Origin of the sequence: Dactylosporangium darangshiense (assembly GCF_039537565.1) — a bacterium.
GTDB classification, from domain to species: Bacteria; Actinomycetota; Actinomycetes; order Mycobacteriales; family Micromonosporaceae; genus Dactylosporangium; species Dactylosporangium darangshiense.
The window spans coordinates 57,672-114,238 of sequence record NZ_BAABAT010000034.1; the positions used below are offsets into that span (position 1 = coordinate 57,672).

The following is a 56,567-nucleotide window of genomic DNA, read 5'->3' on the forward strand; positions in this document are numbered from 1 at the left end:
CGAGGGAGGCGCGGGCGTCGGACAGGAGGCGCTCGAAGCGCCAGGCGTCCACGGCGTCGGCCGGCAGGCGGATCGCGTAACCGGGCGGGGCGCTGACCAGCAGGCGCGCGGGGGCGCGGCGCTCGCGGTCGGGCTCCAGCAGGCGGCGCAGGTTCGACACGTACGCCTGCAGGGACGCGATCGCCCGCGGTGGGGCCTCGCCGCGCCAGAGGTCGTCGATCATGCGGTCGACCGACACCACGTCGCCGCGCGCGGAGAGCAGCAGTGCGAGCACGGCGCGTTGGCGGGGGCCGCCGATGTCGACCGGTCCGCCTCGTTCCGTTTCGACCTCGAAGGGGCCGAGCACCCGCATCAGCATGACGCGGGCCATCGTATCGAGCCGCAAGCGGGCTCCAAGACCACTACAAGACAGTCCGGCGACGGTAGAGCGATCAAACGGAAGCCGAGAACCACCGCAAATGAGGAGTCAAACGATATGACCGCCACCGTTGAGCGTCCCTGGGTGCAGGAGATGGTCGTCGTACACCGCGTGTTCCGGCGCGAGTCGCGCAACATGCCCGAGCTCGTCGCCGCGTGCCGGGACGGGGACGTCGCGCGGGCCCGGCTGTTGGCCGGGATGGCCCGCGGGTACGTCGAAGGGCTGCACGGCCACCACACCAGCGAGGACGAGCTGCTCTGGCCCAAGCTGCTGGCCCGGGTCGACCTCGACGCCGAGCTGGTGCTGCGCATGGAGCAACAACACCACGTCGTGGCCGAAGGGCTGGAGGACGTCGAGGCGCGGCTCGGCGCGTGGGAGCGCGCCGCCGGAGCGGCCGAGCGGGACGCGCTGGTCGTGGCGCTGCGCAGGCACCGCGAGGACCTGCTGGTGCACCTCGACGAGGAGGAGCGGCAGGTGCTGCCGCTCATCGCCGAGCACATCACGGTCGAGGAGTGGGCGGCGCTGGGCGAGCACGCCCGGGCCAAGACGCCGAAGGACAAGCTGCTGTTCATGCTCGGCGCGCTGCTGGAGGACGCCACGCCGCAGGAGACGGCCCGCTACCTCGCACTGCTGCCGCTGCCGGCCCGCCTGCTGTGGCACACGATCGGCAAGCGCTCCTACGCCAACCAGATGCGCAAAGTTCGCACGATCTAGTTGGAGGCGTACCCGGGCAGGTCGTCGGAGCCGTCGGCCGTCTCGACGCGGTCGACGTGGCCGTCGAAGTCGTCGTCGTGGTAGATCAGGTCGATCTTGCCGTCGTGGTCCTGGTCGTACGCGACCTGGTCGACGAGGCCGTCGTGGTTGGTGTCCCACATCGCCACGTCGGTCCGCCCGTCGTGGTCGGTGTCGGCCAGGAGCATGTCGACGCGCCCGTCCCCGTCGGAGTCGTAACCGACCGTCTCCGCATCCGCGCCCATGTCCCCCGCGGACAGGTCGGGATCGCCCCCGGCGGGCGCGAGGCCGGCGTGCCCGTACGACTCGGCGGTCAGCGGGCCGTGGCCGAACACCGCCTCCGGGTCGGCCACGTCGTCCGGGTTGAAGTCCAGGTGGTAGTCATCGGACTGCAGGCCCCAGTCGGTCATGCTGTCAGCTTTCCAGCAGTACCGGCGGATCCGCCACCCGGCGCCGGCGGGTGGTCCGACCGCTCGGCGGACAGGTTGGCCCGCCGCATCCCGTACGCGAAGTAGAGCACCAGCCCGATCACCATCCAGATCACGAACCGCACCCACGTGATCACGGGCAGGTTCAGCATCAGCCAGAGGCTCGCCAGCACGCTCACCACCGGCAGCCACGGCACCAGCGGGGCCCGGAACGCGCGGGGCAGGTCCGGGTGGGTGCGGCGGAGGATGACCACGCCGATCGAGACCACCATGAACGCGAACAGGGTGCCGATGCTGGTCAGCTCCGACAGCTCGGACAGCGGGATGAACGCGGCGAGGAACATGACCACGACGCCAGTGATCGTCGACATCACCCACGGGGTGCCGAACCGGGGGTGGACCTTCGCGAGCACCGGCGGCAGCAGGCCGTCGCGCGCCATCGCGAAGGAGACCCGCGCCTGGCCGAGCAGCAGTACCAGGATGACCGAGGTGATGCCGCAGACGGCGCCGAGGGAGATGAGGTTGGCCGCCCAGCCCTGCCCGACCAGGTCGAACGCCTTGGCCAGCGGCGCGGCGGTGTCCAGGTCGCCGTAGTGGGCCATGCCGGTCACCACGAAGGCCACGGCCATGTACAGCACGGCGCAGATCACCAGCGAGCCGATGATCCCGAGGGGCACGTCGCGGTGCGGGTGGTGGGTCTCCTCGGCGGTGGTCGCGACGACGTCGAAGCCGATGTACGCGAAGAACACGATCGAGGCGGCCGCGACGATGCCGAACCAGCCGAAGTGCTGCGGCGTGATCCCGGCGAGCACCTGCACCAGGGGCGCGGTGGCGCCGGACCCCTTCGCCGCGGGCTGGGCCGGCGGGATGAACGGGGTGTAGTTCGCCGCCTTGATGAAGAACACGCCTAGGCCGATGACGAACAGGACGACGGCCACCTTGATGATCACCAGCGCGCCGGTGACGCGGCCGGAGAGCTTGGCGCCGAGGATGGCCACGGTGGACAGGGCCACGACGATGAACGCCGCGCCGAAGTCGGGGCGGGCCTTGTCGCCGGCCAGCCACGACGGCAGGTCGAAGAGCTCCTGCAGGTACGCCGACCAGCCCCGCGACACCACGGCGGCGCCCAGCGCCAACTCCAGGCACAGGTCCCAGCCGATGATCCAGGCGACGAACTGGCCGAGGGTGGCGTAGGAGAAGGTGTACGCCGACCCGGCGACCGGCACGGTGGAGGCGAACTCCGCGTAGCACAGCGCGGCCAGGGCGCAGACGACGCCGGCCAGCGCGAACGACAGCACGATGGCGGGCCCGGCGTTGCGGGCGGCCTGCTGTCCGGTGAGCACGAAGATGCCCGTGCCGATGATCACCCCGACGCCGAAGACGGTCAGGTCGAAGGCGGAGAGGTTCTTGCGCAGCTTGTGGCCGGGCTCGTCGGTGTCGCGCATCGACTGTTCGACCGATTTGGTGCGAAAAAGCGTCGACATGGCAAGCACATGCCCGAACGAGCGCCCTGCTACACGTCCGACGCTTCCCGGAGTACCATTAAATCTATCTGTTAAATAGGAATTTGACGAAGGGGCGACGGCCGATGGAAAACTCGGGCACCACCGTCGTGGTGGGCGGCGGCTGTAGCGGGGCGCTGGCGGCGATCCACCTGGGCGCGGACCCCCGCGCACGGGTGGTGATCGTCGACCCGGCGCCGTTGCACGAGCTCGGGCGCGGCGCGGCGTACCGCACGGCTGACCCGGCGCACCTGCTCAACTCCCGCGCGGCGGCGATGAGCGCCCTGGCCGACGAGCCCGGCGACTTCGTCGACTGGTGCCGCGAGCAGGGACTTTCCCTCGGCCCGGCCGACTTCGCTCCCCGGAAGGTCTTCGGCGACTACTTGCACGACCGCCTCCGCCGGGTGAGCCTCACGCACGTGCGCGCCGGCGCCGCCCGCGTCCGGGCCGACGGCGCGGTGCTGCTGCGCGGCGGTGGCGACCTGCCGGCCGACCGGGTGGTGCTGGCCCTCGGCCACGGCGCGCCGAGCGGCCCGCTCGCGATCACCTCGGCGGTGCGGACCCATCCCTACTATGTGGGAAACCCGTGGAGCCCGGGCGCCCTGGAGCGGGTGCCGGTCGACCGGCCGGTGCTGCTGATCGGCACCGGGCTGACCGCTCTGGACGTCGCCATCACCCTCGCCGGGCGGGGCCGCCGGGCGCCCCTGGTCGCCGTCTCACGCCGCGGGCTGCTGCCCCAGCCGCACATCGAGGGGCCGCCGGCGAGCGCGGGCGGGTTCGCCTACCACGGCAGCGACGCGGCCGGGCTGCTGCGGGCCGTGCGCAGCTACGCCGCCGCGCAGCCCGACTGGCGGGCCGCCGTCGACGCGATCCGCCCGCAGCTGGACCAGCTGTGGTGGCAGCTGTCGGTGGACGCCCGGCTGCGACTGCTGCGCCACGCGCGGGCGCACTGGGAGGTGCACCGCCACCGCATGGCTCCGTCGATCGCGGCCACCGTCGCCGACCTGCGCCGCAGCGAGGTGCTGCGGGTGCGGTCGGGCAACATCCGCGCCATCCGCCGCGCCGAGCAGGGCTTCGCGGTCACCATCGACGACGCCACCGCGCCCTTCGGCGCGATCGTCAACTGCACCGGCCCGAGCGGCGCCGCCAGCAGCCCGCTGGGGCGGGCGCTGCTGGAGGACGGGCTGGCCCGCCGCGACGCCACCGGCATCGGCCTGGACGTGGACGGGCTGGGCCGGCTCATCGACCGCGACGGCGAGCCGGTCGAGCGGCTCTTCGCGGTCGGACCGGTCCGGCGCGGCGCCTGGTGGGAGACGACCGCGGTGCCGGAGATCCGGGCGCAGGCCAGCGCCCTAGGCCGCCACCTGCTTGAGGGTCATCACGTGCTCAACTAGCGCGATCAGCACGTCCTTGACCGAGCGGCGGTCGCGGGCGTCGCAGAGCACGACCGGCACCTCCGGGTCGAGGTCCAGCGCCCGGGAGATCTGCGTGGCGCTGTGCTTCTGCACGCCGTCGAAGCAGTTCACGGCGACGAGGAACGGGGTGTTGCGCCGCTCGAAGTAGTCCACCGACGGGAAGCAGTCGTTGAGGCGGCGGGTGTCGGCCAGCACCACGGCGCCGAGCGCCCCCAGGGCCAGCTCGTCCCACAGGAACCAGAAGCGGTCCTGGCCCGGGGTACCGAAGAGGTACAGGACGATGTCCTGGTTGATGCTGATCCGGCCGAAGTCCATCGCGACCGTGGTGGTCCGCTTGCCCTCGACACCGTTCACGTCGTCGATGCCGACCCCGGCGTTGGTGAGCACCTCCTCAGTCTGGAGGGGACGGATCTCGCTCACCGCGCTGACGAGCGTGGTCTTGCCGACGCCGAACCCGCCCGCGACGAGGATCTTCACCGCGAGAGGGACGTGACCGTCAGAGCGCTCGGAGGCCATTGACAACCGCCTTGAGGATGCGATCGTCGGGCCGCTGTGGCCCGACGGACTGGTCGTACTCTGGTTCATGCATCTCGATGAGCCCCTGCTGGAGCAGGTCGCCCAGTAGTACGCGCACAACGCCGAGCGCGAGATCGAGGTGGGATGCGAGCTCGGCGACCGACACCGGCTCGCTGGTGCGCGCCAGGATAGCGCGCTGCTCGGGCAGCAGGTTCTGCTCGCCCGACCCGTCGACGCGGCTCACCACGAAGGCGACCAGGTCGAAGGCGCCGGCGGCGGGCTTGGCACGGCCGCCCGTCACGGCGTACGGGCGCACCACCGGGCCGGCGTCCGAGTCCAGCCAGTCGTGTTCACCCTGTGGCATCGTGTGGCAGACCCGGTCGCGATGGCGCGGTGAGGTACTGCCCGACCCTGGTCACCAGCATCGCCATCTCGTAGGCGATGACGCCGATGTCGGAGTCGGCGGCGCTGAGCACCGCGAGACATGCGCCCTGTCCGGCGGCGGTGACGAACAGGAACGAGTTGTCCATCTCCACGATGGTCTGGCGGACCGAGCCGCCGTTGAACTGCCGCCCCGCGCTGCGCGCCAGGCTCTGGAAGCCGGAGGCGACCGCCGCGAGGTGCTCGGCGTCGTCGCGCTCCAACCCGCTGGACGCGCCCATGAGCAGCCCGTCGGCGGAGAGCACCACGGCGTGCTGCGCCGACTCGACCCGCTCGACGAGGTCGTCGAGGAGCCAGTCGAGCTTGCCGCCGGTGCGGCTCGTCGAGTGCGTCACCTATGCGTCCCTTTCCGACTTATATAGCTGTTCCGACGTGTATGGCTGTTCCGAGGTGTATGGCGGTTCCGACGTGTATGGCGGTTCCGATGGGTTCGGTTCGTCGTCGAGCTCGATCTGCCCGGCGTCGCGCCGGCCGCGGGTGAACCCGGCCTGCAGCGACGTCATCATGGCCCGGGTCTGCTCGGGCGAGCGCCCGCCGACGCCGGTGGCGGCGAACTGCGCGGCGGGGATGCCGTCCACCGTCATCTCCTCCTCGGGGCGCTCGCGCAGCTGCGGCGCGAGGCTGGCCTGGCGGCGGCGCCGCGGCAGCCCGTCGTCGGTGAGCTCCAGCTCCTCCGGCTCCCGGGGCGCCAGCAGCTCGACGGGCTCGCGCTGCGCCGGAATGAGGGGTGGCGGCGGGGCCGGCGCGAGCGGCTCGGGCTCGGGCACCGCGGTGATCTGCGGCGGCGGCCCGACGTCGGACAGGGTCGGGCGGACCACGTCGGCCGGCTCGAGCTCGAGGACCGTCCCCGCGGCGGCCAGGTGCTCCTCGGCCGGGGTCGATGCGGTCAGCTCGTGGGTGGCGCCGGTGATCAGATGCGGCGGGACGAGCACGACCGCGGTGACGCCGCCGTAGGCCGAGGCCCGCAGCGTCACCCGCACCCCGTGGCGGGCGGCGAGCAGCGCCACGACGAACAGGCCGAGCCGCGCACTGTTGGCCGGGTCGAAGTCCGGCGGCTGCAGCAGCCGCTGGTTGGCCTCGTCGATCGCCTCGGGGGCCATGCCCAGGCCGCGGTCCTCGATCTCGATCGCGTACCCGTTGGGGACCAGCTGCCCGCTGATCTGCACCCGGGTGTGCGGCGGCGAGTAGGCCGTGGCGTTCTCGATGACCTCGGCGAGCAGGTGGATCACGTCGGCGACGGCCCGGCCGACCAGCGACGCCTCCGGCAGGGCCAGGAACCCGACCCGCGCGTAGTCCTCGACCTCGGAGACCGCGCCGCGGATCACGTCGACCATCGGCACCGGGTTGCGCCAGCCGCGGCCGGGCGCGGCGCCGGCCAGGATGACCAGGTCCTCGGCGTGGCGGCGCATGCGGGTGGCGAGGTGGTCGACGCGGAAGAGGTCCTCGAGCTCGTCCGGGTCGGTGGTGCGCCGCTCCATGCGGTCCAGCAGGCCGAGCTGGCGGTGCAGCAGCGTCTGGCTGCGCCGCGCGATGTTGAGGAAGACCTCGTTGAGGCCCTGCCGCAGCTGGGCCTCGTGCGCGGCGGACTCGACGGCGGTGCGCTGCACGGCGCTGAAGGCGTTGCCCACCTTGCCGATCTCGTCCGTGCCGTAGTCCAGCGGCGGCGCCGCGGCCACCACGTCGATCTTCTCGCCCTGCCGCAGCCGGCCGACCATCTCGGGCAGGCGCACGTCGGCGAGGCTCTGCGCGTCCTGGCGCAGGCCGACGAGGCGCCGGATCAGCGAGCGGCCGATGCGGATCGACAGCAGGATCGACACGAGCACGGCGATGAGGCCGAGCACGCCGGCGGCGACCACGCGCAGCACGATCGAGGTGCCGACCGGGCCGGCGTCGGCCACGATGACCTCGCCGAAGCGCAGGTCGAAGTCGCGCAGCTGTTCGAAGAGCTTGTCGTAGGCCTCGCGCCAGGTGTTGACGTCGATCGGCAGGGCCACGCCGGCCCGCGCGTCCGACATGATCTTGTTCTCGAGCTCCTGGACCCGCCGGTAGGAGTCGCTGGCCGCGATCGGCTGCCACAGCGACATGCCGCCCTCAGGCAGCTCGACGACCGCCTCGGCGTAGATGTCGCGCTTGGCGCCGATGGTGGCGATCAGCTCGGCGCTCTCGGTCTTCTGGAACTTGCCGGCCGCGGCGACCCCGTTGACCATCGCGTCCTCGCGGGCGAACATCTCGCGGCCGCGGCTGGTGGCGATGACCGTGCGAGCGTTGCGGGTGAGGTCGGCGTCGCTGATGCCGGGCAGCGAGTTGTACCAGCGGTAGATCGCGTCGATCGGCCGGTTGTAGGCCTCCATCGCGCCGGCCCGGTCGATCTGCCCGAGGGAGATCGCCTGGCGCTCGGTGGCGAGCCGGTCGAACGAGGAGACCACCTCGTCGAGCCGGGCGCGGGCCACGGCGGGGATCGCGTCCTGCAGTGCGGAGTCGGCGGCGCGCTTGCGGAAGTCGGCGAGGACCCCGTCGACCTTGGCCCGCTGGTCGTTGAGCGCGGTGGTCTCCGGGCGGCCCTCCTGGCGGCCGGTGGCGAGGAAGACCTGCGTGAGCTTGCGCTCGCGCTGCAGCTCGACGATCACGTTCTCCGACGGCTTACCGCTCAGCGCGTAGTACGTCTGGCTGTTGAACAGCTCAGCGGCGGCCCCGGCGGTCAGCGTCGTGGCGAACACCCACATGACGACCAGCGACGCCAGGGGCGGCAGCAGCAGCGTGATGATCTTCGCGCGGATCGACCAGGTACGGATTCTCCACGAAGGGCTCTTCATGCGGTCGGTTCCTCGCTGGGGTCGCGGGGCAGAGGGGTGGCGCCTCGGGCATGATACGGACACCAAGGGCCTGAAGTCACCAGCACGGTCCTTCGAGGTCGAAAGCGGTCTCGTCCCGTTTTTAGCCCTTCGCCCGGAGTATGCGATCCGTCCCCGGGCATCGTGGCGCCATGCGGGTTGCGCGGTGGGTGCTGGCGATCGGGACGTGGGCCATCCTCGCGGCGGGACTGAGCGCCTTCAGCCTGGACGAGTCCAAGGCGGCGCGGGACGCCCTGATCAAGGCCACCCGGCCGGGGCCCGGCGCGAGCCCGGCGGCCTCGCCGTCGCCGTCCGCGGGCAGCCCGCACGTCCTTCGCACGCCCGGCGGCAACGTCGTGGCGGGGTGCGTGCAGGGGCAGGTGCGGGTGCAGTACCTCAGCCCCGCAACCGGCTACCGCATCGAGAACGCCGACCGCGCCCCGGGACCGCAGTCGCGGGTCACCTTCAAGACCGACGGTCGGGAGGTGCGGGTGATCGTGCGCTGCGAGGGCGGCGATCCACACGCCGACGTCACGCTGGGGTGACGAATCCAACGAATACATCGATTAGGGTTTATATCACAAATACATGCCGACTCCCGGCGGCTCGGGCGCGACCACGCCGATGGCCGGCCCGCCGTCGCGGCGCTCGTAGAGCTCGGCGAGCGTGGCGCCGTCGGGTCCGATCCCCTCCGGGCCGACGCCGTTCGCCTCCAGCCACGCGGCGGCCTCGTCGAAGGGCAGCGGGGCGATGTGCAGCTGCGCGAGGCAGCGGCCGGGGCGTACCACCGCCGGATGAAGCCGGGCGAGATCCTCGTTGGTGGTGATGGCCACGAGCACGTCACGACCCTGCCCGAGCAACCCGTCGGTGAGGTTGAGCAGGCGGGACAGCGCCTGGCCGGTGGCCTGCTTGGCCTCGCCGCGGATCAGCTCGTCGCAGTCCTCGAGCAGCAGCAGCCGCCAGCGGCGCCCGCCTTCTTCCTCGTCGCCCTCCACGCCGAGTGCGGTGTCCATGAGGTAGGCCGGCTCCGCGAACAGCCGCTCCGGGTCGAGGACGCAGTCGACCTGGCACCAGTCCTTCCACCGCCGCGCCAGCGAGCGCAGCAGCGTGGTCTTGCCGGTGCCGGGCGGCCCGTGCAGCAGCAGGAGCCGCCCGGCGACGTGCTCGGCGCTCAGCGCCATCAGCCGGTCGATGGCCTCGGCCGTCTTGGCCGCGTAGTTGGCGCGGATGTCCGGCCAGTCCGGCGCCTTGATGCGCCGCTCACGCCGCCGCGGGCCGTGCTGCGCGGCGTGCCAGAAGCCGATCGGCACGGTGTCGTCGGCCGGCGCCTCGGCCTCCTCGGCTCCCTCGACCGCACCGGCGAGGATGCGGTCGGCGAGCTCCGGGTCGACCGCGGTGACGGTGACCGTGCCGTTGCGGCTGTGGTGCCAGCGGGTCGCCCGCAGCGTCCAGCCCTCGCCGGCGGCCAGCGTCGAGCGGTCCTGGTCGTCGATCGCCTCGCGCAGCACCTCGGCGCCGTCGGGCACCAGGGTCGCGTCCTTGCGCAGGTTGGTGAGGCGACGGGTGCGCGCGTGCGGCTGCCGGCCGCTGACGAACGCCGACAGGGCCAGCACATCGAGCACGTCGATCACGCCGTCGCCGTCGTCGACCCAGCTGGTGACGGGCACCGCGGCGGTGGGCTCCACGAGGGACATCAGTCAAGGATCAGGCGGGCTCCCGCTGCAGTACACCCATTTTCTCCGGTACCACCGCAGTGCCCACTCCCCGTATCGCCATCGAGGCGCAGCGCTGCGCCACGTCCGCCGCCTCGGTCAGGCCCGCGCCGGCGAGGCGGGCCAGCACGAACCCGGCGAGATAGGCCCCGCCCGCGCCCGCGGCGTGCGCGACCGGCGCCGGCGGCGCGGCGGTGCCGAACGTCTCGGCGTCCAGGCTCAGCACCGCCGAGCCCTCGGCGTCCAGCGTGACGGCGACGACCGCCGCGCCGGTGTGGCGCAGTAGCTGGCCGCGGTCGCGCTCCCGGTCGAACGGCGCGGAGCCGCGGCCCGGCTCGCGCCCGAGCGCTCGCAGCGCCTCGTCCCGGTTCGGGGTCACGAGGTCGGGCCCGACCGGCGCCCACGGCATTAGGTCATGCGCGTCGACGGCCAGCAGCGGCAGGTCGAGTCGCCGGGCGGCCAGCAGGGCGCGCAGGTCGGGCCCGAGCGTGCCGTTGCCGTGGTCGCACACGACGACCGCGTCCGGGCGCGGCTCGGTGGCGAGCGCCTCCTCGAGGCGGCGGGTGAGCGTCTCGGCGGCGATGGGGCTGAGCGGGCCGGTGTCGCCGTCGTCGAAGCGGACCAGGACGTAGTCGTCGGCGACGACCCGGCGCTTGGTGACCGTGCGCCGGCCGATCGCGGTCACGAGTCGGTCGGCCACGCCGCTGTCCCACACGCAGGTGCGCAGCCGGGCGCCGGCGTCGTCGTCGCCGACCGCGCCGAGCAGCGTGGTCCGCGCGCCGAGTGCGGCGAAGTTGGCCGCGGTGTTCGCCGCGCCGCCGCACACCTCGCGGGTGGTGTCGAGCGCGATCACGGGCACCGGGGCCTCCCGGCTGAGCCGGGTCGGTTTGCCGCAGAGCCAGCCGTCGAGGAGCGCGTCCCCGACGACGAGCACCGAGGCGTCGCGCCAGCCCTCGGCCAGCGCGGCGAAGTTGCCAGAGGTTTGCACCGCGGGCCGTTACCCGTCTCGGCGCGCTTCATTCCCTGCGGCAGTCCCGGACGGACTGCCGCCCCGCTCCCGCGCCGATCAGGCGCTGGCCGACAGGCCCCGGCGGGCCGGACGGGCGGCGGGCACGGGCAGCCCGCCCTCGGTGCGCAGCAGCGCACGATCGGCGTCGTCGACGAAGGAGAGGTCGGCCTCCACGTGCCGGCTCGCCGCCGACAGCAGCAGGGCCACCACCGGGTCGGCGGCCTTGCGCCGCAGGCCGTCGAGGTTGCGCAGCTCGCGCATGAGATAGGTGCGCTGCTGGCTGAGCACGGTGCGGACGGTGTCCGCGTCGCCGGAGCGGGCCGCGGCGGTCACCTTGAGGAAGAAGTCGTCGCGGAAGCCGCCGCTGCGCGGCGACGCCTCGTCCAGCCAGCGGCGCAGCTCCGCGCGGCCGTCATCGGTGATCTCGTACATCACCCGGTCCGGCTTCACCGCCTGCGCGTGGCGCTGCGAGCTCACCATCCCGTCGCGGGACAGCCGGTCGAGAATCTGGTAGAGATGGCCGATGTTCAGCGGGCCCCATTGCGGGCCGACCGCCGCCTCGAAGGCACCCTTGAGCTCGTAGCCATAGCTGGGGCCGTGCGACAGCAGCGAGAGCACCGCGTGATGGATCGGCATGCGTAAGAGCGTACCCCTTGCATTGTCACAATGCATTGCGACAGAGTAGGGACGTGATCCCATTCATCTGGGCACATCTACGGGGGCGCGCGGCGAGGTCGGTGGCGCTCCTGCTGGGCGTGCTCACCGCGACCACCGGCTTCACCGTGCTCACCGGCGCGACCGACACGGCCCGGCTGGAGGTCACCGGCGAGGTCGACCGGACCGCCACCGCCGCCTACCAGGTGCTCGTGCGCCCCAAGGGGGTGCGCACCCAGCTGGAGAACGACCGGCAGAAGGTCCGGCCCAACTCGCTCAGCGGCATCTACGGCGGGATCAGCCCGGCGCAGGTCGCGACGATCGCCGGCCTGGACGGCGTGGACGTCGCCGCGCCGATCGCGATGGTCGGCTACGCCAACACCGAGGCCACCAAGATCCTCGACATCACCGACCTCGTCGACCGCTCGCTCGACCGGCAGGTCATCCGCATCGACCGGCGCTTCTTCGCCGACCGCGGGCTGAGCGCCGCCGACGGGCGGCCCTTCTACGTGTACGTCACCAAGCACCAGGTCTCGTTCCCGATCATCAACGGCTACGGCTCGAAGCGGGCGACGTTCACCGGCGGCGAGCAACGGCCCGGCGACGGCATGTGCGCGGGCGAGATCAGCGTGCTGGAGGAGGGCCGGCCGGTCTGCGAGTGGATCACCGGCGGCATCCTGTCCGACCTGCTGACCGACGACGACAACACCCACCTCGACATCGTCCAGCTGACCGCGGACGGCAAGTTCGCGCAGGGCGGGTTCCCGCCGGACGAGAAAGTGCTCAGCACCGACCGGCTCACGGTCGGGATGTACTGGGCCCGGCCCATGCTGCTGGCCGCCGTCGACCCCGTGGCCGAGGCGAAGCTGGTCGGGCTGGACCGCGCCGTCGTCGCCGGCCGCTACCTCACCGCGAACGAGAAGATCGGCGAGTCCGGCAACGAAAAGGTGCTGCCGGTGCTCGCCGTCGAGCAGCCATACCCCGACAACGGCCTGAACATCACCGTGAGCCGCATCGCGATGAGCGCACCGCCGCCGGGCAGCGCGCCCCGCGACGCGATCGACGCCCTGGAGGCGCTGCACGGGCCGGTGGTGTCCACCCAGACCGTGGTGCCCGAGACGTCGGCGCCGGGATACGGGGCGTACCTCAACCCGTTCATGCGCACCGGCGACGTCACCTACCAGGAGAACCCCGACGGCTCGCTGACCGCCGTCGCCGTGCCGGAGAACAGCGAGGCGTTCCGCACGCCCGAGATGCACGGCATCTTCCTGCCATGGCAGATCGACGACACCGCGTTCCGCACCGCCACGCAGGTGCAGAAGATGGGCAGCACGCAGATCGTCGGCGTCTACGACGCGAGCCGGATCGCCGAGTTCAACCCGCTGAGCAAGGTGCCGATGGAGACCTACCAGGCGCCCGAGGCGACCGGCGGCGACCAGCGCACCCGCGACCTGCTCGGCGGGCAGGCGCTGCGCCCGGACGGCAACCCGGCCGGGTACCTCTCCACCCCGCCGACGCTGCTGACCAGCCTCGACGCGCTCTACCAGGCGATGGACGCGCAGTACATCACGACTGGCCGGGACAAGCCGATCTCCGCGGTCCGGGTGCGGGTCGCCGGGGTCACCGGGTTCACCGCCGAGTCGCGCGAACGGGTGCGGGTCGTCGCCGAGCGCATCGCCGCCGAGACCGGGCTCGACGTGGACATCACCTACGGCTCGTCGCCGGCGCCGCAGCTGGTGGACGTCGCGGCGGGCGCGAAGGGCCGGCCCGCGCTGCGGCTGTCGGAGCTGTGGACGCGCAAGGGCGTCGCCGCGGCCATCGTCAGCGCCGTGGACCGCAAGAGCGTCGTGCTGTTCTTCCTGGTACTCGTGGTCTGCGCCCTGTTCCTCACCAACGCCGTCGCCGCCGGGGTCCGGGACCGGCGCACCGAGCTGGCGACGCTCACCGCGCTCGGCTGGCCGGCCCGCCGGGTGTTCGGCACCGTGCTCGGCGAGGTCGCCGCGATCGGGCTGGTCGCCGGTGCGGGGACGATGCTGATCGCGGGCCCGCTCGGGCTCCTGCTCGACGTGCGGGTGCCGTGGGGGCGGGCGCTGCTCGCGGTACCGATTGCGCTGGCTCTTTCGCTCCTGGCCGGTCTGCCGCCGGCGCTGGCCGCGTCCAGGGCCCGCCCGGCGAAGGGGCTGCGGCCCGCGGTGCTGCGACCGCGGCGGGCCGGCCGGCCGCGGGGACCGATCGGCATGGGCCTGCGCAACCTGCTGCGGGTGCCCGGCCGCACGCTGCTGGGCGCGGCGGCGCTGGCCATCGGCATCACCGCGGCCACGCTGCTCGGCGCGGTCACCTTCGCGTTCCACGGCGCGATCATCGGCACGCTGCTCGGCGACGCCGTGTCGGTGCAGGTCCGCTCCGTCGACACGATCGCCGTTGCCGCGACGGTACTGCTCGGCGCCCTCGCCGTCGCCGACGTGCTCTACGTCAACATCCGCGACCGCGCGGCCGAGCTCGCGACGCTGCGCGCCACCGGCTGGACCGCGGGCGCGCTGGGCCGCCTGGTCGCCGCCGAGGGCTTCGGCATCGGCCTGCTCGGCGGCCTGTTCGGCGGCGGCCTCGGCGTGGCCGGCACCGCCTGGCTGGTCGGCACGGTCACCGCGGGCCTGGTCTGGACCGCCGTCGCGACGCTCGCCGCCGGGGCGCTGGTGGCCACGGCCGCCGCGCTCGTACCCGCGCTGCTGCTGCAGCGCATGCCCACCGCTCAACTGCTCGCCGAGGAGTAAGCCATGTCAGGTGCTGCGCTGTCGGTCGACGGGCTGACGAAGCGTTTCCAGGACATCGTCGCCGCCGATGAGCTCTCGCTGGAGATCGCCGCGGGCAGCTTCACCGCCGTCACCGGCCCGAGCGGTTCGGGCAAGTCCACGCTGCTGCACCTCGTCGGCGCCATCGAGTCGGCCGACGGCGGCAAGATCACCGTGGACGGCGTCGAGGTGACGGCCCTGCGGCGGCGCCGGCTCAGCGAGTACCGGCGCACGGTCGGCTTCGTCTTCCAGCGCTACCACCTGCTGCCGGCGCTGACCGCTCTGGACAACGTCATCGCGCCGGTGCTGCCGTTCAAGGTCGGCTTCGACAAGCGAGAACGGGCCCGGGAACTGCTCGACGCCGTCGGGCTGGCCGGGCGGGAGCGGGCGCTGCCGTCCCAGCTCTCCGGCGGCCAGCAGCAGCGGATCGCGATCGCCCGGGCGCTCATCGGCGCGCCGCGGCTGCTGCTGGCCGACGAGCCGACCGGCAACCTCGACTCGGCCAACGGCGGGCAGATCCTCGACCTGCTGCTGGAGCTGCGCGAGCAGCGCGGCATGACGGTCCTGCTGGCCACGCACGAGCAGCACATCGCGGCCCGCTGCGACCGGCTCATCCGCCTCGCCGACGGCAAGCTCGTCGAGGACATCGACCTGACCGAGGGCGAATCGCCGGAGTCCACGCTCGCGCGCGCCACCCAGCTGCGCCTTTAGCCACTGTTTGCCCCCGCCGACGCGCCCGCGGCCTGGCGATCAGCCGCACGGTTGTGGAGCGCCACGGCGACAAGCCCGGCACGACGTTCGTGGTCAGCCTGCCCGCCTCCTGTTCGTAGCGCTTTGCGGCTTTCCCGCATGTCGTTGTGGTTGTCCCCGAGTTTCGCTCGGGTACGTCACGGGGCAAGCTTGGTGCCATGCGGGTTCGATGGTTGATACCGCTCGTGGTGACGGCGCTGGCACTCAGCGCATGCTCCGGCTCGGGCAGTTCCTGGAAAAGCCCCGGCAGTGATACCCCGAGTGCCTCCTCCATCCACATCGCGTCACCGGCCGACGGCGCGAAGGACGTGCCGACGGCGCTTGACCTCGTCTTCTCGGCCCCTTCCACGGCCACGGTGACCCTGAAGGACGCCTCCGGCACCGAGATCTCCGGCTCCCCCGCCACGGACACCGCCACCCAGTCGCCTTCCGGCGCTCCCACGGCCGACACTCGCTGGATTCCGGACAAACAGCTCAAGTGGGGCGCGGAGTACACGGCGACGGTCACCTCCGACGGCGCCACCGGCACCGTGAAGTTCACCACCATGGCCAAGCCGTCCAGCTTCGCCCGCGTGAGCAGCCAGGTCGGCGACAACCAGGTCGTCGGCGTGGGCATGCCCATGATCCTGTCGTTCGCGGTCGACATCCCGAAGGACAAGCGCGCCGAGGTACAACGGCGGCTCTTCATGTCCTCCGACCCACCGCAGGAGGGCGTCTGGAACTGGTTCAGCTCCAAGGAGATCCACTACCGCCCGAAGGAGTACTGGCAGGCCGGCACGAAGCTCAGCCTGCGCGCCGCGCTCGGCGGGGTGTCGTTCGGCGGCAAGTCGTACGGCGAGAAGGACCTCACCGTCGACGCCACGGTCGGCAAGCGCCTGATCATGGAGGTCGACAACGCCACCAAGAAGATGACCATCACCGAGGACGGCACCGTCATCAAGACCATGCCGGTCAGCCTGGGCAAGCCGAGCAACCCGTCCGACAGCGGCAACTTCATCGTGATGGTCAAGAACGAGTGGGAGTGGTTCGACTCCTCCACCTACGGCGTCCCGGTCGACTCCCCCGACGGCTACCGCACCAAGGTCCAGTTCCCGCAGCGCATCACCTGGAGCGGCCAGTACATCCACGCCGCCCCCTGGTCGGTGGCGGACCAGGGCAAACGCAACGTCTCGCACGGCTGCGTGAACATCTCTCTCGAGCTCGCCCAGTGGCTCTACGGCATCACCCACATCGGCGACCCGGTGATCGTGAAGGGAACGGAGGAGCACGTGAAGTACGGCGACGGCTGGACCGACTGGGATCTCCCCTGGGACCAGTACGTGAAGGGCAGCGCCCTCTAGCCCCGTTTTGGCTGGCCGCAGGGGCGTCTGGTAGTCTGATACATCGCGCACGGTGACGCGTCGTTGTTCCATGCGCCAAGAAACCTAACCCGAGCTATCAAGACGAGGCTGTCGCGTGGCGAACATCAAGTCCCAGATCAAGCGCAACCGGCAGAACGAGAAGCGCCGCCTGCGCAACAAGTCGGTCAAGTCGTCGCTGAAGACGGCCATCCGCAAGTTCCACGAGGCGACCGCCTCGGGCGACACCGAGACGGCGGCCACGCTGCTCCGTGACGCTTCGCGCAAGCTGGACAAGGCCGCCAGCAAGGGCGTCATCCACAAGAACCAGGCCGCCAACCGCAAGTCGGCGATCACCAAGAAGCTGCACTCGCTGAACACCGCCGCCTGACGGCGACCTGCTTGCTGCCGGCACCGCGAAAAGCGCCGCCCACTTCGGTGGGGCGGCGCTTTCGCTGTGCCCGCGGCCCGCAACCACGGCCCTGAACGCGCGCCCCTGCACCCGCCACCACGGCCGCTGCTCCTAGCCTCCACAGTCATGCCCCAGCGCCTGCCACCACGGCCCTGAACGCGTGCCCTGCCCCGGCATCCTGGCCCGCTGCGCCTAGCCCACAGCCACGGCCCGGCGCCTGCCATTACGGCGCGGCGCCGGCGCCCGCAACAACGTTGACCTTGGAAGAGCCGAGTCGCTTGCATCGTCCAAGGCCACAGTGACCGGCACACTCATGCCGAACAAATCGGAACTACCGGTTGCATGCCGCACACCCGCACCGGCGACACCAACCCCGGCGGCTGATGCCTCGCGTGCCCCCCGCCGCCCAACTCGCCCGGTCGTGCCTGCCCTGGCTCGCGCGAAGCGCGGAAGCGGGCCGGCGGTGAGGCCGCTCAAGTGTGCGCAGCGACCTCGTCACCCCACCCGGCGTCCTCGCGGCCCAGTCGGCCGGCACATTGGGCGTCGCGGCCCAATCCGTCGGCACGTCGGGCGTGGCGGCCCCCAGTCGGGCGTGGCGGCCCAGTCGGCCGGCACGTCGAGCGTCGCGGCCCGAGCGGGCTCCACGGCGTGCTGTACCCCCCGGCCCTGCGCCGGTCGATCTGTCCACCTCCACGGATGCAGCGGCCGCGACCGCTGGACCCCCGTGCGCGTCTGTGTCCGTCCAGTCGTCCCTAGGCGCTCGTCGTCATCGTCCCGTTCCTCCGCCGCGCGCGGCGATCACCGCGAACACCGCCCGCTCGAGGGCATAGCCGCGGTCATCAGATCCGCCCTTCACCGCGGCGTTGCACTCCGCGGCCGCTCGCATGGCGTCGACGAGCGCCTCGGCCGTCCAGCCACGCGCCTGGCGCTGTGCGCGTTCGACCTTCCACGGAGGCATTCCCAAGCTTCCGGCGAGTTGGTATGCGCCGCCCTTGCCGGCCGCGGCCACCCGCGCGACCGTGCGCACCCCGTCGGCGATGGCGTCGGCGATCGGCACCGGGTCGACGCCGACGTGCAGCGCCCACCGCAGCGCCTCCAGCGCCGCGGCCGTGTCGCCGACCATGACGGCGTCGGCGACGGTGAAGCCGGACACCTCGGCCCGACCCTTGTAGTACTGCGCGACGACCTTCGCATCGATCCGGCCGCCGGTGTCGGCGACGAGCTGCGAGCAGGCCGCGACGATCTCGCGCAGGTCGTTGCCGACGGCCGCGAGCAGCGCCTCGGCGGCGTCCTCGCCGATCTTGCCGCCCTGCCGGCGGATCTCGTTGCGCACGAAGTCGACCCGCTCGCGGTGCTTGGTGATCTTCATGGCCTGCACGACGTCGGCCCCGGCGGCCTTCATGCCGTCGGCGAGCGCCTTGCCCTTGGCGCCGCCCGCGTGCGTGACCACGAGCACGACGTCGTCCTCGGGCTCCTTGGCATACGCAACCAGCGCCGCCGACACGTCCTTCTTCGCGTCCTGCCCGTCCTGCACGACGATCACCCGCCGCCCGCCGAACAGCGAGGGGCTGAGCATCTCGGCGAGCTCGCCCGCGACGAGCTCACCGCCGGGTCGCTGGCGCACCTCGGTGTCGGACTCCTCGGCCCGGGCGGCGGCAATGGTCTCGGCGACGGCGCGGGCGACGAGCAGCTCCTCATCGCCGATCACCAGGCGAAGGCGGGGAAGGTTCGACACGTCGGTCATCGTTTCACGGCCCTACGACAGAAAACGCGCGGCGAAGGTGCCACGTACACATCGTCACTCCTTGCTCACGGCAACGGCGAGCCGGCCGCCCGAGTCGCGCAGCACGGCCAGGTCGCCCTGCTGGTCCGTGCGCAACACCCGCGCGCCACTGCGGGCCAGCCAGGCCAGCAGCACCGGGCTGGGGTGGCCGTAGTCGTTGCCGACGCCGACGCTGACCAGCGCCACCCGCGGCGCGACCGCCTCCAGGAAGCCCTCGTCCTGGTACGAGCTGCCATGGTGCGCGACCTTCAACACATCCGCCCGCAGCACCGCCGGATCGTCCACGGCCAGCAGGCTGAGCTGCTCCTCCGTCTCAGCGTCCCCGGTCAGCAGCACGCGAACCCCGCCGGTCGTCACCGCCAGCACGAGCGAGTTGTTGTTCGGATCCGAACGAGTGCCGGTCACCGGGTGCACCGGCCCCAGCACGTCGATGTGCACGCCGCCGACGTCGAGCGGCCCGGCCACGCGCGCCAGCCCGCGCCCGAGCACGGAGGCCCGCGCCGCGGCCGGCTCGCCGAAGTCGGGCGCGAGCAGGCCGCCGACCGCCCGGCCGCGCAGCACGCCGTCCAGGCCGCCGATGTGGTCGGCGTGGAAGTGGCTGAGCACGAGCAGCGGCACGCGCCGTATCCCGAGCCGCCGCAGGCACCGGTCGACCGCGTCCGGCTCCGGCCCGGCGTCCACGACCACCGCCGCGCCCGGCCCGGCCGCCAACGCGAGCGCGTCGCCCTGCCCGACGTCGCAGGCCACGACCAGCCACCCCGGCGGCGGCCACGGCGCGGCGAGCAGCCGCACGGGCGCGGCCCCGAGCACAACGGCGACGGCCGTGACGAGCACCCAGCGCCGTAGCGCCGGACGCCGGAACGCGACGACCAGCGCCACGATCAGGGCCCCGAGCAGCAGCCCGCCAAGCAGGCCGCCGGGCCACGGCAGCAGGCCCGCCGGCACGTCGGCACCGCGATGGGCGACCAGGATCAGCCATCGCGCCGGCCACGAGGCGAGCCAGGCCGTGAACGCGGACGCTGTCGGTGCGAGCGGTGAGAGCACCGCCGCAAAGATCCCCAGGATCGTGGCCGGCGCGACCGCGGGCGCCGCGAGCAGGTTGGCCGGGACGGTGGCCAGGCTGACGCTCGCCGAGATCGCCGCGATGACCGGCGCGCACGCCGCCTGCGCCGCGGCCGGCACCGCCAGCGCCTCCGCCGCCACCCGCGGCCACCCCCGCGCCCGCAGCGCCTCGGCCCACCGCGGCGCGATCAGCACCAGCCCGCCGGTCGCCAGCACCGACAGCGCAAACCCGGCGTCCACGGCGAGCTCCGGATCGAACACGACCAGCCCGAACACCCCGGCCGCCAGCGACGGCACCGCGGCCCGCGGCCGACCGAGCGCCAGCGCCACCAGCGCGAGCCCGCCCATGGCCGCGGCCCGCAGCACGCTGGGCGACGGCCGCACCAGCACGACGAACCCCGCGAGCGCCACCACGCACAACACCGCCGCCACCCGCGGCCCGGCGCGGCACCACCGCACGACCACGAGCACCAGCCCCAACACGATCGCCAGATTTGCGCCCGAAACGGCCGTCAGGTGCGTGAGCCCGGTCGTCTTGAAGTCGCCGGCGAGCGCCGGATCGAGCCGGCTGGTGTCCCCGACGACGAGCCCCGGCAGCAGCCCACCGGGCTCGGCCGGCAGCCCCGCACAGGCCCGCTGCAGCCCCGCACGCAGCGCCCCCGCGGCCCGCTGCACCCAGGGCGCCGTCCCCTGCAGCGCCGGAGCCCCCGGCACCGACACGAGCGCCGCCCGCAGGTCCCCGCCCCCAGCCGCCGCGAGCCGCCCGTCGGCCTCCGCCTCCTGCCCCGGCAACAGCCCGAGCCACCCGCGATCGCCCGCGAGCACGAGGACGCGTGCGGAGACCACGATCCGCGTTCCGTCCTCGGTGGACACCCACAACAACCGCGCCGGCACCACGACGGTCGCATCGCGCCCCGCCCGCGCCCGTCCGAGCCGCGGGTCGTCGGAGATCCGCACCCCCACGTGCACGCTCGCATGCCGCGCGACCAACCCGCGCAACGGTTCCGCGTCCCGCTCGCCCACCCGCGCCGCGGTGGCCGAGGCCCCACCGGCAATTCCGGCCGCGACCGCCGCAACAATCCATCTGGTACACCAAGTGCCTCGCCCGACTTCCCCCGCCCGTCGCCCCGTCGAAGACCGCCCGTCCCCGCCCGCCCCGCCGCTGCCTCGCACACGCCTCTGCGCCTTCGGGTCCGGCGGCCCGAGCCGGCTCGTCACCGCGGGCCAAGCAATCGCGACGACCAGCGCGATCCCGGCCACCACCCACCCGACACCCGCGGGCGCGAACAGGGCCCCGATCGCCGCGAACCAGCACCCCAACGCGGCCCCCACCAGCCGCAGGTCCGCGCTCATACCGTCACGCGATCCTTGAGCTGCTGAAACTTGGCGTCACCGATCCCCTCGACCTGCCGCAGGTCGGTGACCGCACGAAACCCGCCGTGCTGCTCCCGATACTCGACGATCCGCCCCGCCAGCACCTCCCCGATCCCCGGCAACGTCTGCAACTCGGAGGTCGTCGCGGTGTTCAGGTTGACCAGCCCGCCCGCGGTGCCACCCCCGCCGCCGGCCCCCGCCCCGCTCCCGGCACCCGGCGGCGGCGTGATCCCGATCGCGATCATCTCCCCGTCGACGACCTTGCGCGCGAGGTTGACCCCGGTGAGATCGACGCCCGGCGAGACCCCTCCGGCCGCCTCGATCGCGTCCGCCACCCGGGAACCCGCCGGCAGCCGCACCAGCCCCGGCCTGTTCACGCGCCCGGTGACGGACACGACGACCATCTGCGGCGCGCTGGAGACGGGCGCGGCCGCGGACGCCGCGCTGACCGGCGGCGCCGCCGTCACCTTGGGCCGCGACCACCACACAACCCCGGCCGAGACGAGCACCACGAGCCCGGCCACCGCGAGCAGCACTCGAACCCCGCGCCGCCCCGGATCGAACGCACCCAGCCCACCCCGCCGCTCCCCATGCGCCTCGACCTCGCCGGACCCGGCATCGTCGATCCCGTGCCCGCCGGCCGCGAACTCGGGCTCGAGTCGCTCCAACCCCGCTCCGCGGCCGCGATACACGTCCCCCGCATCGTTCGACGGTCGCCCGGGTCTTCGAAACGTCGCATCCCATGGATACGAATCCTCGCCCGCCTCGGACACGTCCGAATTCTCGGTTTCGTCGGCGGGAAGCCCCGTCACCCGGGCAAGCCGACGTCCCACGGCCGTGCTGTCGTCGTACTGCTCAGAGCGCCACATGCCCGGCAGGTTAGGCCGGATCGGGACCCGTCCGCCGACCCGAGGCCGAACCTGTGGATAACCGCCCGGCGGCCTGTGGACAACGCCCGCGGGGAGCGTTGATCTGCTATGCGACCCGGTGCACGACGACGGCGACCATCCCCGGCCCGACGTGCGCACCGACGACCGCGCCGACCTCCGTGAGGTAGGCGGCGCGCAGCCGCTCGCCCAGGCGCTCCTTGAGCGTGGTCAGCAGCGCATCGGCGCGGTCCGGCGCGGTGAGGTGGTGCACGGCGATGTCCACGTCCCCGTCCCCGGCCGACTCCACCGCGATGTCGACGAGCCGGGCCAGCGCGCGGCTCGCGGTGCGCACCTTCTCCCGCACCACGACCCCCTGATCGGTGGTGTGCAGGATCGGCTTGACCGACAGCGCCGTGCCGAGCAGCGCCGCAGCGGCCCCGATCCGCCCGCCGCGGCGCAGGAACTCGAGGGTGTCGACGTAGAACAGCGTCGTGGTCCGCGCGACGGCGTCGACCGCGGCCTGCCGCACCTCGTCGAGCGACCCGCCGGCCGCGGCGGCCTCGGCGGCGGCCAGCGCCGGAAAGCCGAGCCCCATCCCGGTCGACTGGGTGTCGATGACCTCGACCCGGTCGTCGAACTCCCCGGCCGCCAGCACCGCGGCGTCATACGTCCCCGAAAGCCGGGCCGACAGGTGCACCGACAGCACACCGTCCGCGCCGGAGTCCAGCAGTTCGCGGTACACCTGGGAAAACGCCTCGGGCGACGGCCGCGACGTGGTCACGGCGACCCGCCGCGCGTTCAACGCCTCGGCGACGGTGGCGGAGTCGACGTCGACGGTCTCGAGCCCCGGCACCCCGTTCACCACCACGGCGAGCGGCACGACGGTGAGCCGCCCGCCGCCGGCAACGGTCGCGGGCAACGGCGGCAGGTAGGCGGTCGAGTCGGTAACCACGGCGACGGCGGGGTGTGGGCCGGTCATGACCGCACCGTAGCCGATCCCGCCCCGGAAGTGCGCGGAGGCTGCGGTTACGGCTCGATCCGGGACACCTTGAACGGCGTCCCCTGCTGGCAGGTGGTCATCAGGCCGGGCTCCTCCACCCCGTAGACGGTGACCTGCGCCCCGCTGTTCAGCGCCGATTTGTCGCCGCCGATCAGCAGGTAGATCTTCGCGTCCGTGGCGAGCAGCACGCACCCGGGCTCGACGCCGTCGCGCACCGTGCCGCGGATGGCGATGGTCGAGCCCGCCGCCTGCGGCGGCAGCGACGACGGGCCGCCCGACGCCCTCGCCGAGGGCGAAGCCGGCACGATCGAGGGCGCCGGGCCCTGCACCTGATCGGCGTTCTCTTTCGAGCCGCATCCGCCGAGCGCGCCCAGCCCGAGCCCGGCAATCACAGTCAGCGCAACGATTCGAAGTCTCATAGCACCTTTGACGCTAGACCCCCGGCGCGAGTTCCGACCGGCAGCAAACCTGACGAACCCGCGCAAGCGACCGCTATGCGGCGTTGTGGGCCTCGAGGGTCCAGCCGCGCACCGCATCGTGGCGCAGGTGCGTGGCGTGGCAGTTGTGCAGCGCCCCCAGCGACGGCGCGAGCGACATCGGCCACCCGAGCAGCGCGACCGTCGCGAACCGGGCCGCCGCGCCGTGCGTCGCGGCCACGATCACCGCGTCGGGGCCGGCGGCGGCCGTCACCTCCTGCAGCGCGGCGACCATCCGCTTCGCGACCGCGTCGATCTCCTCGACGCCGGCGTCGTTGACCTCCTCGCCGCGGCGCCAGCGGGCGAACGACTCCGGCCAGCGCTCGGTCACCTCGGCGTGGGTGTGGCCCTCCCAGTCGCCGAAGCCGCGTTCGCGCAGGCGTGGGTCGTAGGCCGGCGACAGGCCCGAGACCTCCGCCAGCGCCGCCGCGGTGGTGGAGGCGCGGTTGAGGTTGCTCGCCACGAGCACGGTCGGGTTGAGCGCGGCCAGTCGCGGTGCGCTCTCCTTGGCCTGCGACACGCCGACCGCGGACAGCGGCGTGTCGGTCTGACCCTGGATCCGATGGGCGGCGTTCCATTCGGTCTGCCCGTGCCGCCAGAGAATGAGCAGCGTCACGCCACAACCCCCGAAGCATCCAGAAACACCACAGCAGCGGACAAACCCGGCACATACGAAAAGCCGGCCACAACGAGTGACGAACCAGGCGATACGACCAACGAAGCCGCAGCGGTCACGCGGAGGCCGGCAGGTCGCGATCCACGAACTCGATCTGCGGGCAGTCCTTCCACAGCCGATCCAAGGCGTAGAACTCCCGCTCCTCGGTGTGCTGCACGTGCACCACGATGTCCACGTAGTCCAGCAGCACCCAGCGCCCACCGCGCTCGCCCTCGCGGCGCACCGGCTTCGCCTTCTCCGGCAGCTGGACCAGGCGCTCCTCGATCGCGTCGACGATCGAGAGGACCTGGCGCTCGTTCGGCGCCGAGGCGAGCAGGAACGCGTCGGTGATGACCAGCTGGTCGGCCACGTCGAGGATGACGATGTCTTCGGCCTTCTTGTCGGCGGCCGCCTGCGCAGCGGTGAGCGCCAGCTCGCGGGCACGCTCAGTGGCGGGCACCGGACTCCCTTCGTCGAACCACCCCGGCCACCTTCACCGGGCTCGTTCCAGCCTCTCACGCCCGTACGACATTTTGCCTCTCGGATGTTCCCGACTTTTCACCGACAAACAGCAACTTTCACCTACGAACCGTGCTTTCGGTACAAACCGCGCTTTGCGATGTACTGCACCACGCCGTCCGGCACCAGATACCAGACCGGCTTGCCCTCCTCGACGCGGCGGCGGCAGTCGGTCGAGGAGATCGCCATCGCGGGGACCTGCACCAGGCTCACCCGATCGGCTGGCAGGTGCTCGGCGTTGAGCTCGAAGCCAGGGCGCGTCACGCCGACGAAGTGCGCCAGCTCGAAGAGGTCCGTGGCGTCCTTCCACGACAGGATCTTGCCCAGCGCGTCGGCGCCGGTGATGAAGAACAGGTCGGTGTGCTCGCCGTAGAGCGTGCTCAGGTCGCGCAGCGTGTCCACCGTGTACGTCGGGCCGCCACGGTCGATATCGACGCGGCTCACCGTGAAGCGCGGGTTGCTGGCGGTGGCGATGACGGTCATGAGATACCGCTCCTCGGCCGGGCTGACCGTGGCCTCGCTCTTCTGCCACGGCTCCCCGGTCGGCACGAAGACGACCTCGTCCAGCCCGAACAGGTCGGCCACCTCGCTGGCGGCCACGAGGTGCCCGTGGTGGATCGGGTCGAAGGTGCCGCCCATGATGCCCACACGCATCATGGCATCGTAATGATCGCAACGTCCGGACGACCGGGTGCCGCACATCACAGCCCATGTCAGCGGCCGGAGCGACCGTAAGGCTGAAAGCCAAGGGGCGCGGCAACCACGAGCCGAGGGCGGCGGTAGCGTGACGCACATGACGTTGTCACACCCGAAAGGCGACTTCGACAACTCGCGCGCCGTCTGGCGGTCCGCGCCCGGCGACAGCCACGGCAGCCGCGTCGAGGTGGCCTTCGTCGATGATCTCATCGGGCTGCGCAACGGCGCCGAACCGGACAGTCCCATCCTGGTGTTCACCCAGTCGGAGTGGGACGCGTTCGTGGCGGGCGCCAAGGACGGCGAGTTCGACGTCTGACGCCCGCCACCGAACGGGCGGCCCGAGGACTCACATGAGCAACGACCGCAGCGGCGTCAGGCGTTCGAGCCGCGGCGCGAGCGCGCGCACCTGCAGCGTGAGCGTCACCGCCTCGAACGTCGCGTCCTGACAGGCCGGGTCGTCCAGCACCGCGACGCGCTCCGAGAGCCACTCGAGGACCTCCGGCCAGTCGTACACCGGCCGCCGCGGATGCGCCCGCACGACCCCCGGCAGGCCCCAGGAGCGCACCGCCGGCACGGGCCGGTCCACCCGCTCCGCGATCGTCTCCGCCGTGACCAGCGAGTCGTCGGCGACGGCGGCCGCGATGCCGAGGCCGGCCGCGTCGAGATCCCGCACACCGGAGGCGACCGCGTCGATCAGCGTCGGCGCCACCCGGTCGAACGCCACCCAGGCGACCACCCCGGAGCCCGCACGCGAAGCTCCGGAACAGCCGAGGCCGGACGGCATCACCTCCACGCACAGGTCGCGGGCCCGGTCGAACAGCGCGTCCGCGGCCGTGTCGACCGGTCCGTCCGCGATCAGCAGCCGGAACTGCCGCGCACGCATCACAGCGCACCCCCGCAGCCCCGGTGCCGGTGCGTGAACGCGTCGATCCGCCGCGCCACCCGCTGCGCCGCCGGCCCCCGCGGCACGTCCGCCGGTATGCCGAGCCAGCCCCGGCACACCGGGCACTCCAGCCGCAGCCAGGCCCGCATCTCGTCGTTGTCGTCATCCGTGTTGCGATGCACAGGTCCCTCCCCCGCTTGCTCGCCCCGCCGGGACCGCTCGACGCGAAGTTCCCGGCGCACGCACCACAGCGAACACCAGAAAACGCCGCTTGGGAGGGGCCAGCGGGGCCCCGCCGCGGCGCACTTGCGGTGCTACTGTTGTCGCCATGTCGCCGCGCACCGTCCGACAGCTCAGCTGGCGCGCCCCCTAGGGGCGGCCGAACTTCGCGCGCATCGCGACATCCCCAACATCACCAAGGGCCGCCCGGGTCGGGCGGTCTTTTCGTGCGTGGCACCCGCTCGGCCTCCGGCCCCAAACCAGGAGGGAACGAGTCACATGTCACACACCGACCGCCGCATCTCGGGGTTCAAGCCGACCGGCGCGCTGCAGCTCGGCAACTACCTCGGCGCGATCGCCCCGGTCGTGCGGGGCCAGCACGCCCAGCCCACCGTGGTGTTCGTCGCCGACCTGCACGCCCTCACGGTGCCGCACGATCCGCATCGCCTGCGAGAGCTGTCCCTGCAGGTCGCGGGCCTGCTGCTGGCCGCCGGCGTCGACCCGCGGCGCTCGGTGCTCTACCGGCAGTCCGACCTGCCCGCCCACGCGGAGCTGCACTACCTGCTGGAGTGCGTCGCGGGCTACGGCGAGGTGCACCGCATGATCCAGTTCAAGGAGAAGGGCGGCGGCAGCGGCACCCGCCTGTCGCTGCTCACCTACCCCGTGCTCATGGCCGCCGACATCCTGCTGCACGACATCGCCGAGGTGCCCGTCGGCCGCGACCAGCGCCAGCACGTCGAGCTCACCCGCGATCTCGCGCTGCGCTTCAACGAGCGCTACGGCCCGGTGTTCACCGTTCCGCGGGCCGTCCTGCCGGAGGTGGCCGCGCGCGTGGCCGACCTCGCCGACCCGACCGCCAAGATGGGCAAGACCAACGCCTCGACCAACGGGGTGCTGTTCCTGCTCGACCCGCCCGACGTGCTGCGCCGCAAGATCATGCGGGCGGTGACGGACGCGGGCACCGAGGTCGGCTACGACCCGGAGCGCAAGCCGGGCGTCTCCAACCTGCTCGACCTGCTCTCGGCGTGCACGGGCGAGGCGCCCGAACGCATCGCACCGCAGTACCACAGCTATGGCAGCCTCAAGGCGGCCACCGCCGACGCCGTGATCGCGATGCTGGAGCCGATCCAGCGCCGGTACCACGAACTCACCGAATCCGACATCGAAACGGCGCTCGAACAGGGGGCCGACCGGGCCCGGGAGCGGGCCGACGCAACGGTGCAACGGGTCAAGAGCGCGATGGGCCTCAGCAGGCACACCGTCAGAACCGCACGGCCCGTTCCCGCAGGTAGCCCAGCGACGCCGGCGACGGCACCGGCACCGCGCTGAAGCGGGCCGGCCGATAGTCGATCTCCTCGACGAGCAGATCGGCCTCCACGAGCAGCGCCCACGGGACGTGGAACACCTTCTCGCCCGGCACGGACACGCCCACCAGGTCGACGGCGGGCAGCAGGGCCGGCGTGCCGACCGCCCACAGCGCGGACGTGAACGCCGACCCGTCCGGCCGGGTGGCGAGGGCGGCCTCGGCCAGCCGCGGGTCGCCCAGGGTGCGCCGCTGGTGCTCGGCGACGTCGACCGCGAGCCGCCGGGCGGCCCGCGCCGCGGCCGGGTGGGCCGGGTGCCCGCGCGGCGGCAGGAACGGCACGACGCGCCCCTCGTCGTCGGTCGTGTACGCCATCGGCGACAGCGGCCGCGGCGTGCGCGCGTACTCGTCGCTGGCCAGCTCGAACAGCTGCTCGACCAGGCGCGGCTCGTCGGCGCAGACCAGCAGCATGAGCGTGCTGGGCAGGAACGCGACGGCGCGCCCGCCGACCTGCTCGTCGAGCTCGGCGAGCCAGCCGTCCAGCAGCACCCACGAGACCAGCTGCTCGCCGCCGTAGTCGGGCACATGGAGTACCGAAGGACCGAAGAAGCCCGCCGAGGCCGGCAGGTCGGCGCGGGCCAGGGTGCGGTGATGGGCCGCGGCGAAGATCTCCTCCGAGCTCACCCCCCACCGGCCGGGGCTGTCGATGTCCAGCGGCACGTCACCCACGAGCACGACCTCATCGAGGTGCGGCAGCGCCGGGCGGCGCAGCGTGCGGGTGCCGCGCGCGGCGTGGCGCAGGGCGAGCCGCAGGTCCGGCAGCGCCTCGGCGAAGGACTCCGGCTGGACCGGCGGCGCGAGGCTGTGCGCCACGAACTCCCGCACGAACTGCTTGCGGTCGCCGGTATTGCGTTGGTACTGCGTGAAGGCCTTCGAAAGGAAGAGTGTGCTGTACGCGTCCTGGCCGCATTCGCAGACGATGGCGAACTGGGTCGGGCGGAATTCGGCGTCGGTGAATCCGAGTCTGCGCAGCTCCGCCAGGACCTGGTCGGCGAAGCGCTCCCGTGGTGAACGGGCCGGTCGGGTCAGCCGCTCGAGGATGCCCACCGACCAGACACTAGCCTCAGGCGAGCTCGGACGCGATGGGCTCCGTCGCAATCACGAGTTTTTCGTAGCACAGGCTGAGCCGGCTGTGTACGTACGGCCCATACGGCGGAATCGGTCGGTAACCGGCCGATTCGTACAGCCGTATGGACTCGGGCTGCCGTTGCCCGGTTTCGAGCCGGATGAGCGAATAGTGCGATCCCGCGGCGAGGTCCTCCAGCGCCGCGAGCACCCGCCGGGCGAGGCCGTTGCCGCGGTACGCCGGCCGCACGTACATGCGCTTGACCTCGACGGTCTGGTCGTCCAGCGGCTGGATCCCGCCGCAGCCGGCGGCGACGCCGTCGACGGTGGCCAGCACGAACCGGGCGAGCGGGTCGACCGGGAACCGCCGCGCGTCGGGGCTGCCGTAGCGGTTGGCCGCCTCGTCGCCCGACAGCGCGACCAGCTCGGAGACGGCCGGGTCGGCGCTGCTGCGGCGGACCACCCGGACGTCGCGACCGGCGTCGTCGAAGCGCTTCTCGAAGCAGCGGCTGCTCTCGTACTTCACGTAGCGTCCGAACCGCGTGATGGGCCGGTAGCCGGCGCCCAGGAACAGCGAGATGGCCTCCGGCGAGGTGACGTTCGCCTCGACCCGCAGCACGCGGTGGCCGCGCGACGCGGCGAGGTCCTCGAGCGCGGCGAGCATCCGCCGGGCGAGGCCGCGGCCACGGTACGCCGGGCGCACGTACAGCCGGGTCACCTCGGCGGCGTCGATGTCGATCGGGAGCAGCGCGCCGCAGGCAACGGCGTCCCCGCCGGCGACCGCGACCAGATACCGGGCGGCCGGGTCGACCGCGTACACGTGGCCCTCCCGGCCACCGTCGCGCGCGCGCAGCTCGACCTGCTGGTCGACGACGAGCGCGATCACCTCCGAGTCGCCCGATGGACGATGCTCGATCAACATGGGACGACGGTACGCACTATCCGTTTCCCCGATGTTTCACTCGACCGTCGAGTCTCGTTGCGCGGTGGGTTAAAAATCGTCCCCCGCGGGTGAATCTTCCAGCTCCTCGAACGGGCGGCGCCGCGCCGCCCGCATGGCCTTGCGCTCGGCCGCTCCGACCCGCTTGTTCGGGTCCTCGAGGCGGTAGTCGGTGCCCCGGTTGCCGGGCACGAACTCCTCCTCGACAAACGCGTTGGGCTGCCAATCGAATTCATGGACGCCAATTCGAACCGGATCGCCGGGCTCGGCGCCGGCCTTCTTCAGCCCGACCTCGACGCCCAGCCGGGCGAGGCGGTCGGCAAGATACCCGACGGCCTCGTCGTTGTCGAAGTTCGTCTGGCGCACCCAGCGCTCCGGCGCGCCGCCGCGCACCACGTAGACGCCCTCGGCGTCGCGCTCGATGGTGAAGCCGCTGTCGTCGACGGCGACCGGGCGCAGGATGATCCGGGTGCGCTCGACCGCCGGCGCGGCCAGCCGGTGCTGCTTGACCTGCTCGGCCATGGCGAAGACGAGCTCGCGCAGCCCCTCGTGGGTGACGGCGCTGACGGTGTGCACCGCCAGGCCGCGGGCCTCGAGCTCGGGGCGCACGATGTCGGCGAGGTCGCGCCCGTCGGGCACGTCGATCTTGTTGAGCACGACGAGCCGGGGCCGGTCCTCGAGCCCGCCGTACGCGTCCAGCTCCGCCTCGATGGCGTCGATGTCGGACAGCGGGTCGCGCTCGGTCTCCAGCGCCGCCGTGTCGATGACGTGCACGAGCACCGCGGTGCGTTCGATGTGCCGCAGGAACTCCAGGCCCAGGCCCTTGCCGGTGGCGGCGCCCGGGATCAGGCCGGGCACGTCGGCGACCGTGAAGGTCTCGTCGCCGGCCTGCACGACGCCGAGGTTTGGCACGAGGGTGGTGAACGGGTAGTCGGCGATCTTCGGCCGGGCCGCGGAGATGGCCGCGATCAGCGACGACTTGCCGGCCGACGGGAAGCCGACCAGGCCCACGTCGGCGACGCTCTTGAGCTCGAGCACCACGTCGAGCTGCTCGCCGGGCTCGCCCAGCTCGGCGAAGCCGGGCGCCTTGCGGCGGGTGCTGGCCAGCGAGGCGTTGCCGCGCCCGCCCCGGCCACCGCGGGCGAGCTCGAACTGGGTGCCGACGCCGACGAGATCGGCGAGGACCTCACCGTCGAGGGTCTGCACGACGGTGCCGTCGGGCACCCGCAGGGTGAGCGTGTCGCCGTTGGCGCCGTCACGGTCGTTCCCGGCCCCGCCGTTGCCGTTGCGGGCCCTCTGGTGCGGGTGGAAGTGGAAGTCGAGCAGCGTATGCACGCCGGCGTCGACGATCAGCGTGACGCTGCCGCCGTGCCCGCCGTCGCCGCCGTCGGGGCCGCCGAACGGCTTGAACTTCTCCCGGTGGATGGACACGCAGCCGTGACCGCCGTCGCCGGCCTTCACGTGCAGCACGGCCCGGTCAACGAACGAGGTCACGGTGACAACCTTTCAAAAGCAGTTCATGGCTCCGGTCCGTGCAACGCACGACCGTTGCTCCCGTCAGACACCGGTCGATGCTTGACGCATCTCCCTGCGGCGTCCGCGGTGCCAAGAGCAGAAGAAACCCCGACAACAGCAACGGCGGGCCGGGGGCGCGTATGCCCCCTGCCCGCCGCGCGAACGTTCGAACTCAGCCCTCGGCCAGCGTGATGCTGACCGTCTTGCGGCCGCGCTTGGTGCCGAAGGTCACGTGACCGGCGGCGAGCGCGAAGAGCGTGTCGTCGCCACCGCGGCCGACGAGCTCGCCCGGGTGGAACTTGGTCCCGCGCTGGCGGATGATGATCTCGCCGGCGTTGACCAGCTGGCCGCCGAAACGCTTCACGCCGAGCCGCTGGGCGGCGGAGTCGCGCCCGTTCCGCGAGCTGGACGCACCCTTTTTGTGTGCCATGGCGCTTGGCCCTACTTCCCGGTGGAGATGCCGGTGACCTTGACCTGGGTCAGCGGCTGACGGTGACCCTGACGCTTGTGGTAGCCGGTCTTGTTCTTGAACTTGTGGATCCGGATCTTCGGACCCTTGGTGTGCGCAACGACCTCAGCGGTCACCGCGGCACTGGCAAGCTTGGCAGCGTCGGTGATGAGATCCTCGCCGTCGACAAGCAGGACCGCGGAGAGCGTCAGCGCATCGCCCGGCTCGCCCGCGAGCTTCTCGACCTCGATCACATCGCCCTCGGCGACCTTGTACTGCTTGCCGCCGGTCTTGACGATCGCGTACATGGGACGCGGACTCCTGTCGTAGCTACGGGCGGGCTAGGCGGGTCGCGTGTTTCGGTGCTTCAACCTGAGGCATTACACCGGCACGCAAAGACCCCGCGCACGAAAGTGCGCTTTGATGAGAGTACGCCATGGCCGGCGTACTCCCAAAATCAGGGCCGGGTCCGGCGGCGTACGCCGCCCCGGCGGGTCCGTCGGCGGGCGCCGTTGCCCGCGGACTCGTCCTCGTCCTCCTCGACGTTGTCGGGGTCGTCCTCGGAGGCGATCGGCGTGTACTCCGCCTCCTCCTGGACGTCCTCGACCACGTGCGGTGCCTCGACGCCGTCGACCTCCGCAGGGGCCTCCTCGGCGACCGCGGTGGCGCCCCTGCGGCCGCGCCGGCGGCTGCGCGGCGCGGGGGCGTCGGCCTCCTCCACGCCGCTGGTGACGCCCGGTGCGGCGGCCGCGGTGGCGACCTTGGCCACGGCGTGGCCGTGCCCGCCCGCGCCGACGGCGCGCTTCTCGGGGATCGGCTCGGTGTGGATGATCAGGCCGCGGCCCTTGCAGACCTCGCAGGTCTCGCTGAAGGCCTCGAGCAGGCCCTGCCCGACCCGCTTGCGGGTCATCTGGACCAGCCCGAGCGAGGTGATCTCGGTGACCTGGTGCTTGGTCCGGTCCCGGCCCAGGCACTCGGTCAGCCGGCGCAGCACCAGCTCGCGGTTGGACTCCAGGACCATGTCGATGAAGTCGATGACGATGATGCCGCCGAGGTCGCGCAGGCGCAGCTGGTGGACGATCTCCTCGGCCGCCTCGAGGTTGTTGCGGGTGACCGTCTCCTCGAGGTTGCCGCCGGCGCCGGTGTACTTGCCGGTGTTGACGTCGATCACGGTCATCGCCTCGGTGCGGTCGATGACCAGGCTGCCGCCGGAGGGCAGGAACACCCGCCGGTCCAGCGCCTTGATCAGCTGCTCGTCGATGCGCAGGTCGGCGAAGACGTCGCCGGTGCCCGTGTAGCGGTGCACCCGGTCGACGAGGTCCGGCGAGACGTGCGACAGGTAGGGCTCGACCGACTCGAACGCGTCGCTGCCCTGGATCACCAGGTCGCGGAAGTCCTCGTTGAACAGGTCGCGCACGACCCGCACGACGAGCTCGGGCTCCTCGTACAGCAGGGCCGGCGCGCTGCTGCCCCGGGACTTCTCCTGGATCGCCTCCCACTGCGCCTGCAGCCGCTTCACGTCGCGGGCCAGGTCGTCCTCGGAGGCACCCTCGGCCGCCGTGCGCACGATCACACCGGCGCCGTCGGGCACGAGGTTCTTGAGCACGTCGCGCAGGCGCTTGCGCTCCACGTCCGACAGCTTCCGGCTGATACCGGAGGCGTTGCCGTTGGGCACGTACACCAGGTGCCGCCCGGACAGCGCGATGTGGCTGGTCAGGCGGGCGCCCTTGGTGCCGATGGGGTCCTTGGTGACCTGCACGAGCACCGAGTCGCCGCTCTTGAGCGCCTGCTCGATCGTGCGGGTGCGCCCCTCCAGGCCGGTGGCGTCCCAGTTGACCTCGCCGGCGTAGAGCACGGCGTTGCGGCCCCGGCCGATGTCGACGAACGCCGCCTCCATGCTGGGCAGCACGTTCTGCACCCGGCCGAGGTAGACGTTGCCGACCATCGAGCTCGACGACGCCCGGGTGACGTAGTGCTCGACGAGCACCTTGTCCTCGAGCACGGCGATCTGGGTGCGGTCGTTCTTCTGGCGGATGACCATGGAGCGGTCGACCGCCTCGCGGCGGGCCAGGAACTCGGACTCGCTGAGGATCGGCGGGCGGGTGCGGCGCTGCTCGCGGCCGTCCCGGCGACGCTGGCGCTTGGCCTCCAGGCGGGTCGACCCGGAGACGCCCTGCACCTCGTCCCGCTCGCGGGTAGCGGTGCGCGGCTCGCGGATCTTCACGACCACGTGCGGGTCGTCGGCGGCCTCGGCATCGGCGGAGCCCTTGCGGCGACGGCGGCGCCGGCGGCGGGTCAGCCCCTCGCCGTCGTCCTCGCCCTCGTCCTCGGCGGCGGCCTCCACCTCTTCGGCGGCGGCCTCCTCGTCGGCCTCCTCGGCCTCGGCGTCCGCCTCGTCCAGCTCCTCGCCGGCGGGGCCCCGCCCACGGCCACGGCCGCGGCGGCCGCGGCGGCGACGGCGGCGCACGCCACCCTCGAAGCCCTCTTCCTCTTCGTCCTCGTCCACCTCGGCCTCGTCGACCTCGGCGGGCGCCTCGAGCTCCTCGGCGACCTCGGCCGGCTCCTCGACGAAGACCTCCTCGGCCGCGGCGCGGCCACGGCGCCGGCGGCGGGTACGCGCGGCCGGCTCCTCCTCGGCGTACTCCACGTCCTCGACGGGCTCCGGGCGCACGGGGGCGACCTGCTCGCTCGGCGGCATGAACAGCAGCTGGACGGGCGCGGCGCGGCGGCCCCGGCGGGCCGGCGGCTCGGGCTCCGGCTCCTCCTGCACGACCAGCGGCTCGAGCTCCTCGGGGGTCTCGACCGCCTCTTCGTCCGGCTCCTCGAGAAGCTCGGCGACCGGCTCCTCGAGCGGCAGTTCCGCGATCGGCATTTCCTCGGGTGACGGCTCCTCGACGACCTTGGCGCGGCTGCGCCGGGTCCTGGTCGCCTTCACGGGCGGCGCGGCCGGTTCCTCGATGGGCAGCGCCTGCTGCGCCGAATCGCCCGATTCGGCCCCCTCCGTCACCTTCCGGCGGCGGCGCGTGGCCTTCACCGGAGCGGGGGCGGCTGCGGGTTCGATCTCGGCCGGAGGTTCGGCAGCAGGTTCAGCGGCAGGGGGTTCGGCGGCAGCCTTCGTCGTGCGGCGCCGCGTGCGGCGGACGGGGGTCTCGGTCTCGCTGGCTGCGGCAGCGACCACCGGCTCTTCGCCGGTGGTGTCGCCGCTCGCCGACTCGTTGTCGAACATGCGGACGTTCTCCAGTTCTGGCGCTCCCGGGCGCGTAACAACGCAGCCACACGGGGGCACCGCATATATGTTGTGCCGGCGGAGGTATCCGCGACGCGGACGATCCGTCGAAAGTCTGCCAACCTCGCGCCCGGCGACCGGCGGCCCGCCACCTGGCGAATCGCCCGTCGTCTACAGCGACGAAGTCCCGACGACGGCCGCCGGCCGATCCGCGTCGCCGAACTGGGCGAGCGGATCGACGAGGTCGCCCTGCTCGGTCAGCACTCCCTGAGCCAGTCGGGTCGCACGGGGCGGTACCGGCGGCTCCAGGTCAGCTACTACGCGCAGACCGGACAGCACATCGTCGGGTCGCACGGTCGGGGTTACCTGCCGCACGACAAGGTCGAGTATCGCACACGGTATGTCGGTGACCTCGGAAGGTACGTCACCGGGAGGGGAATCCGACAGAAGTTCAAGATCGGAGCAGGCGAGTTTCACCACCGCAACCCGCGTGTCGAAGGTCCGGCGGCCCTGCTTGGTGAGGCGCTCGACGAGCACCTCGGGCGCGTCGAGGAACGCGCGCACGGCGACGGCGGCCTCGTGCGCCGCCACGCCGGGCAGCTCGATGCGCCAGGTGGAGGCGTCGATCCGGTCGGCGAGGCTGCCCCCGCCGGTGAGCGGCGACTCGACCGCCTCGAGCACGTCGAGGCCGGGCGAGAGCGCCGCGTCGAGGGCGACCCGCAGCTGCGCCGGGTCGACCACGGCCCGCAGGCCGATCTCCAGGTACTCCGCCTCGCTGGCCACCCCGGTCGGCGCGGCGCTGGCGTAGGAGACCTTCGGGTGCGGGGTGAAGCCCTGCGAGTAGGCGATCGGGACGTTGGCCCGCAGCAGCGCCCGCTCGAACGCGCGGGCGAAGTCGCGGTGCGACGTGAAGCGAAGTGGGCCGCGCTTGGCGTACCGCAGCCGGATCCGCTGAACGACGGGCTCCTGGTTGCTCTCGGGCTGGCGCTTAGGCATGGGGCACCCGCAGCCCGGCCACCGGGGTGAGCGGCAGCAGCTTGCGGCCGGTCGGGCCGATCTGGATCTCGGTGTCCTGGCTGGGGCAGACGCCGCAGTCGAAGCACGGCGTCCAGCGGCAGTCGTCCTGCTCGTAGCCGGTCAGGGCGTCCTGCCAGTCCTGCCAGAGCCAGTCCTTGTCCAGCCCGGAGTCCAGGTGGTCCCAGGGCAGGACCTCGTTCTGCTCGCGCTCGCGGGTGGTGAACCACGCCAGGTCCACCCCGAACTCGGGCAGCACCTCGGCCGCCGCGTCGGTCCAGCGCTGGAACGAGAAATGCTCCGACCAGCCGTCGAAGCGCCCGCCGTTCTCCCAGACGCGGCGGATCACCGCGCCGACGCGCCGGTCGCCGCGGCTGAGCAGGGCCTCGACCTGCGAAGGCTCGCCGTCGTGGTAGCGGTACCCGATCGCCTTGCCCAGCGACCGGTCGGAGTTGATCGCGTCCTTGAGGGCCTTGAGCCGCCGGTCGATGACCTCCGGCTCGGTCATGCTCGCCCACTGGAACGGGGTGTGCGGCTTGGGCACGAACCCGCCGATCGACACCGTGCAGCGGATGTCCCGCGACCCGGTGGCCTCCCGGCCGGCCCTGATCACCTCGTGCGCGAGCTTGGCGATCTGCAGCACGTCCTCGTCGGTCTCGGTGGGCAGGCCGCACATGAAGTACAGCTTCACCTGCCGCCAGCCGTTGGTGTACGCCGTGACGACCGTGCGGATCAGGTCCTCCTCGGTGACCATCTTGTTGATCACCTGGCGGATCCGCTCGGAGCCGCCCTCGGGCGCGAAGGTGAGGCCCGTGCGCCGCCCGTTGCGGGAGAGCTCCTGGGCGAGCGTCACGTTGAACGCGTCGACCCGCGTCGAGGGCAGCGACAGCGAGACGTTGGTCCCCTCGTACTGCTGCGCGAGGCCGGAGCACATGTCGCCGATCTCGGAGTGGTCGGCCGAGGAGAGCGACAGCAGCCCCACCTCGTGGAAGCCGGAGAACTCCAGGCCCTCCTTGACCATCTGCCCCACGGTGGTGATGCTGCGCTCGCGGACCGGCCGCGTGATCATCCCGGCCTGGCAGAAGCGGCATCCCCGAGTACACCCGCGGAAGATCTCCACCGCGTAGCGCTCGTGCACCGTCTCGGCCAGCGGCACCAGCGGCCGCTTGGGGTAGGGCCAGGCGTCGAGGTCCATGGTTGTGCGCTTGTGCACCCGGAAGGGCACGTCGGCGCGGTTGGGCACGATCCGCTGGATGCGCCCGTCGGGCAGGTAGTCGACGTCGTAGAAGCGCGGCACGTACACCGACTCGGTCCGCGCGAGGCGCAGCAGCAGCTCGTCGCGGCCGCCGGGCTCGCCCTCGGCCTTCCACTTGCGCACGATCGCGGTGATCTCGAGGACCGCCTCCTCGCCGTCGCCGAGCACGGCGGCGTCGATGAAGTCGGCGATCGGCTCCGGGTTGAAGGCCGCGTGGCCGCCGGCGACCACGATCGGGTGCCGCTCGTCCCGCTCGCGCGCGTCGAGCGGGATGCCGGCCAGGTCGAGCATGTTGAGCAGGTTGGTGTAGCCCAGCTCGGTGGCGAACGACACGCCGAACAGGTCGAACGCGCCGACCGGCCGGTGTGCGTCCACGGTGAACTGCGGCACGCCCTCGGCGCGCATGAGCTGCTCGAGGTCGGGCCACACGGCATAGGTGCGCTCGGCGAGCACGTCGGGCTGCTCGTTGAGCACCTCGTAGAGGATCTGCACGCCCTGGTTGGGCAGCCCGACCTCGTAGGCGTCGGGGTAGGACAGTGCCCAGCGCACGGTGACGGCGTCCCAGTCCTTGACGACCGCGCCGAGCTCACCGCCGACGTATTGGATCGGTTTGCTGATCCGGGGCAGCAGTCGCTCGAGTTGGGCGAAGACGCTCGTCACACTCACGGAATACCAGGGTACCTACACCTCGCGCTTCCGACGATGCGGCGCCCTGCCCCGGGGTTGCACCGGGGGCGGAGTGGCCGGGTGCGGGGCGGGGATGCGCAGCGTGACGGGCTCGCCCTCGCGCACGGTGACCTCCTCGCCGTGGTGGCGCAGCGTGACCTCGCCGCCGTCGACGGCGTAGGTCGCGTGGCCGTGCTCGACGGTGACGCGCAGCACCTCGCCGCGGATGGTGACCGCGAAGCACAGCCGGTCGAGCTGGCCGGGCAGGCGCGGCATGAACGCCAGCTCGCCGCCGTAGTCGCGCATGCCGCCGAAGCCGGCCACGATCGCCAGCCACGTGCCGGCCAGCGACGCCATGTGCAGCCCGTCGCCGACGTTGTGCTGCAGGTCGTAGAGGTCGACGAAGGCGGCCTCGCCCAGGTAGTCGTAGGCGAGCTCGGGGTGGCCGACCTCGGCGGCCATCACCGCCTGCGTGCACGCCGACAGCGAGGAGTCACGGACCGTGCGCTCGTCGTAGTAGTGGAAGTTGCGGGCCTTCTCCTCCGGGGTGAACGCGTCGCCCCGCAGGTGCATGGCCAGCACCAGGTCGGCCTGCTTGACCACCTGGCGGCGGTACAGGTCGAAGTACGGGTAGTGCATCAGCAGCGGATAGTGCTCCGGCGGCGTGTTCGCGAAGTCCCACTCCTGGTGCAGGGTGAAGTTGACGGACTGCTGGTGCACGCCCAGCTCCCGGTCGTAGGGCAGGTGGATCCGCGCGGCCGCGTCGAGCCACGAGGAGATCTCCTCGTCGTCGACGCCGAAGCGGCGGGCCTGCTCCGGATGCCGCTCGGCGGCCTCGGCGGCCGAGCGCAGGTTCAGCTGCGCCATCAGGTTGGTGTAGATGTTGTCGTCGGCGATCGCGCTGTACTCGTCCGGGCCGGTCACCCCGTCGATGTGGAACACGCCGTGCCGGTCGTGGTGCCCGAGCGAGCGCCACAGCCGGGCGGTCTCGACCAGCAGCTCCAGCCCGAAGTCGATCTCGAACTGGGTGTCGCCGGTGGCCTGCACGTACCGCGCCACGGCGGCGGCGATGTCGGCGTTGACGTGGAACCCGGCGGTGCCGGCCGGCCAGTACGCCGAGCACTCCTGCCCGCGCACGGTGCGCCAGGGGAACGTGGCGCCCTTGAGGCCGAGCGTGCGGGCCCGGTCGCGGGCGAGGTCGAGCGTGTCGTGCCGCCAGCGCAGCCCGTCGCGGGCGACCTGGGGATGGGTGTACGTCAGGACGGGCAGCACGAAGCTCTCCGTGTCCCAGAAGACGTGCCCGTCGTAGCCGCGCCCGGTGAGGCCCTTGGCCGCGATCGGCCGCGCCTCGGCCCGCGCGCCGGCCTGCATGAGGTGGAACAGCGCGAAGCGGACCGCCTGCTGGATCTCGGCGTCGCCGTCGACCTCGACGTCGGCCTGCGCCCAGAACTGGTCGAGGTAGGTGCGCTGCGACTTGACCAGCCCGTCCCAGCCGCCGAGCCGGGCGCCGGCGATCGCGCCGTGCACCTGGTCGCGGATCGCCTGCCGGGAGCGCTGGCTGGACCAGCCGTAGGCGAGGTACTTCACGATCCGCAGCCGCTGCCCGGGCTGCAGCTCGCAGGCGAACGTGGTGCGGGCCCAGTCCTCGGTGGCCTCGGTCTCCGAGCGCACCGGCACGGGCGCGGAGACCTCGTGGTCCATCTCGGCGCCGAGGCGCAGGCAGCTGGCGTTGGTGCGGTGCAGCAGCTGGGCGTTGAGGTCGTGGGCGTAGTGCCCCTCGGCGATCAGCGCGTGCCCGAGCGCGGCGGCGACCCGCGGGTCCTTGCTCGGCGTCGGCACGTCCTCGTTGGCGACCAGTTCGGACTGCACGATCACGCGGGCCGGCTCCTCGACCGGCTCGACCTCGTACAGGATCGCGGCGACCGAGCGCTGCTCGAGCGAGACCAGCCGGGTCGTGCGCACCTTGATGCGCTGCCGGGCCGGGGAGGTCCACTCGACGTCGCGCTGCAGGGTGCCGGCGCGCAGGTCGAGGACCCGCTCGTGCGCGTGCAGGGTGCCGTAGCGCACGTCGAACGGCTCGTCGTCGACCAGCAGCCGGAACACCTTGCCGTTGGTGACGTTGAGGGTCGACTGGCCCTCCTCCGGGAAGCCGTACCCGGCCTCGGCGTAGGGCAGCGGGCGCTCCTCGTAGAACGAGTTCAGGTAGGTGCCGGGCAGCCCGTAGGGCTCGCCCTCGTCCAGGTTGCCCCGCAGCCCGATGTGCCCGTTGGCCAGGGCGAACAGCGACTCGGTCTGCGCCATCGTGTCGAGGTCGAGCCGCGGCTCGCGAATTGCCCACGGCTCTACAGGAAAGACGCTCACGAGCCCTCCTCGAGGAGCTTCTCCACATCCGGTACCACCACGTCGGCGCCGTTTCGCCGCAGGTCCGCGGCGTGCTCGCCGCCGAGGCGGTCGATGCCCACGACGAAGAACCCGCCGGCCCGCCCGGCGGCGACCCCGGCCAGCGCGTCCTCGAACACGGCGGCGCTCGCGGGCTCGACGCCCAGCTCGCGGGCCGCCTCGAGGAAGGTGTCCGGCGCCGGCTTGCCCCGCAGCCCGCGTTCGCGGATCGTGACGCCGTCGACCCGGACCTCGAGCAGCTCGGCCAGCCCGGTCGAGGTGATCACCTGCAGCGTGTTGGCGCTGGAGCTCACCACCGCCCGCCGCAGCCCCGCCGCCCTGGCCGCCCGCAGGTACCGCACCGAGGACGGATAGGGCTCGAGCCCGCCCTCCTTGAGCAGCTTGAGCAGCAGCTGGTTCTTGCGGTTGCCCAGGCCGTAGACGGTCAGCGCGTCCGGCGAGTCGTCGGGCGTGCCGTCGGGCAGCGAGATGTCGCGCGAGGCCAGGAAGTCGCGGACGCCCGCCTCGCGCGGCTTGCCGTCCACGTAGTCGTTGTAGTCACGGACCGGGTCGAACTCCCGCTGGCCCCTGGCCGTGAGGAACTCGTTGAACATCGCGGTCCAGGCCTTGTTGTGGATGACCGCCGTCGGGGTCAGCACACCGTCGAGATCGAACAGGCACGCGCTCACGTGATCCGGTAGACCCAGCACCTTTTGGACGTTAGCCCCGAACTGCGAACTCTGCGCGGCGTGCGCGCACTCGTTAGCCTTCGAGTTGTGACACAACCGGCGGACGAGTCGCCGACCGAGCGGCAGCCGGCCTCACCCACGTGGGTCGGTTCCGCATCCGTACCACCCGGCGGTTCACGCCGGCGCCGTCAGTGGGAGGACACCCTCGACCTGCCGGCGGCTCCTCCCGAGCCGCCACCACCGCCCCCGAAGGTCCAGTACGTGCCGGTGACGCCGCCCGGATATCGCCCCGGCCCCATCCCCCCGCCGTGGCAGTTCCAGCGCCGCCGGCGGCGGAAATGGCCGTGGGTGCTCCTGGTGATGTTCCTGCTGTGCGCGGGCTGCTGCGGCACCTCGTACGCCTGGGCGCGCCAGTGGTGGGTCCAGTACCCGGCCTCGGTCAACCTCGAGGCGCCCGTGCCCGGCCTGACCCGGGTCAACGACGCCTCGGCGAACCAGACGGCCGCTTCGCTGCAGACCGCGCTGACCTCGGACCACCTCGACGAGCAGGGCTTCACCGCGGTCTACCGGGACGAGGACCGCCACAGCGTCCTGCTCTTCGGGGCCACCCGGTTCATCACCCACCCCTCGCGCGATCTCGAGGCGAGCCTGCGCAAGCTGGGCACCAAGATCCAGGTGCAGAACGTGCGGAAGGTCGACGCCGGGGTGCTCGGCGGCGAGCAGCGCTGCGCCGCCGGCCGCGCCTCCAGCACCATCTGCGGCTGGTCGGACCACGGCATGATCGCGATCGCGGTGTTCCCGGACACCCGCCTCGACGAGGCCTCGACCAAGATGCAGAACCTGCGGGCGTCGATCACGGTCCGGGACTGAGCGAAGTAGTGCGGGGAGACCGGGTGCTGGGAACACCCGATCTCCCCGCACTGTGTTGGTGGAGGAAAGCTCTCTTCGGTTACGTCTTACGGAAGCGTCGCCAGGTGCGGGTCGACCGTCTTGGCGAAGCCGTTGCCGTTCTTGACGTCCCAGTTGATCGACCAGGTCATCGCGCCGCGGATGCCGGGGTAGGTGTGCGGCGGCTTGAAGGTGCCGCAGTTCGTGCCGACGGCCAGGCAGTCCAGCGCCTGGTTGACCAGCGACGGTGAGACGACGCCGCCGCCGGCCGCGCCGGGACCGGCCGGCAGGCCGAGGGCCACCTGGTCGGGGCGCAGCCCGTTCTCCAGCTGGATGCAGGCCAGCGCGGTCATGAAGTTGACCGTGCCCTGCGAGTACGCCTGCATCTGGTCGCAGCCGAGCATGCTGCCGCTGTTGTAGTACTGCGTGTAGACGACCGTCAGGATGTCCTTGATGTTCAGCGCGAGGGCGAAGTAGCTGCCGCCCGTCGACTGCATGTCGATCGTCTGCGGCGCCATCGTGATGATGAGGTTGGCGCCGGCCTTGGTCCGCAGGGAGCGCAGGGCCTGGGCCATGTACGTCGGGTTGAGCCCGTTCTCGAGGTCGATGTCGATGCCGTCGAAGCCGTACGCCTGCATCAGCGAGTAGGCGCTGTTGGCGAAGTTCGTCGCGGCGGTGGAGTCGCCGACGCTGACCCGGCCCGCCTCGCCGCCGACGGAGAGGATGACCTTCTTGCCGCGCGAGTGCAGGGTGGCGATGTCGGCCTTGAAGTCGGCGTCGGAGTAGCCGCCCAGCGCGGAGGACAGCCCGGAGTCGACCGCGAAGGCCAGCCCGCCCGGCTGGGAGGTGGCCTCGGCGAACGCCACGTCGATGAGGTCGTACTCGGCCGGCACGTCGCGAAGCCGCAGCGGCGTGGCCGGGTTGACGAAGTCCTGCCAGTACCCGGTCAGGAAGTGCTTCGGCAGCGGCCCGGGCGGCGTCGAGGGCGAGGTCGACGGCGAAGTTGACGGGGACTTCGACGGCGAGGCGGACGGCGAGGCCGAGCGGGACGGCGAGATCGACGGCGACGGGGACTTCGTCGTCGGCTCGATCGTCGTCGGGGTGCCGCCGGGGCCGTTGAGCGAGAAGTCGTCGGCGGTGTACGCCGGCTGGCCGTACCAGCCGTGCACGTAGACGACCGCCGAGGTCTGGCTCGCGCCGGTGGTGAACGCAACGCTGAGCTGCGAGTACCCGCCGTTGGTGCCCGGCGTCCAGGTGCTCGCGTCGACGCCGCCGGTGACGCCGATGAAGACGTACGAGCCGTTGACGTACCCCGACAGGGTGTACTTCGTGTTCGGTTGCACGGAGACCGTCTGCGAGCACTGTGCGGTCGTGCCGCCGGGCGTGCCCGCGAGCTTGTAGGTGCCGGTGTGCGCGGCGCCGGACGTGACCGACGCCGACTCGCAGGTCCAGCCGGACGCGGAGCCGGTCTCGAAGCCCGGGTTGCTGAGCAGCTCGGCGGCGGACGCGGGCATGGCGAGCACGACCCCGGTGAGGGTCAGTGCCACCGCGCCGGCCCCCGCGAGCAGGGTGACGTGACGTCTACGCATGAAGGGCGCTCCTGGTGGGGGTGACGTCGATGGGCGTCGACGTGTCGTCCACGTTCCACGCGCAGGAAATTAATGTCAAGGTTTCTTTACTATTTCTTATGGCGCCGCCGAAACCCGCTTCCGGCGGCGCGCTATCCTCAGTGGTACAGGCGTCGACCCGGCCATCACCGGCGAGCCTCCGGAAGAACGGCCGGCTTTCCCTTCCGGGAGAGCTGGCCCAGTAGAACCGGACGGGTACCGGCCCGTGACAGCCGGCCAACGAGCGGCCGCCGAGCGCACCCATTCGGCGGCAAGCGGGGTGGTACCGCGGATCGGGCAACCGTTTCGTCCCCGCGTGGAGTCGAGACAACCCGACCACGCGAGGAGAGCGACCACCGATGGCCTACCCGATGCACCGCACGGGCACCGGCGTCCCGGCTAGCCCCAACCTCCCCGAAGTCGAGCGCGAGGTCCTGGACTACTGGTCCGAGGACGGCACGTTCACGGCCTCGGTCGAGCAGCGCCCCGCCGGCGACAACGGGTCGAACGAGTTCGTGTTCTACGACGGTCCCCCGTTCGCCAACGGGCTGCCGCACTACGGCCATCTGCTGACGGGCTACGCGAAGGACGTCGTGCCGCGGTACAAGACCATGCAGGGCTTCCGCGTCGAGCGCCGCTTCGGCTGGGACTGCCACGGCATGCCCGCCGAGGTCGAGGCGGAGAAGCAGCTGGGCATCACCACGAAGGCCGAGATCCTCCAGCTCGGCGTCGACAAGTTCAACGCGGCCACCAAGGAGTCGGTGCTGCGCTACACCGCCGACTGGGAGCGGTACGTCACGCGCCAGGCCCGCTGGGTCGACTTCACCAACGACTACAAGACGCTCGACCTGGACTACATGGAAAGCGTCATGTGGGCCTTCAAGACCCTGCACGACAAGGGCCTGGTCTACGAGGGCTTCCGGGTGCTCGCGTACTGCTGGCGCTGCGAGACCCCGCTGGCCAACACCGAGCTGCGCATGGACGACGACGTCTACCGCGACCGGCAGGACCCCGCGCTGACCGTGGCGTTCACGCTGGAGACCGGCGAGAAGATCCTGGTCTGGACGACGACGCCGTGGACCCTGCCCTCCAACCTGGCCATCGCGGTCGGGCCGGAGATCGAGTACGCGGTCTTCGAGGAGGCCGGGCAGCGCTACGTCCTCGCCGACTCGCGCGTCGGCGCCTACGAGAAGGAGCTGGCCAACGCGACCCGCGTGGGCACGCTGAGCGGCGCCGAGCTCGTCGGCCGGCGGTACACGCCCCTGTTCGACTTCCTCGCCGACACCCCGAACGCCTTCCAGGTCATCGGGGCCGACTTCGTCACCACCGAGGACGGCACCGGCGTCGTGCACATGGCGCCGGCCTTCGGCGAGGACGACCAGAACGCGTGCGCGTCCGTCGACATCCCGACCGTGGTGACCGTCGACGAGCACACCCGGTTCACGTCGCTCGTGCCGGCGTACCAGGGGCTGCAGGTCTTCGAGGCCAACAAGCCGGTCATCCGCGACCTCAAGGCCGCGGGCGTGGTCGTGCGCCACGACTCGTACACGCACTCCTACCCGCACTGCTGGCGCTGCGACACCCCGCTGGTCTACAAGGCGGTGTCGTCGTGGTTCGTGCAGGTGACGGCCGTGCGCGACCGGATGGTGGAGCTCAACCAGCAGATCACCTGGACGCCGGAGCACATCAAGGACGGCTCGTTCGGCAAGTGGCTGTCCAACGCCCGCGACTGGTCGATCAGCCGGAACCGGTTCTGGGGTTCGCCGATCCCGGTGTGGAAGTCCGACGATCCGCAGTATCCGCGCCTCGACGTGTACGGCTCGCTGGACGAGCTCGAGCGCGACTTCGGGGTGCGCCCGACGGACCTGCACCGGCCCGAGATCGACAACCTGACCCGGCCCAACCCGGACGACCCGACCGGGCAGTCCGTCATGCGCCGGGTGCCGGAGGTGCTGGACTGCTGGTTCGAGTCCGGCTCGATGCCGTTCGCGCAGGTGCACTACCCGTTCGAGAACGCCGACTGGTTCGAGAACCACTACCCGGGCGACTTCATCGTGGAGTACATCGGGCAGACCCGCGGCTGGTTCTACACCATGCACGTGCTGGCCACGGCGCTGTTCGACCGCCCGGCGTTCAACACCTGCGTCAGCCACGGCATCCTGCTGGGCGAGGACGGGCGCAAGATGTCCAAGAGCCTGCGCAACTACCCGGACGTGTACCGGGTGTTCGACGAGTACGGCTCCGACGCCATGCGCTGGTTCCTGGTCGCCTCGCCCGTGCTGCGCGGCGGGGACATGCCGGTCACCGAGGTCGGCATCCGCGACGCGGTGCGGCAGGTCCTGCTGCCGCTGTGGAACGTGTGGTACTTCTTCTCGCTCTACGCCAACGCCGACGGCTACAGCGCGCGGCGGCGGACCGACAGCGCCGACCTGCTCGACCGGTACGTGCTGGCGAAGACGGGCGAGCTGGTGGCCCTCGTCGAGCGGCAGATGGACGCCTACGACCTGTCCGGCGCGTGCGCGAGCGTGCGCTCCTACCTCGACGCGCTCACCAACTGGTACGTCCGCCGCTCGCGGGACCGCTTCTGGTCCGGCGACCACGACGCGTTCGACACGCTCTACACGGTGCTGTCGACGCTGACGCAGGTCGTCGCGCCGCTCGCGCCGCTGACCGCGGAGGAGATCTTCCGCGGGCTGACGGGCGAGCGTTCGGTACACCTGACGGACTGGCCGTCGGCGGCGCAGTTCCCGGCCGACCACGAGCTCGTGGCGAACATGGACGCCGTGCGCGACGTGTGCTCGGCGGCGCTGTCGCTGCGCAAGGCCCGCGGCCTGCGGGTGCGCCTGCCGCTGCAGACGCTGACGGTGGCCACGCCGCAGGCGGAGGCGCTGCGCCCATTCGCAGCGCTGATCGCCGACGAGGTCAACGTCAAGGCCGTCGAGTTCACCGACGACGTGGCGGCGCACTGCACGCGCGTGCTGACGTTGGTACCGCGGGTGCTCGGCCCGCGCCTCGGCAAGCAGGTCCAGCAGGTGATCAAGGCGGTCAAGGCCGGCGACTGGGGCTCGACCGCGAACGGCGTCGTGGCCGGCGGGGTCGAACTGCAGGAGGGCGAGTACGACCTCAAGCTCGTCGCCGCGGACCCGACGCAGTCCGCGCCGCTGCCCGGCGGCGAGGGCGTGGTCGTGCTCGACAGCACGGTGACGCCGGAGCTGGCGGCCGAGGGCCTGGCCCGCGACCTGGTCCGGGTCGTGCAGCAGGCGCGCCGCGACGCCGACCTCAACGTGTCGGACCGCATCGTCGTCGTGGTCGACGGCCCGGCCTCGGTCGCCGGGGCGCTCGCCGTCCACTCGGCGTTCGTGGCCGGCGAGACCCTGGCCAACTCGATCGAGCTGGGCACCCTCGTGGAGGGCTTCGCGGGCGAGGTCGGCGACGGCGAGGCCGTGAAGGTGACCGTGACGCCCGTCTAGCGCCGCCGGTCGTACTCCCCTTGGGGCATGACGACCACCATCGTGAGGACCGCCTCCGCCGTTCCCGGGTTCCGGTAGCGGTGGGGGCGGTCCGCGGTGAAGTCGATGGTCTCGCCGGTCCTGACCGCATAGTTCGTGACGTCAATGGTGACTTCCAGCTCGCCCTCGCGGACGTGAATGATCTCCCGGGTGCGCGGGGTGTGATCGCCCGAGTCGTGATCCTCGCCCGGCGCCATCCGCCATTCCCACACCTCGACGAAGGCCGGGTCGTTCACCCCGCGCAGCAGCCGACCGGTGCCGCCGTCCGGCCCGCGCCACAGCACGGCCGGCTCGTCCGCCCCGACGATCTTCACGACCGGCTCCGGCTCGGTCTCCAGCAGCCGGCCGATGCTCACACCGAACGACTCGGCGACCCGGCACAGCGTGCCGATGCTCGGGTTGGTGCGGGCGCCCTCGATCTGCACGAGCATGCCTTTGCTGACGCCCGAGCGGCTGGCCAGCTCGTCGAGCGACCAGCGCCGGCCCTGCCGCAGGCTCTTCACCTGCCGCGCGATCGCGGCCTGCGCGTCCCGCTCCCGGTCGGTCAACATATTTTCCTTCACGGTCATTATTATGATACGACTATGGCATGTTCGCCGTTGCCGACGATGTACTCGACCTGTGCCGCTCCGTGGGCCACGAGGCTACCGTGTTCGCGGTCCTCGCCGACGGGCTGCGCAACGGCCCCGGCGACCCGGACCTGCTGCGCGACGCCGTCGCCGCGGCCGGCGACCTGACCGCGCCGCACCCGCACCTGGAGGCCTGGCGGGACGTCTACCGCGCATTCGGCGCCAAGCCGCAGCGCACCCCGTGCTCCGCCGAGGCCCTGCGCAAGCGCGCCGCCCGCGGCGACGTGCCCTCGGTGAACCGGCTCGTCGATGCGTACAACGCCGTGAGCATCCGCTTCGCCGTGCCCATCGGCGGCGAGGACCGCGCCGCCTTGGCCGGCACCGAGCGGCTGATCCGCGCCGCCGGCGACGAGCCCTTCGACACCGTCAAGGACGGCGCACCGGTCGTCGAGTCGCCCGAGCCCGGCGAGGTCGTCTGGCGCGACGACGTCGCCGTGACCTGCCGCCGCTGGAACTGGCGCCAGGGCCGGCGCACCGCGCTCACCGAGGCGACGACCTCGGCCGTCTTCCTGCTCGAGGGCCTCGACATCGACCTGCGCCCGGCCGCGGAGATGCTCGCCGGCCTGCTCGACGCCGACACGATCCGAATCGATCGCCTCGCATGAAGGGCATCGACCCCGGATATGTCCGCCACTTCGTGACGGACATATCCGACATTTCGGTTATGCGAACTTTCAGGGGAGTTTCGTGATCGGCATCGTCCTCGCGGCGCTGTCCGGCCTGGTCTGGGGCGTTGGCGACTTCTCCGGCGGCAAGGCCAGCCAGCGCGCCGACTCCATCGTCGTCGTGGTGCTCTCCAAGGCCGCGAGCCTCCCGCTGCTCGCGCTGTACCTGCTGATGGTGCCCGGCACGCTGACAGTGCGGGGGCTGGGCTGGGGCGCGACCGCCGGCGTCTTCGGCGTGCTCGGCATGATCGTCTTCTACCGCGCCCTGTCCGGCGGCGCGATGGCGGTCGTCGCCCCGATCAGCGCCGTGACCACCGCCCTGCTGCCCGTCGCGTTCGGCCTGGCCACCGGCGAGCGCCCCGGCGGCCTCGCGCTGACCGGCGCCGCGTGCGCGATCGCCGCGATCGGCCTGGTGAGCGCGGCCGGCGGCAGCGGCGCCCCGGTCACCGCCCGGCTCGTCGGGCTCGCCCTGCTCTCCGGCGCCGCCTTCGGCCTGTTCTTCATCTGCCTGTCGCGTGCGGGGGACCACGCCGGCCTGTGGCCGATCGCCGGCGCCCAGGTCGCCGCGGTCGCCCTCGGCGCACCGCTGCTCCTGCGCCGCCTGCGCGCGGGCGCACGCCCAGCCGTGCCGGAGGGCGCGTCCCGGCGCTGGCTGCTGGCGGCCGGGCTGCTGGACATGAGCGCCAACGCGCTCTACGTGCTGGCGGTTGCCCGCGGCGAGCTCTCCATCATCGCGCCGATCGCCGCGCTGTATCCGGTCTCGACGGTGCTGCTGGCGATGGCCGTCGACCGCGAACGCCTGCGGCCCGTGCAGCTGGCCGGCCTCGGCCTCGCCGCGACCGCGCTGGTCCTCGTCGCGTCGTGACCGCACTGGTCCTCGTCGCGCCGCGACCGCGCTGGTCCTCGTCGCGTCGTGACCGCGCTGATTCATCGTCGCCTCGTGACCGCGCTGGTCCTCGTCGCCTCGTGACCGCATTGGTCCTCGTCGCCTCGTGACGCCGAGCTCGCGGGTGGTGTTGCCCACCTTGTGACCTCTCCGGCTGCCGCGGCGCTGCAGGGCCGGTAGGGTGTGCGGCAGCGTCGAGTTGAGCCTGGTGGAGGGCATTTGTCCGCGCTCTATGCCGTCGGCAAGATGACCGTGGCACCCCTGGTCCGACTTTTCTGGCACCCGAAGATCATCGGTCTGGACAATGTCCCGAAGACCGGCCCCGCGATCCTTGCGAGCAACCACCAGTCCGTCCTGGACTCGGTGATGATGGGCGCCATCGCGCCGCGCAACGTCTACTTCCTCGCCAAGGACCAGTACTTCCTCGGCCCCGGCGTCAAGGGCGCGGCGCTGCGCAACATCATGTATGGCCTGAACCAGATCCCGGTGGACCGCTCCGGCGGCCGGGCCAGCCTGATGGCGCTCGACGCCGCGCTGCCGGTGCTGCGCGACGGCCACGTGCTGGGCATCTTCCCCGAGGGCACCCGCTCCACCGACGGCCGCCTCTACCGCGGCCGCCCCGGCGTGGCCAAGCTCGCCCTGGACGCCCCCGCCCCGATCATCCCCGTCGGCCTGATGGGCTTCGACCAGGTCATGCCGGTCGGCGCGTCGCTGCCGAAGCTGGGCCCGAAGGTCGAGGTCCGCATCGGCGAGCCGCTCGACCTGAGCCAGTGGCAGGGCGGCGGCGAGGTCGACAGCCGCGCACTGCGCGAGGTCACGCTCAAGCTCATGAACGCGATCCAGCAGCTCACCGGCCAGGAGTACGTCGGCCGCTACGCCCCGAAGCGCCCCGACCAGCTCCCCACCGACTCGGCAGACTGACCGCCCGGCCTTCGGCAGATCGAAAGTGCCGGGGTCGGAAAACGCCGCCGTCCCGAACCGCGGGGGACGGCGGCGTGCGTAGTGAGCGGCGAGCTAGAGGGCGAACTCCGGGAACCAGAGGCCGATCTCGCGCTTCGCGCTGTCCGGCGAGTCGGAGGCGTGCACCAGGTTTTCCCGGTTCGACAGGGAGAGGTCGCCGCGGATGCTGCCCGGGGCGGCCTTCCGGCCGTCCGTGGCGCCGATCAGGGTGCGTACCACCGTGATGGCCTCGTCGCCGGAGACCACCAGCGACACGAGCGGGCCGCCGATCATGAAGTCACGCAGCGCCGGGTAGTAGGGGCGCTCGACGTGCTCGGCGTAGTGCTGGTCGGCCAGCGCCACGTCCATCGTGCGCAGGGTCATCGCCTCCACGGTCAGGCCCTTGCGCTCGAGCCGGCCGATGATCTCGCCCGTCAGGCCGCGGCGAACCGCGTCGGGCTTGATGAGTACGAGCGTGCGCTCCGACACGTAACTCCTCCAAGAAGTCCCAGGTACTGGCATCGAGCCTACCGAGCGTCACGACGCGCGGCCCATGTGGGTGCCGCCGGCTTCCGTTTCTGCGAAGATCGGGCATAGCCTGGTGTCAGTCGTCTGGGGAGGTCGACTTGCCGTCCAGCAACCGCGCGTCATCGTCCGACAGCCGGAATCTGGTCATTGTCCTGCTGATACTCATCGGCGGATTCCTGGCTTTCTGCGGATGGGGGGCGGGCGAGCCGCTCATGGTCGCGCTCGGCGTGGTCGTCGCCGCGGCCGGCCCCGTCATGATCATGGTCCTGAACTCGCGGAACAAGGTCCGGGTGTACGTCCAGGGCGCCGCCCTCGTCGAGGACGTCACGCCCCGGCCGACGCAGGAAGGACGGTCCGCGCGCGGAAGGCTCAAGGTGACCATCACGGCGCCGGGCATCCGCGGGATCACGGTCAGCGGCATCGACCCGGCGATCCCGCTGGAGAAGTGGCCCGAGGCGGGCGCGACGCTGCCGGTGCAGGTCCTCAAGGGCACGCCGCGCAAGTTCAACGTGCTGTGGGATCGAGTGCAGACCCACCAGGAGGTCGTCCTCGCCGAGCAGCGCGGCCCGCTCGGCGGCGAGGGCGGCGGCCTGGGCGACGACTACAGCTACACCCTCGACGGCGACGACTACGGCCGCCCGTCCGACGACGCCTACGGCGACCTGCTCCCGCCCGACAACACCCCGACGCTTTCGAACCTGCCGCCGATCGACGCCGGCATCGACGAGCCGGTCGGCGCCACGTCCGGCGGCGGCGCCCGCACCGCCACCGCGGTCGCGCCCACGCACACCAAGGCCGCGCCGATCGCGCAGGCGACGCCGTCCGCAACGGCCACGCCGTCCGCAACGGCCACGCCATCCACGACGGCGACACCGTCAACGACGGCCACGCCGTCCGCAACGGCCACCCCGTCCACGACAGCCACCCCGTCCGCAACTGCGACGCCGTCCGCAGCGGCCGCGACGGCGACCAAGGCCCCCGTGGAGGAGGACGACGAGGAGGCCGCGCCCGGCGAGCAGATCCCCGACGCCGCCCGGCGCCCGGCCCGCCCCGGCCGCCCGCGCCACGCGGCCGCCGAGCCCGCGCACTTCAGCGCCGAGCCGCTCGGCGCCGGCTCGGGCGCCACCTTCGCCACCTCCGGGGCGCCCGCCGAAGAGGCCGAGGCCCCGCTCGCGGCCGAACCGGCCGAGACCCCGCCTGCGGCCGAACCGGCCGAACCGGCCGGGCTGGGCAGCGGTGCCGGCCAGACGATCATCGGCGACGAGGACGAGCCGATCATCATGCGGCTGCGCTCCAGCGCGAAGCCGAGCCCGCACCGCCGCCCCAGCCCGTACCCGCGCACCGGCACACACGACCGGGTCCGCCGCAACCGCCCCGCCCGCCCGCAACCCGACGCCGAGCCGGAGCCCACGTTCGAGCCGGAGCCCACGTTCGAACCAGAGCCCACGTTCGGACCGGGGCCCACGTTCGGACCAGAGCCCACGTTCGAGCCGGAGTCCGCGGCCGAGCCGGAGTCCGCGGCCGGACCGGAATCCGTTGTCGCGCCGGAGTTCACGGTCGGGCCCGGACCCATGGTCGGGCCGGGGCCCACGGTCGGGCCGCAGCCGGAGCCGCTGACGCATGTGACCGAGGCCGACTCGGTGACCGAGACGCCGCCGGAGGAGTACACGATCCCCGAGGCCGGCGCCGCGCTCATCGCGCCGCCCGCCCCGCCGGAGCCCGAGGTCGAGTGGTGGACGACGGATCGCGAGACGGAGCAGCCGCCGCTGCGCGCCGAGCGGGAACCGACGATCATCGAGGGCGAGCTCGCCGACGAGCCGGCCGCCGCGACGCCCGAACCGGAAGACGACGAGCCGGCCGCCGCAACGCCCGTACCGGAAGAGGACGAGGACGAGCACCCGTCGACCGGCTCGGCGTGGTCGGGGAACGGGCGTGGGCCGGTGCCCGTCGGCGTGGGCCTCTACAGCGCGCCGCCGATCCTGCGTCCGGCCCCGCCGACGGGCGACGACGATGACGAGGCCGTGACGCCGGATCCGTACGCGACCGAGCACTACCTGCCGCCGGAGGACCAGCTCGAAGAGCAGCCGCTGAGCGACGGCGCCGTGGCGCACTTCCTGGGGACCGCGCCCCGGCGCCAGACGATGCCGCTGGACGGGGTCAACGGCGTGAGCATCACGCTCATCGTGTCCGACCTGCAGCGCTCGCGCCGCTTCTACCGCGACACGCTCGGCCTCACCGAGCTCGACAGCGGCGAGACGAGCGCGGTGCTGGAGACCGGCACGGCCCGGGTCGTGCTGCGCCGGGTCGCCGACATGCCGCCGGTCGACCGCCGCGTGGTGCACCTCAACCTCGACGTCCCCGACGTCTACGAGGCCTACGAGCGCCTCCGCGAGCAGGGCGTCGACTTCGTGCACCGGCCCCGGACGGTACCGCAGGGCGAGCAGCTCGAGCTGTGCTCGGCGACGTTCCGCGACCCCGACGGCCACGCGATCGCCCTGACCCGCTGGGAACTACGGCGCTAGGTAGCGCCGCAACGTCTCCTCAACCTGCGCGCGCATCAGCGCGCGCAGGTCCGGCGGGTCGAGCACCTCGACGTCCGGGCCGAACCGGCCGAGGTCGATCCGCGCGTGCTCGAACGTCTCGATCGGCAGGACCACCCGCGTCCACCCGTCCAGCTCCGGGTCGGGCGCGCCGCTCTCCCGGCGCGCCCGCTCCGCAACGGGGCCGAGCATCCACCACAGCGAGGCGGCGCGCGGCGAGAGGCGTACCGTCGCGAAACCGCCGCTGTAGAGCGTCTGCTGCAGCCGGTCGGACCACTCCAGCCAGTACCGCCGCAGATCGAAGTCGCCGGGGCGCTCGAACGTCTCGTCGAGCACGGTGAGCTCCTCGACGCGGGAGATCCGGTAGCCGTTGACCCGCGATCGGCCCCGCGCGACCAAGTACCACGCGGTGCCCTTGAGCACCAGGCCGAGCGGATCGACCGTGCGCTCGACGAGGGTCCGGTCCCATTTGCGGTACCGCATCCAAATCCGTCGCTGCTCCCACAGCGCGCCCGCCACGGCATCGAGGTGCGGCGGCGCCTCCGGGTCCCGGAACCACCCGGGCGCGTCGACGTGGACGCGCTCCTGGATGCGCCCGGCCATCGAGCGCTGTTCGGCGGGCAGCGCGGCCAGCAGCTTGAGGCGCGCCGCCTCCAGCGTCGGGCCGAGCCCGAGGTCGCCCGCGGTGGCGCCGCTGCCGTTGAGGAAGAGCGCGGCGGCCTCGTCGGTGGTGAGCCCGGTGAGGCTGGTGCGGTACCCGTCGAGGAGCGCGAACCCGCCGGTCGGGCCGCGGTCGGCGTAGACGGGCACGCCGGAGGCGGACAGGGCCTCGATGTCGCGGTACACCGTGCGCACCGAGACCTCGAGCTCGTCGGCGATCTGCTGCGCGGTGAGCCGGCCCCGGGTCTGCAACAGCAGCAACGTCGACAGGAGCCGGCTCGCGCGCATCAGTCGGGCTTGTTCGCGTAGACCGAGCGCCGTACGTACAACACGTAGACCCAGGCCGGCCCGAACACGACGCCGAGCGCCAGCAGCGACCAGTGCAGGAACCCGCCGGCGAGCAGCACGACCTGCACGAGCAGCGCGGCGATCCACGCCCACGAGTGCTTCAGCAGCCCGCACAGCGCGAAGCACACGACGGCGAGAACGCCGCACACCCACATCGCGGCCGCGTTGTCGCCGTGGCCGAGCTTCGCCAGCGGCAGCAGCGCCAGCAGCAGCACGAGGCCCTCGACGACCAGCCCGCCGGCGCCCATGCCGCGCACGGCGCCCGCAGGGTTCTTCAGTCCGGCCGGCGCGCTCATCGCTTCAGCAGCCCGCGGGCGTCGGCGACGGTCACGACCGAGCCGGTGATGAGGATGCCGACGGTGCCGGGCACGGCATTGTCGGACTCGGCGAGCGTCACGGCCGCGTCGATGGCGTCAGGCAGGTTTGGTACCACATGAACCCGGTCGCCCCCGAACAGCTCCTCGGCGAGCAGGCCGAGCTGCGCGGCCGACATGGCCCGCGGCGAGCTGTTGCGGGTCACCACGATGCTCTCGGTGATCGGCTCCAGCAGCTCGAGCATGCCCTCGACGTCCTTGTCGGCCAGCGCGGCGACGACGGCGACGAGCCCGCTGAACGCGAACTCCTCGTTGAGCGCCCGCACCGTGGCCGCCATGCCGTGCGCGTTGTGCGCGGCGTCGAGCAGGATCGGCGGCGAGTTGCGGATGCGCTCGAGCCGGCCGGGCGAGGTGGCGCCGGCGAAGCCCTCGCGGACCGCCTCCGGGCTGAGCGCCCGCTCCGCACCCGCGCCCAGGAACGCCTCGACGGCGGCGAGCGCGATGGCCGCGTTCTGCGCCTGGTGCTCGCCGTGCAGGGGCAGGAAGATCCCCTCGTACACACCGGAGAGCCCCTGCAGCGTCAGCACCTGCCCGCCGACGGCGAGGTCGCGGTGCACGACGCCGAACTCGCGCCCCTCCCGGGCCACGGTCGCGCCGACCTCGGCGCAGCGCTCCAGGATCGGGCGCATCGCCTCATCGGGCTGCAGCGCGCAGATCAGCGTCGAGCCCTTGTGCACGATGCCGGCCTTGGCCCACGCGATCTCCTCGATCGTGTCGCCCAGCCACTCGGTGTGGTCCAGGCCGATCGGCGTGATGACCGTGGTCTGCGCCTGCAGCACGTTGGTCGAGTCGTCCGCGCCGCCGAGGCCGACCTCGACCACGGCCACGTCGACGGGCGCATCCGCGAAGGCGGCGAAGGCCATCGCGGTGGTCATGTCGAAGTACGTCAGCGGGGCGTCGTTGCGCGCGTCGAGATACTCGGCCAGCGGCGCCACCTCCTCGTACACCTCGACGAACTTCTCCTCGCTGATCGGCTCGCCCTCGATGCTGATCCGCTCGGTGATGCTCTGCAGGTGCGGGCTGGTGTATCGCCCGGTGCGCAGCCCGTGCGCCCGCAGCAGCCCGTCGATCATCCGCGCCGTGGACGTCTTGCCGTTGGTGCCGGTGAGGTGGATCGCCGGGTAGGCCCGCTGGGGGCTGCCGAGCGAGTCGAGCAGCCCCTCGATGCGCGCCAGGTCGAACACCATGCGGGTGAACCCGCGGGCGTTCAGCTCCTGGTCGACCTCGGAAAACGACCTGGTCACTGCAGCGCGTCCAGCTGGGCGGCGATGCGGGTCAGGTCCGCCTCGGCGGCCTCGAGCCGCTGGCGGATCTTCGCCACCACCGCCTCGGGAGCCTTGTCGGTGAAGGCCGGGTTGCCGAGCTTGGCCCGGCACTGCTCGGCCTCCTTCTCCGCCGCGGCCTTGTCCTTGGTCAGCCGCGCCCGCTCGGCGCCGACGTCGATCGCGCCGCGGGTGTCCAGCGCCACGGTGACCCCGACGCCGACGGCCAGCGTCGCCGTCGCCGCGAAGTCGCCTCCGGCGGCGTCGAGCCGGACCAGCGAGCGGATCAGCGACTCGTGCGCCGCCAGCCCGGCGCCCTCGAGCCCGTCGAGGCGCGCGACGACCCGCTGGGCCGGCTTGACGCCCTGGTCGGCGCGGAACCGGCGGACCTCGGTGACGACCCGCTGGAGGTTCTCCACCTCGCCCTCGGCCGGGTCGTCGACGAGCTCCTTGTCCGCGGTCGGCCACTCGGCCCGCACGACGGTCGGCGCGCCGGTGAGCGTCGTCCACAGCTCCTCGGTCACGAACGGCATGATCGGGTGCAGCAGCCGCTGCAGGCTCTCCAGCACGTGGCCGAGCACCCGCCGGGTGCGCGCCTTGGCCTCCTCGTCGTCGCCGGTGAGCACCGGCTTGGTGAGCTCGAGGTACCAGTCGCAGACGTCGTCCCACGCGAAGTGGTACAGCGTGTCG

52 protein-coding genes (2 of these 52 cut by a window edge) are annotated in these 56,567 nt (G+C 72.2%); 15 read left to right on the plus strand and 37 right to left on the minus strand.

The window, feature by feature from the left end:
- On the minus strand, positions 1–385 hold the 5' portion of the coding sequence (locus ABD901_RS41250; protein WP_345136068.1) for an ATP-binding protein. It extends 2,981 nt beyond the left edge of the window; the window shows 385 of its 3,366 coding nt (coding positions 1–385); its start codon is at positions 383–385; its stop codon lies beyond the left edge, outside the window.
- Positions 386–475: 90 nt separating this feature from the next.
- Between ABD901_RS41250 and ABD901_RS41255 the strand changes: the two genes are divergently transcribed.
- The gene (locus ABD901_RS41255; protein WP_345136070.1) at positions 476–1,132 is read left to right on the plus strand and encodes a hemerythrin domain-containing protein; all 657 of its coding nucleotides are present in this window, start codon (positions 476–478) and stop codon (positions 1,130–1,132) included.
- On the opposite strand, the gene ABD901_RS41260 is transcribed toward ABD901_RS41255, so the two are convergent.
- Together ABD901_RS41260 and ABD901_RS41265 are read right to left on the minus strand one after the other, a co-directional pair.
- Complete coding sequence (locus ABD901_RS41260; protein WP_345136071.1) at positions 1,129–1,560, minus strand: hypothetical protein; 432 nt, start codon at positions 1,558–1,560, stop codon at positions 1,129–1,131. The genes ABD901_RS41255 and ABD901_RS41260 overlap by 4 nt on opposite strands.
- Positions 1,557–3,062: an amino acid permease gene (locus ABD901_RS41265; protein WP_345136072.1), complete on the minus strand. Its 1,506-nt coding sequence runs from the start codon at positions 3,060–3,062 to the stop codon at positions 1,557–1,559. Before ABD901_RS41265 ends, ABD901_RS41260 begins: the two co-directional genes overlap by 4 nt.
- A gap of 104 nt (positions 3,063–3,166) precedes the next feature.
- Here ABD901_RS41265 and ABD901_RS41270 point away from each other — a divergent pair, with 104 nt between their 5' ends.
- On the plus strand, positions 3,167–4,474 hold the full coding sequence (locus ABD901_RS41270) for an FAD/NAD(P)-binding protein (protein ID WP_345136075.1): 1,308 nt from the start codon (positions 3,167–3,169) through the stop codon (positions 4,472–4,474).
- Here the strand turns inward: ABD901_RS41270 and ABD901_RS41275 are convergent.
- From ABD901_RS41275 to ABD901_RS41290, 4 genes are read right to left on the minus strand one after another with little or no spacing between them, the layout of a single operon-like run.
- Positions 4,433–5,011 (minus strand): GTP-binding protein, encoded by a 579-nt coding sequence (locus ABD901_RS41275; protein ID WP_345136077.1) that lies wholly within the window; start codon positions 5,009–5,011, stop codon positions 4,433–4,435. The genes ABD901_RS41270 and ABD901_RS41275 overlap by 42 nt on opposite strands.
- A complete protein-coding gene (locus ABD901_RS41280; RefSeq protein WP_345136079.1) occupies positions 4,992–5,375 on the minus strand; it encodes a DUF742 domain-containing protein in 384 nt (127 codons plus the stop codon). The genes ABD901_RS41275 and ABD901_RS41280 overlap by 20 nt, the downstream gene beginning before the upstream one ends.
- A complete protein-coding gene (locus ABD901_RS41285; protein WP_345136081.1) occupies positions 5,362–5,787 on the minus strand; it encodes a roadblock/LC7 domain-containing protein in 426 nt (141 codons plus the stop codon). The genes ABD901_RS41280 and ABD901_RS41285 overlap by 14 nt, the downstream gene beginning before the upstream one ends.
- Positions 5,788–8,265 (minus strand): sensor histidine kinase, encoded by a 2,478-nt coding sequence (locus ABD901_RS41290; protein ID WP_345136083.1) that lies wholly within the window; start codon positions 8,263–8,265, stop codon positions 5,788–5,790.
- 170 nt (positions 8,266–8,435) lie between these two features.
- Here ABD901_RS41290 and ABD901_RS41295 point away from each other — a divergent pair, with 170 nt between their 5' ends.
- Complete coding sequence (locus ABD901_RS41295) at positions 8,436–8,828, plus strand: hypothetical protein (protein ID WP_345136085.1); 393 nt, start codon at positions 8,436–8,438, stop codon at positions 8,826–8,828.
- 33 nt (positions 8,829–8,861) lie between these two features.
- Here ABD901_RS41295 and ABD901_RS41300 read toward each other — a convergent pair whose 3' ends face one another.
- The 3 genes from ABD901_RS41300 to ABD901_RS41310 form a co-directional block, all read right to left on the minus strand.
- Positions 8,862–9,977 (minus strand): DUF5925 domain-containing protein, encoded by a 1,116-nt coding sequence (locus ABD901_RS41300; RefSeq protein ID WP_345136087.1) that lies wholly within the window; start codon positions 9,975–9,977, stop codon positions 8,862–8,864.
- Between the two features lie 10 nt (positions 9,978–9,987).
- Complete coding sequence (locus tag ABD901_RS41305) at positions 9,988–10,983, minus strand: bifunctional heptose 7-phosphate kinase/heptose 1-phosphate adenyltransferase (RefSeq protein ID WP_345136089.1); 996 nt, start codon at positions 10,981–10,983, stop codon at positions 9,988–9,990.
- A 78-nt stretch (positions 10,984–11,061) separates the two neighbouring features.
- A complete protein-coding gene (locus tag ABD901_RS41310) occupies positions 11,062–11,640 on the minus strand; it encodes a PadR family transcriptional regulator (protein ID WP_345136091.1) in 579 nt (192 codons plus the stop codon).
- 53 nt (positions 11,641–11,693) lie between these two features.
- Here ABD901_RS41310 and ABD901_RS41315 point away from each other — a divergent pair, with 53 nt between their 5' ends.
- The 4 genes from ABD901_RS41315 (at position 11,694) to rpsT (ending at position 16,925) form a co-directional block, all read left to right on the plus strand.
- Complete coding sequence (locus tag ABD901_RS41315; protein WP_345136093.1) at positions 11,694–14,429, plus strand: FtsX-like permease family protein; 2,736 nt, start codon at positions 11,694–11,696, stop codon at positions 14,427–14,429.
- Positions 14,430–14,432: 3 nt separating this feature from the next.
- A complete protein-coding gene (locus tag ABD901_RS41320) occupies positions 14,433–15,158 on the plus strand; it encodes an ABC transporter ATP-binding protein (protein ID WP_345136095.1) in 726 nt (241 codons plus the stop codon).
- A gap of 197 nt (positions 15,159–15,355) precedes the next feature.
- A complete protein-coding gene (locus tag ABD901_RS41325) occupies positions 15,356–16,537 on the plus strand; it encodes a L,D-transpeptidase (RefSeq protein ID WP_345136097.1) in 1,182 nt (393 codons plus the stop codon).
- A gap of 115 nt (positions 16,538–16,652) precedes the next feature.
- A complete protein-coding gene (gene rpsT / locus ABD901_RS41330; protein WP_345136099.1) occupies positions 16,653–16,925 on the plus strand; it encodes a 30S ribosomal protein S20 in 273 nt (90 codons plus the stop codon).
- A gap of 787 nt (positions 16,926–17,712) precedes the next feature.
- Here rpsT and holA read toward each other — a convergent pair.
- The 8 genes from holA to nadD form a co-directional block, all read right to left on the minus strand.
- The gene (gene holA / locus ABD901_RS41335) at positions 17,713–18,690 is read right to left on the minus strand and encodes a DNA polymerase III subunit delta (RefSeq protein WP_345136101.1); all 978 of its coding nucleotides are present in this window, start codon (positions 18,688–18,690) and stop codon (positions 17,713–17,715) included.
- 54 nt (positions 18,691–18,744) lie between these two features.
- Positions 18,745–21,144: a ComEC/Rec2 family competence protein gene (locus ABD901_RS41340; protein ID WP_345136103.1), complete on the minus strand. Its 2,400-nt coding sequence runs from the start codon at positions 21,142–21,144 to the stop codon at positions 18,745–18,747.
- On the minus strand, positions 21,141–22,034 hold the full coding sequence (locus ABD901_RS41345; RefSeq protein ID WP_345136105.1) for a ComEA family DNA-binding protein: 894 nt from the start codon (positions 22,032–22,034) through the stop codon (positions 21,141–21,143). Before ABD901_RS41345 ends, ABD901_RS41340 begins: the two co-directional genes overlap by 4 nt.
- A 106-nt stretch (positions 22,035–22,140) precedes the next feature.
- Complete coding sequence (locus ABD901_RS41350) at positions 22,141–23,013, minus strand: DegV family protein (RefSeq protein WP_345136107.1); 873 nt, start codon at positions 23,011–23,013, stop codon at positions 22,141–22,143.
- A gap of 47 nt (positions 23,014–23,060) precedes the next feature.
- Positions 23,061–23,453, minus strand: coding sequence for a hypothetical protein (locus ABD901_RS41355; RefSeq protein WP_345136109.1), 393 nt, complete (start codon positions 23,451–23,453; stop codon positions 23,061–23,063).
- Between the two features lie 73 nt (positions 23,454–23,526).
- A complete protein-coding gene (locus ABD901_RS41360; RefSeq protein WP_345136111.1) occupies positions 23,527–24,126 on the minus strand; it encodes a histidine phosphatase family protein in 600 nt (199 codons plus the stop codon).
- Positions 24,127–24,241: 115 nt separating this feature from the next.
- Positions 24,242–24,625, minus strand: coding sequence for a ribosome silencing factor (gene rsfS, locus ABD901_RS41365; RefSeq protein ID WP_344614223.1), 384 nt, complete (start codon positions 24,623–24,625; stop codon positions 24,242–24,244).
- Between the two features lie 122 nt (positions 24,626–24,747).
- A complete protein-coding gene (nadD, locus tag ABD901_RS41370) occupies positions 24,748–25,338 on the minus strand; it encodes a nicotinate-nucleotide adenylyltransferase (RefSeq protein ID WP_345136113.1) in 591 nt (196 codons plus the stop codon).
- Between the two features lie 139 nt (positions 25,339–25,477).
- Here nadD and ABD901_RS41375 point away from each other — a divergent pair, with 139 nt between their 5' ends.
- Positions 25,478–25,696 (plus strand): DUF397 domain-containing protein, encoded by a 219-nt coding sequence (locus ABD901_RS41375; protein WP_345136115.1) that lies wholly within the window; start codon positions 25,478–25,480, stop codon positions 25,694–25,696.
- A gap of 30 nt (positions 25,697–25,726) precedes the next feature.
- Here ABD901_RS41375 and ABD901_RS41380 read toward each other — a convergent pair whose 3' ends face one another.
- Both ABD901_RS41380 and ABD901_RS41385 read right to left on the minus strand, forming a co-directional pair.
- Complete coding sequence (locus tag ABD901_RS41380) at positions 25,727–26,263, minus strand: hypothetical protein (protein ID WP_345136116.1); 537 nt, start codon at positions 26,261–26,263, stop codon at positions 25,727–25,729.
- On the minus strand, positions 26,263–26,445 hold the full coding sequence (locus ABD901_RS41385; RefSeq protein ID WP_345136118.1) for a hypothetical protein: 183 nt from the start codon (positions 26,443–26,445) through the stop codon (positions 26,263–26,265). Before ABD901_RS41385 ends, ABD901_RS41380 begins: the two co-directional genes overlap by 1 nt.
- A gap of 316 nt (positions 26,446–26,761) precedes the next feature.
- Between ABD901_RS41385 and trpS the strand changes: the two genes are divergently transcribed.
- Positions 26,762–27,811 carry a tryptophan--tRNA ligase gene (trpS, locus tag ABD901_RS41390; RefSeq protein ID WP_345136120.1) on the plus strand — a complete coding sequence of 350 codons (1,050 nt, stop codon included), beginning with the start codon at positions 26,762–26,764 and terminating at the stop codon, positions 27,809–27,811.
- Here trpS and ABD901_RS41395 read toward each other — a convergent pair.
- The 10 genes from ABD901_RS41395 to ABD901_RS41440 form a co-directional block, all read right to left on the minus strand.
- Positions 27,744–28,892 (minus strand): hypothetical protein, encoded by a 1,149-nt coding sequence (locus ABD901_RS41395; RefSeq protein ID WP_345136122.1) that lies wholly within the window; start codon positions 28,890–28,892, stop codon positions 27,744–27,746. The two genes, trpS and ABD901_RS41395, sit on opposite strands and share 68 nt — an antisense overlap.
- 16 nt (positions 28,893–28,908) lie before the next feature.
- Positions 28,909–29,832, minus strand: a complete 924-nt coding sequence (locus ABD901_RS41400; RefSeq protein ID WP_345136124.1) for a GNAT family N-acetyltransferase — start codon at positions 29,830–29,832, stop codon at positions 28,909–28,911.
- A gap of 69 nt (positions 29,833–29,901) precedes the next feature.
- Complete coding sequence (gene obgE, locus ABD901_RS41405; RefSeq protein ID WP_345136126.1) at positions 29,902–31,344, minus strand: GTPase ObgE; 1,443 nt, start codon at positions 31,342–31,344, stop codon at positions 29,902–29,904.
- Between the two features lie 193 nt (positions 31,345–31,537).
- Positions 31,538–31,795, minus strand: a complete 258-nt coding sequence (gene rpmA, locus ABD901_RS41410; protein ID WP_345136128.1) for a 50S ribosomal protein L27 — start codon at positions 31,793–31,795, stop codon at positions 31,538–31,540.
- 11 nt (positions 31,796–31,806) lie between these two features.
- A complete protein-coding gene (gene rplU, locus ABD901_RS41415) occupies positions 31,807–32,121 on the minus strand; it encodes a 50S ribosomal protein L21 (protein ID WP_345136130.1) in 315 nt (104 codons plus the stop codon).
- Positions 32,122–32,270: 149 nt separating this feature from the next.
- Positions 32,271–35,039 carry an Rne/Rng family ribonuclease gene (locus tag ABD901_RS41420; protein ID WP_345136131.1) on the minus strand — a complete coding sequence of 923 codons (2,769 nt, stop codon included), beginning with the start codon at positions 35,037–35,039 and terminating at the stop codon, positions 32,271–32,273.
- A gap of 171 nt (positions 35,040–35,210) precedes the next feature.
- Positions 35,211–36,035: a TIGR03936 family radical SAM-associated protein gene (locus tag ABD901_RS41425; protein ID WP_345136133.1), complete on the minus strand. Its 825-nt coding sequence runs from the start codon at positions 36,033–36,035 to the stop codon at positions 35,211–35,213.
- Positions 36,028–37,974 (minus strand): TIGR03960 family B12-binding radical SAM protein, encoded by a 1,947-nt coding sequence (locus ABD901_RS41430; RefSeq protein WP_345136135.1) that lies wholly within the window; start codon positions 37,972–37,974, stop codon positions 36,028–36,030. Before ABD901_RS41430 ends, ABD901_RS41425 begins: the two co-directional genes overlap by 8 nt.
- Before the next feature lie 15 nt (positions 37,975–37,989).
- Positions 37,990–40,335 carry a glycoside hydrolase family 65 protein gene (locus ABD901_RS41435; RefSeq protein WP_345136137.1) on the minus strand — a complete coding sequence of 782 codons (2,346 nt, stop codon included), beginning with the start codon at positions 40,333–40,335 and terminating at the stop codon, positions 37,990–37,992.
- The gene (locus tag ABD901_RS41440; protein WP_345136139.1) at positions 40,332–41,063 is read right to left on the minus strand and encodes a beta-phosphoglucomutase family hydrolase; all 732 of its coding nucleotides are present in this window, start codon (positions 41,061–41,063) and stop codon (positions 40,332–40,334) included. Before ABD901_RS41440 ends, ABD901_RS41435 begins: the two co-directional genes overlap by 4 nt.
- Positions 41,064–41,129: 66 nt before the next feature.
- Here ABD901_RS41440 and ABD901_RS41445 point away from each other — a divergent pair, with 66 nt between their 5' ends.
- Positions 41,130–41,912 (plus strand): hypothetical protein, encoded by a 783-nt coding sequence (locus tag ABD901_RS41445; protein WP_345136141.1) that lies wholly within the window; start codon positions 41,130–41,132, stop codon positions 41,910–41,912.
- Positions 41,913–41,998: 86 nt separating this feature from the next.
- Here ABD901_RS41445 and ABD901_RS41450 read toward each other — a convergent pair whose 3' ends face one another.
- Positions 41,999–43,519, minus strand: a complete 1,521-nt coding sequence (locus tag ABD901_RS41450) for a chitinase (protein ID WP_345136143.1) — start codon at positions 43,517–43,519, stop codon at positions 41,999–42,001.
- A 377-nt stretch (positions 43,520–43,896) separates the two neighbouring features.
- Here ABD901_RS41450 and ileS point away from each other — a divergent pair, with 377 nt between their 5' ends.
- On the plus strand, positions 43,897–47,007 hold the full coding sequence (ileS, locus tag ABD901_RS41455; protein WP_345136145.1) for an isoleucine--tRNA ligase: 3,111 nt from the start codon (positions 43,897–43,899) through the stop codon (positions 47,005–47,007).
- On the opposite strand, the gene ABD901_RS41460 is transcribed toward ileS, so the two are convergent.
- Positions 47,004–47,609 carry a helix-turn-helix domain-containing protein gene (locus ABD901_RS41460; RefSeq protein ID WP_345136147.1) on the minus strand — a complete coding sequence of 202 codons (606 nt, stop codon included), beginning with the start codon at positions 47,607–47,609 and terminating at the stop codon, positions 47,004–47,006. The genes ileS and ABD901_RS41460 overlap by 4 nt on opposite strands.
- A gap of 26 nt (positions 47,610–47,635) precedes the next feature.
- Here ABD901_RS41460 and ABD901_RS41465 point away from each other — a divergent pair, with 26 nt between their 5' ends.
- From ABD901_RS41465 to ABD901_RS41475, 3 genes are all read left to right on the plus strand, one after another.
- Complete coding sequence (locus ABD901_RS41465; protein WP_345136148.1) at positions 47,636–48,280, plus strand: B3/B4 domain-containing protein; 645 nt, start codon at positions 47,636–47,638, stop codon at positions 48,278–48,280.
- A gap of 82 nt (positions 48,281–48,362) precedes the next feature.
- On the plus strand, positions 48,363–49,205 hold the full coding sequence (locus ABD901_RS41470; protein ID WP_345136149.1) for an EamA family transporter: 843 nt from the start codon (positions 48,363–48,365) through the stop codon (positions 49,203–49,205).
- Between the two features lie 267 nt (positions 49,206–49,472).
- Entirely contained in the window at positions 49,473–50,147 is a 675-nt protein-coding gene (locus ABD901_RS41475) for a lysophospholipid acyltransferase family protein (RefSeq protein WP_345136150.1), read from the plus strand.
- Positions 50,148–50,240: 93 nt separating this feature from the next.
- On the opposite strand, the gene ndk is transcribed toward ABD901_RS41475, so the two are convergent.
- A complete protein-coding gene (ndk, locus tag ABD901_RS41480) occupies positions 50,241–50,687 on the minus strand; it encodes a nucleoside-diphosphate kinase (RefSeq protein WP_380138076.1) in 447 nt (148 codons plus the stop codon).
- 104 nt (positions 50,688–50,791) lie between these two features.
- On the opposite strand from ndk, the gene ABD901_RS41485 reads away from it, so the two are divergent.
- Positions 50,792–53,215: a VOC family protein gene (locus ABD901_RS41485; RefSeq protein WP_345136153.1), complete on the plus strand. Its 2,424-nt coding sequence runs from the start codon at positions 50,792–50,794 to the stop codon at positions 53,213–53,215.
- Here ABD901_RS41485 and ABD901_RS41490 read toward each other — a convergent pair.
- The 4 genes in view from ABD901_RS41490 to ABD901_RS41505 are tightly spaced (at most 53 nt apart) and all read right to left on the minus strand, a layout consistent with a single transcriptional unit that may run on beyond the window.
- Complete coding sequence (locus ABD901_RS41490) at positions 53,204–54,181, minus strand: helix-turn-helix transcriptional regulator (protein ID WP_345136155.1); 978 nt, start codon at positions 54,179–54,181, stop codon at positions 53,204–53,206. The genes ABD901_RS41485 and ABD901_RS41490 overlap by 12 nt on opposite strands.
- Positions 54,181–54,537 (minus strand): DUF4233 domain-containing protein, encoded by a 357-nt coding sequence (locus ABD901_RS41495; RefSeq protein WP_345136157.1) that lies wholly within the window; start codon positions 54,535–54,537, stop codon positions 54,181–54,183. The genes ABD901_RS41490 and ABD901_RS41495 overlap by 1 nt, the downstream gene beginning before the upstream one ends.
- Positions 54,534–55,802, minus strand: a complete 1,269-nt coding sequence (locus ABD901_RS41500; RefSeq protein WP_345136170.1) for a bifunctional folylpolyglutamate synthase/dihydrofolate synthase — start codon at positions 55,800–55,802, stop codon at positions 54,534–54,536. Before ABD901_RS41500 ends, ABD901_RS41495 begins: the two co-directional genes overlap by 4 nt.
- Positions 55,803–55,855: 53 nt before the next feature.
- Positions 55,856–56,567, minus strand: partial view of a valine--tRNA ligase gene (locus tag ABD901_RS41505; protein ID WP_345136159.1) — the 3' portion only. Its footprint extends 1,910 nt past the window's final position; 712 of the gene's 2,622 nt are visible here — the last part of the coding sequence; the start codon falls outside the window, past its right edge — the gene reads right to left on this strand; it ends in the stop codon at positions 55,856–55,858.

Excerpts from the sequence above, each read along its gene's own strand:
- ileS (WP_345136145.1), top strand. The coding sequence starts at position 43,897 with ATGGCCTACCCGATGCACCGCACGGGCACCGGCGTCCCGGCTAGCCCC.
- ABD901_RS41340 (WP_345136103.1), bottom strand. The coding sequence starts at position 21,144 with ATGAGCGCGGACCTGCGGCTGGTGGGGGCCGCGTTGGGGTGCTGGTTC.
- holA (WP_345136101.1), bottom strand. The coding sequence starts at position 18,690 with ATGACCGACGTGTCGAACCTTCCCCGCCTTCGCCTGGTGATCGGCGAT.
- ABD901_RS41450 (WP_345136143.1), bottom strand. The coding sequence starts at position 43,519 with ATGCGTAGACGTCACGTCACCCTGCTCGCGGGGGCCGGCGCGGTGGCA.
- ABD901_RS41475 (WP_345136150.1), top strand. The coding sequence starts at position 49,473 with ATGACCGTGGCACCCCTGGTCCGACTTTTCTGGCACCCGAAGATCATC.
- ABD901_RS41310 (WP_345136091.1), bottom strand. The coding sequence starts at position 11,640 with ATGCCGATCCATCACGCGGTGCTCTCGCTGCTGTCGCACGGCCCCAGC.
- ABD901_RS41295 (WP_345136085.1), top strand. The coding sequence starts at position 8,436 with ATGCGGGTTGCGCGGTGGGTGCTGGCGATCGGGACGTGGGCCATCCTC.
- ABD901_RS41425 (WP_345136133.1), bottom strand. The coding sequence starts at position 36,035 with ATGCCTAAGCGCCAGCCCGAGAGCAACCAGGAGCCCGTCGTTCAGCGG.
- ABD901_RS41465 (WP_345136148.1), top strand. The coding sequence starts at position 47,636 with ATGTTCGCCGTTGCCGACGATGTACTCGACCTGTGCCGCTCCGTGGGC.
- ABD901_RS41420 (WP_345136131.1), bottom strand. The coding sequence starts at position 35,039 with ATGTTCGACAACGAGTCGGCGAGCGGCGACACCACCGGCGAAGAGCCG.
- ABD901_RS41265 (WP_345136072.1), bottom strand. The coding sequence starts at position 3,062 with ATGTCGACGCTTTTTCGCACCAAATCGGTCGAACAGTCGATGCGCGAC.
- ABD901_RS41260 (WP_345136071.1), bottom strand. The coding sequence starts at position 1,560 with ATGACCGACTGGGGCCTGCAGTCCGATGACTACCACCTGGACTTCAAC.
- rpmA (WP_345136128.1), bottom strand. The coding sequence starts at position 31,795 with ATGGCACACAAAAAGGGTGCGTCCAGCTCGCGGAACGGGCGCGACTCC.
- ABD901_RS41255 (WP_345136070.1), top strand. The coding sequence starts at position 476 with ATGACCGCCACCGTTGAGCGTCCCTGGGTGCAGGAGATGGTCGTCGTA.
- nadD (WP_345136113.1), bottom strand. The coding sequence starts at position 25,338 with ATGCGTGTGGGCATCATGGGCGGCACCTTCGACCCGATCCACCACGGG.
- ABD901_RS41325 (WP_345136097.1), top strand. The coding sequence starts at position 15,356 with ATGCGGGTTCGATGGTTGATACCGCTCGTGGTGACGGCGCTGGCACTC.
- ABD901_RS41400 (WP_345136124.1), bottom strand. The coding sequence starts at position 29,832 with ATGTTGATCGAGCATCGTCCATCGGGCGACTCGGAGGTGATCGCGCTC.
- ABD901_RS41495 (WP_345136157.1), bottom strand. The coding sequence starts at position 54,537 with ATGAGCGCGCCGGCCGGACTGAAGAACCCTGCGGGCGCCGTGCGCGGC.
- ABD901_RS41490 (WP_345136155.1), bottom strand. The coding sequence starts at position 54,181 with ATGCGCGCGAGCCGGCTCCTGTCGACGTTGCTGCTGTTGCAGACCCGG.
- ABD901_RS41280 (WP_345136079.1), bottom strand. The coding sequence starts at position 5,375 with ATGCCACAGGGTGAACACGACTGGCTGGACTCGGACGCCGGCCCGGTG.
- ABD901_RS41290 (WP_345136083.1), bottom strand. The coding sequence starts at position 8,265 with ATGAAGAGCCCTTCGTGGAGAATCCGTACCTGGTCGATCCGCGCGAAG.
- ABD901_RS41270 (WP_345136075.1), top strand. The coding sequence starts at position 3,167 with ATGGAAAACTCGGGCACCACCGTCGTGGTGGGCGGCGGCTGTAGCGGG.
- ABD901_RS41300 (WP_345136087.1), bottom strand. The coding sequence starts at position 9,977 with ATGTCCCTCGTGGAGCCCACCGCCGCGGTGCCCGTCACCAGCTGGGTC.
- ndk (WP_380138076.1), bottom strand. The coding sequence starts at position 50,687 with ATGCCAGTACCTGGGACTTCTTGGAGGAGTTACGTGTCGGAGCGCACG.
- ABD901_RS41375 (WP_345136115.1), top strand. The coding sequence starts at position 25,478 with ATGACGTTGTCACACCCGAAAGGCGACTTCGACAACTCGCGCGCCGTC.
- rplU (WP_345136130.1), bottom strand. The coding sequence starts at position 32,121 with ATGTACGCGATCGTCAAGACCGGCGGCAAGCAGTACAAGGTCGCCGAG.
- ABD901_RS41345 (WP_345136105.1), bottom strand. The coding sequence starts at position 22,034 with ATGTGGCGCTCTGAGCAGTACGACGACAGCACGGCCGTGGGACGTCGG.
- ABD901_RS41320 (WP_345136095.1), top strand. The coding sequence starts at position 14,433 with ATGTCAGGTGCTGCGCTGTCGGTCGACGGGCTGACGAAGCGTTTCCAG.
- ABD901_RS41275 (WP_345136077.1), bottom strand. The coding sequence starts at position 5,011 with ATGGCCTCCGAGCGCTCTGACGGTCACGTCCCTCTCGCGGTGAAGATC.
- trpS (WP_345136120.1), top strand. The coding sequence starts at position 26,762 with ATGTCACACACCGACCGCCGCATCTCGGGGTTCAAGCCGACCGGCGCG.
- ABD901_RS41350 (WP_345136107.1), bottom strand. The coding sequence starts at position 23,013 with ATGACCGGCCCACACCCCGCCGTCGCCGTGGTTACCGACTCGACCGCC.
- ABD901_RS41355 (WP_345136109.1), bottom strand. The coding sequence starts at position 23,453 with ATGAGACTTCGAATCGTTGCGCTGACTGTGATTGCCGGGCTCGGGCTG.
- ABD901_RS41500 (WP_345136170.1), bottom strand. The coding sequence starts at position 55,802 with ATGGTGTTCGACCTGGCGCGCATCGAGGGGCTGCTCGACTCGCTCGGC.
- ABD901_RS41380 (WP_345136116.1), bottom strand. The coding sequence starts at position 26,263 with ATGCGTGCGCGGCAGTTCCGGCTGCTGATCGCGGACGGACCGGTCGAC.